We start from the raw sequence: 57,671 nt of genomic DNA, 5'->3' as shown, positions 1-57,671 counted from the left end.
TGAAATACATACAATTGCCGTTGGTTGAGGAATTTTGTTACCTAATGCTTGCAAGCTCAATGTAAATTTATTAGTCTGAATTGCATGCATGGGACAGCCATGGCCAATAAAAATTAATGGCATGCGCTTTTTGTGGTCCAAATTATCCTTTATGTCCATAATGAAGCACCATAAAATCAGCACTCACTTAGTATCATATTAGTTCAAAAAATGCGGGATGTTTAATTATCCGGCATTTATTAAACAATTATCCCTTTTGCAAAATATAATGTTATGGTTGTATCTCGTATATTAAAAAAAGCTTTTAATCATAACCAATGACGAATAATCAATGACCAATTGAGCTATTTTTAATATACTTTGCACAAATTAACTTACATGGTAATTAATTATGTGGTACTTAAGAGTAATGCGTGAACTATTGAAAACACTCCCGGAAAGGGATCAAACAGATGGAAAAGATTTTTTAATAGAACTTTTTCGATCTGTTAAAAAATTATGGGGGCTCCCTGAAATAGAATTCTTTCTAGGTCTTATTGAGAAGTCTTTTTTAAAATTTGAAAATCAGGAACCTGGTTCAGTCTCTTTAACCGAGTTCTCAAGGCATATTTTGGGGCTTACTCTACTTTATATTAAATCCAGTGACGAGTTAGCTATATGGAATAGCGATTTTATTCCAAAAATGAACAAAATGGAGCGATTTTTAGCCATTAAAAAAAGAACATCGATGATTAAATTTCTTAATCAACTTGAAATGAATGCATTTGCGAGTTTAGAGCACAAGCTTAATATCAATTTCACTCATTTAAGGTCCATTATAAGTAAATGCACCGCCTTGGAGCAAAGCGAAAATGGCAGCTCCACCATCGCTCAATTTTTTGCTTATGCTTATGCTAACGAGTTGGATCGAGAAAATTGTTGTGATGCGTTTAAACTGATCATCCAAGATGCCATGACACACATTGAAAGTCAGAACAATGAGACTTTACAGCAGATTTTTCCCAGTAAATCTCAATTAAGGCTATTTAAATCAATTGCAGCTTATAGTACTGCCTCAGAAAGCAAATCCGAATACATGAAAAAGCGATAGTTATAAATTCCGGGATATCCAAGTCCCGGACAATTCACCCGCCCAAAGTATGAAGTCGTCTAAGCCAACTCACTCCGCTAACATCGCTGCATGGCTCAGACTTGCGATCCTGACTCCAAAAGCAACCAGTAAGCCCCCCATAATTTTGACAATGTAATATTGCAACCGATTTAGATTCGTTTTTACATACTGATGGGTAAGCATGTAAGCGAGACAGGAAAACCAAATCATGTGAATTAAAGCAATTTCAACTCCATAACCTAACTCACTCATAATCGAATGACCGGGCTTTACCACCAAAGTAAAAAATGCCAGTAAGAACATAATTGCTTTGGGATTTAAAAGATTGCACAACAAACCTTGATTAAAAGCGTACAAACCTGTGATGGAATGAGATGAATGGCTGGCATCCAATTTCATCATTTCGCGCTTCGCTAATAAGCTTTTGATGCCAATATAGATTAGGTAAGCAGCCCCCAGGTATTTTATAATGCTGAATGCAAGTAATGATTGCGAAATCACAAGAGCCAATCCTAAAATGCAGTAGCTTGCATGAATTAAAAGACTCACTGAAACGCCAAGAGCGGTATAGATTCCTTCTCTTCGAGAATAAAGTAAGGAATTTTTAGTAACTAAAGCAAAATCAGGTCCAGGAGAAATCGCGGCTAACATAATCAATATACTTATAGATAAAAACTCTTGCACAATGTTCCTCCCTAAAATCATAAAAAATAATTATAACACAATCTTGGGTTGTCTCGGATGTCCTGATTCGCATCAAATTAGTTTATGGTTATTAACAGGACTTACGAAAAAACCCAAGGTCGAGGCAAAAAATGCTTTTAATGAGAGAGTTTAGATATACAAAATGACTGAATTAAAAACATTTTTTAACGAGGAGTTTGGGGTTTTTCGTAAGTCCTGATTAAATCTTGTTATCCCGATAATAGGTAGTGAAATTCTTCTCTGCACTTAAAGGTTGCTGTGCATAAGCTTCTTGAGTTAAAGAACATTGATAGTCAAAAACAGCCCCTATGTTCTTCGCTGTGAAGCTTGATGCATCATTTCCCCCATGGCCATCATAAATCCCTACCAAAAAAGGCAGTAAAGGAGAAAGGGTTTGGATTGCAATTAAAATATTATCTCGAGATCCCCGTTCGAGCGCTTTATTCGCAAGCATTTTTGCTAGTTGGTGTTCTTCTAGCTTGTTTGCCAATGGTACTTCGTATAAGCAATTAAAAAGCCACTGCTCATGTTCTTTTTGGGTTTGGAGTGCTAAAGGCTCTGTAAAGCCATCACAGGTTGTAATGATGAGAGTCGTTCCTACACGATCTGGAGAAATACCTATAGCGTCACCAATTTCATCGAGGCGATGGATATCGATATGTGCATCAGCGCAAACTACCTCCGCATTATAATCAAAATCACCTATCGCGCGAGATACTGCCAACTCACCATTGATGCGATCGAAAAAGACTACGCCCCCTGCTTTTTGAATACGCTCTAACTCAACTGCAGGGTGATGAATAATACTATTTAAACGTACAACACCAGCTAACTTAGCCTGGATATCGTAAATAACCGCAAAAGAGATGGAGTCTGCTAAAGTTGCAGTGATTAGGTTCCCATGACCATCATATACGGTCGTCGACGCCGTGGTGCCTCCATGCATCACATTACGCCCTAAAATATTAATTATGTGATAACTGGTCCATAAACGATGACCAATCTCTTGAGGGGTAAGTAAATTAAAATGATTTAGAGAATACCAACAGGCAAAAGCCGCATCTTCTTGGCTCGGACGTGCGCCCATGGTCTCATATAAACCAAATCCATGTTCTTTTACACGTTCACAAACATCAATCCCATCATCAGGAAGTGATGTGATGTATTGAATGCTTTGCATGCTTTTTCCTATCAACACCTCCTGTAAAAATATAGCACATAGATTTTCGAGTCATTAATGGGCAAATTGTTTATATATGGTGTCATTCCCGCGCAGGCAGAAATCTATCCATCAAATTAATTCCTTACTTTATTTGTGAGATGGATTTCCCGCCTGCGCGGGAATGACATCAATATAGAGCAAAATGAATTATTAATACTGACATTGATTAATAAAAATTCTTGTGTTTAAAAAGGGGACGACACATCAAGGCCCGAGCCCTTCGCCTATATTGCATCCTCAGTTAATTGCGTTAAATAACCGCATTGAATTAAATAATTAAGGTATTTATTGAATACTGTTTCATTTATTTTTTCACAGTAAATGTCATGGTGAGCCAATTGAGTTTTTGTATAAGTACAATCGATTTTCGCCTTATTGTTGTGAAGATATAAATCAAACAATGAACTGTCTTTATGTGCCACTTTTTCCGTAAAGAAGGGGCGTAATGGAGAAAATGAGTGATTTAATTGATTTTGCTCTTTAATCATTTGTTCCCATTCAGGGTATGTGACATCTTTTACCTTAAAACCCTTGGCTCTAACATATCCAAATAATTGCTCTATACTAACTTCCTGTGGGTTTATTAAATGATAGGTATCAGACTGATGCGGTTTTTCCATAGCCAAACGAGTAATTGCTTTTGCGACGTAATCCACAGGAACAAAATTGAACCCCACGTCCAATTTAGGTCGAGCCCCTAATTCGATGCATCCCTTGAGGATACGACACACCACGTCATCCTGGTTCCAATAACCGGTTTGACTTTCCCCAGTTATAAGGCTCGGCCTGTAAATCACGGTTGGAATATCATAAGTTCGAGCATGAAGTACCAGTTGCTCTGCCAACCACTTCGTTTGATTATAGCCACCATAAATTCCTTCTTGAGGAGCAAGCTCGGTACGCTCGCTGATCACCCTGTCATCCCTCAAATCAGCAGACATAAAATAGCCTACGGTGGAAATATAATGCAGCGCTTTCAGCTTCCTGTACCCTGCCAGGTCGATAAGTTGTTTCGTACCGAAGACATTGCTTGCTGCCAGCTTTTGATATGGATAAATAAAATTAAGTACCGCGGCTCCATGAAAAATAAGATCAACCGTATCAGCCAAATAGTACCAATCATGCTTGGAAAGACCCAAGTTATTTTTTTCTAAATTGCCTAAAACGATTTTAATTCGATCATGATACACCGGACTCCATACACCATAGTGCTCCATATTTTTAATCACTCGGCTTATTCCTGCCGCATGTGAACTGGCCTGAACAAGACAGGTAAGCTGCCAGCTCGTATTGGATAACAGCTCACGTAGCACATAAGCTCCCAAGAAACCTGTGGCTCCGGTTAATAATACATGATGAGGAGTTGCCTTGGGCAAAGAGGTAATATGGGGCGTCATGTTTTTATACAGATTAAACTCAGCAACCAAATCAATAGGAGTATGAGAGAGCAGCTTTTGCTCCTTTGTTTTACCTGTGAATAAATCCATTATTTCGCCCAGGCTTGGATCTTTGAGCAGAAATTCAATGGATAGATCTTGTTCAGCGGTTGTTGAAAGGGCATAGTGCAACTCGCCCAGTTTGAGTGAATTGACTCCCAATTCGCTTAACTTTTTTTCTTTATCTAAAACCGTAATATCTTCATTAAAAATGGGGTAGAGCATCTGAGCAATGTCCGCCGTTTCAGCATGCAGTGTTGTTTCAGGCTCCCCTGCTAGATTTTTTGCAATCGTATCGATAAAGATAATATCTAAGTCACCTTGCAGATATTTTTTCTTACATAACAAACGTTGTGTTTTTCCGCTGGTTGTTTTGGGAACTGATTTACGCGCAACAAGAACCACAACGTCTGCATCAATTCCATGGACCTGCAACAGATTGCTTCGTATGGTTTTGATTAGTTCTTCTGAATCGAGCGTCTCAACGCCCTTTTTAATTTCTTGAACGATAACCAATAATTCATGCTCCTGTTCTTCTATGGAAAAAATGGCACAACCATGCTCCTGTAGATGGGGATGGCATGCATGAATGGTATCTTCCAAATCATGAGGGTAATAATTACGGCCACGAATAATAATCAGATCATTCAGACGCCCCGTTACATAAAGTGATCCTTTATCCAGATAACCCAGATCCCCTGTGCGTAAAAAAGAATGCTTTTTACCTGCGAGACGGGCATTAAAAGTGTGTTTTGTTTCCTCAGCTAATTGCCAATATCCCTGAGCAACACTTTTACCTGCTACCCATATTTCCCCAACCACTCGTTCTGGACATTCCTGCAACGTTTCAGGATTGACAATTGCAAGATAACAAGCGTCAATGGGCTGTCCACAGTTAATCAAACTGCGGGCATCAGGATGGGATTTATCACAATAAAGTACGTTCCCCTGCTCGAGGGCACTCTTATTGACCCATTGGTAACCTATTCCTTGTTGGCGATTCCCTCCTGTGACCATCAATGTCGATTCAGCGAGCCCATAGCAGGGATAAAAAACCTCTGGGGAAAAGCCACAAGGTTTAAAACGTTGGATAAAACGTTCAATAGTTGCCCTGCGAATAGGTTCTGCTCCACTCATTGCACATTGCAAGCTACTTAAATCCAAGTGTTCTTTTTCTTTCTCAGTGACTTTACTCGTACATAAATCATAAGCAAAATTGGGAGCGACCGTAGCCGTAGCTCGATAATGTGCGATCGTTTCCAACCAAATTGCCGGGCGTTGTAAAAAGGTCAATGGCGACATCAGTTTGACAGGAATCGTGCTAAAAACAGGTTGTAATATCCCGCCAATGAGGCCCATATCATGATAATGAGGTAACCAGGACACACTGACATCTTCTTCTGTTAGACGATTCGCTTTTTCGATTACTAATAAATTATGCAGTAAATTACCATGACTAACCATCACTCCTTTGGGTTTTCCAGTGGAGCCGGAAGTATATTGTAAAAATGCAATATGATGTTCACTCAGAGAGGGAGCACGCCAGCGGTCCGGAGCATTAACCCAATCTTCGGTAGTTATGAATTGCATCACTGCATAATCATCATATTTTGCATTCAGTTTTTTGATTTGCACCATGAGCTCTGTTGTTGTCAAAACAACATGTGCCCCTGAGTTTTTAATAATACGATGGGATTTCTCAGCCCAATCTTTTGTGGTGGGTGGATAAGAAGGTACGGCAATAGTTCCTGCATACAAACAACCAAAAAAAGCAGAAATAAACTCAAGACCAGGAGGGTAAATAACTAAGACTCGCTCACCAGGATGGGTTACTTCCTGCAAAACACTTGCTATTTTCTTTGCCTGTTCTGCTAACTCAAGATAAGTCAGGTTCTTATTTTCCTTTATTTTTCTGTGTATGAACGTATAAAGTGGAAAATTCGGATTTTTTTCTACTTTTTTTTCCAGTAAGTCGACCAAGCTTGTGTAAAAATTGTCCCCCATACCAAACCCCTAAACCCAAAATAATTATCGCTGAACTTTAAAGAGAACTGCATGAATACTCTTCAGCGTAATTTATTATGGAAGATCTATTTGAAAAGTACAGTAATCTCAGACAAACTAAAAAATAAAAACAAAGTATTGTAGGACTAATCGAATGCCCAAATTCATAGTTAAAGCAATTCTGAAATTCAAAGAAGCCAGCCGTTATTCTTTTTATGGATTAAAAGCGGCCTTTCAAGACGAATTTGCATTTCGCCTTGAGCTATTAGTGGGCATGATTGCTTTACCCGTTGCCATTTTTTTAGGAAAAACGTACCTTGAGCGAGCTTTATTAATTAGTACCTTGCTCCTAGTTATCGTAGCTGAATTATTGAACTCAGCTGTAGAAACCACATTGAATCGAATTGCTCGCTCCTGGAATCCTTTAACGAAAAAAGCCAAAGATTTGGGCTCCGCTGCAGTGTTCGTCACTATTATTAATGCACTCGTAGTGTGGATTATGATTATTATCTCTCGCATCCAAACATAGAGCCAAAAATTGATTTGAGAAGTAATACAGGACTTACGAAAAACCCCAAAGTCGAGGCAAAAAATGTTTTTAATGAGGGAGTTTAGATAGATTTCACCTAGGATTGGCTCGTAATTAATGTGTAAAAGTTGCTGTATTTTGAATAAATTGAGTGATTTCTTCTAATTGAGCTTTTGCAAAATATTCATCTTGCTCTTTTTCCGGGTCGAGCTGTGCCAGTTTTTGATACAGTTTCTCGATGTTCTCATGTCGACCTTTCCCTAAAATTTTGGAATGGCTGAAGAAGTAAAAAAATCCTGCTGTCATCTTTGATTGGCCTATTTGATGTAATTGTTCCAATTGTTCTAAAGGTGATAAAGACGAACTTAAAATACTCGCAATTTTTCTCATCCCTGTGCTGTTCGTATTTACAAATTTTTCCGTTAAACATTTATTTTTCACTATTTCCTGGACGCATTCATTAAAACTGTCCATCGCGTTCTTAAATTTCAGATTTTCTTGTTGCAATAGGCGGATTACATTTTCTATATTAGGGTAAGGATTATCTTCATCATCAAAATCTACCCTACGATTTTCCTTTATCAATATCTTTGACAAATCGTAATGAGACTTAGGCATGGCTAATTTTGAAATTTCACTGTAAATTACCATTCTTTTTTGGAGCATTCCCCGATTAAATGCATCACTTAGTAAATTATCTTCATATAATTGATTATCCCTGAATGGAGATAGGGAATGCTTTGATTTCAATAAATTCATGCGTTGATGGTAGGCCTCAAATTCTTCAAAATGTTGCGACATGCTCGCCCAATGATCATTAAAATTTTTATATGCATCCATTCTTGAAGGCAGCGTAATAAGAAATTTATTGACGTGTTCAATTGTCGGACGATCTTCGGGATTTCTACTTTGGAGATGACTCAGTAACATCTTAATGTCATCTAAAAGATAGGGATCAATTGCGGATACATCATAACCTGTAAATAAACCATCAAAGCAATAAGAAGCTGTAGCTAAATCTCTGAGATTTGTCGCTAATTCCTTATATTTTAAAATATCTTTTGCCCCAAAAATTTCACCCAAAATTGCTGCTAAGGCATACATATCCGATTGATAAGTGCTGCCCTCACCCAGAATAACCTCCGGAGCCATATAAGCCAGTGTTCCTGAACATTTTAGATTATTCTTTGAATCAATGTCTTCAGCCAAACCAAAATCAATAAAAATAATAAGAAATTGCCCATTATCGAGCTTTTTATAACAAATGTTTGCTGGCTTAAGATCGCGATGTACCACATTTTTTTGCTGTAACAAAAGCTTCTCGCTTGCAACGCGAGCAGCAACTTCCAAGCGGAACTGAAACGAATAATTGTAGCTTGGAGTAAAAGGCAATAGCTTATCAAGACTGGTGCCACAATCCTCAAGGATCGTAATAACTTTATCTTCTGCCCCAACAACACCAACAACATTTACCCCATGCTTTTTTTGCCTTGTTGCTTCTTTTATAGTCCGCGACAAGAGTTCGGGATAGGACGTTTTTTCAGTTGGCTGTTGTATTTTGATTACATCATTTACAGGGATTAGTTGGGCTTGATAACCCATTTTTGTTGAAGCATGAGTTACAACTATTTTATATTTTGATTCATTTACTGAGCCAAAACCACCTTTGCCCTTGTGCGTATTATCAATAATATGCCATTGATTTTTACCCGATCGGACTAGATTATGACTAAAGGTAAATTGTGAATCGCTCGAAAAAAGACTTAATTTTGATGATTTTCCTGAAATTGAACGATTAAACAGTGAGGGTAGAAAAGCTACACTCTTGTTTTGTTTAAATAAAAATTTTGCAACTTTGCCATCCAGGAAAATAGGACCTTTTTTATTTTTCCACACTACTTCAAAATCAGTATACACTATATTTTGTCCATAACACTTGCAGCAAAAGACAGGATGTTCATAATATCAGCTTCTTCTTATAAGAAGAAAAAAAATTTAAATCCACTTACGAGAATTGTTGATTCGGGTTAATATAGGCGCTTATTACAGCATTTGTGTACCAAATAAACCGAAAAATGTCCAGACCAGTACCTCATAAAAAATGCGTATCCTGCGTTGTTCCAGTCTACAATGAAGAAGCAGGAATTGCAGAATTCATTGCAGCATTGACGGATACCCTACAAAAACTTGGCTATGCTTATGAAATACTTATTGTGGATGATGGCAGCCACGACAATACGCCGTTGGTTATTCAACAATTAAGAGCTCAATTTGTGCTTCGTTGCATTCGCTTTAGTCGAAATTTTGGTAAAGAGAATGCCATCAGCGCGGGCCTTGATCATGCCCAAGGTGATGCCGTTATCCTACTCGATGCCGACTTCCAACACCCACTTGAGCTTTTAAGCCAATTTCTTTCCAAATGGGAAGAAGGCTATGACATGGTTTATGCCGTGCGAAAAAATCGTTCCGATGAGTCCTGGTTGAAAAGAACGTGTGCTAAGGCATTCTATCAATTTACCTCACGAATAAATCGGATTAATATTCCTGCAAATGCTGGAGATTTTAGACTCCTGGATCGAAAAATTGTCAAAGCACTCCAGAAATTACCAGAACGAAATCGCTTCATGAAGGGCTTATACAGTTGGGTCGGATTTAAACAAATTGCTATTCCTTTTGAAGTTCAACCTCGTAAAACAGGTACGTCACAATGGGACTTTTATTCGCTTTTGGATTTGGCAATCACTGGAATTACATCATTTACTGCGTTTCCATTACGGATGATTGCAATTGGTGGAATTGGCGTTGCAACCATGGCAATACTTTATGGCCTTTGGATTGTTATCAGTACCCTGATTTTTGGCATAGAAACGCCTGGTTGGGCAACCATAGTCACCACAATTACTTTCTTTGGCGGTTTGCAACTCTTTGCCTTGGGTGTTGTAGGTGAATACATCGGTCGAGTCTTTGATGAAGTCAAACACCGGCCCCATTACGTTATTGATGAGGAATCCAGTTTTGATGACAACCAAACTGAAATTAAGACATAGACTCATTTTTTTTATAGGTATTGGTAGTTCTGCTGCGTTGATACATCTCTTTACTGTATTCAATTTAGTGAAGTTTATGCATGCACAGGCACTAGTAGCCAATGTGTTTGCCTTTTTAATCGCCTTTAATGTCAGCTTTTTAGGCCATAAGTATTTAACTTTTTCTCAATTGCATGATGAGAAAACCTTGAGTTTGCCCCATTTCTTTATAGTAGCCGCTTCAGCGGGACTCATTAATGAAATCCTTTATTTCTTACTTTTACGTTACACTACCTTAAATTACCTATTTGCTTTATTTCTCGTTTTAGGTTGTGTTTCCGTTTATAGCTTCATCATCTCAAGATTTTGGGCCTGCCGTCAGATTCAACGAAATAAGTCATAGAGCAAACCAATTATATTTCCACTTCACTTTGTTCCAGGATAATTTCCTCTTCGCCTCGAATGCATTGAACTGTTCTCTTTTTTACATCAAAAACGTATTGTAATCTGCAATATTCTCTAGGATTAGAAAGTAGATTTGGATTAAAAACAACAAGATTAATTCCTTGTTGATGGCGAGCGGATGGAACAATCAATAATGGATGTCCTTCATCAGCCACCCGTCTGCCCGTTTGTTGGCATTGATTGTAATTATCCGGATCAACAAGCCAGGGGAACTCGTCTTTTTTTCCAGTCAAATCGAGCCCCAATCCTTGACAATAAACTTTGGCAACTCGTCTGTCGATGATGACGGTATCTTGCTTTTGGAAAATTTCCCAGGAATCCTTTATTTCTTGAATAAAATGATAATTTGTTTCATAAATCGTCGTTTTCAATGTTTCTGAGCCATACCAGCACGCAATTGCACCATCGCTGTAACGCGAGCTCGTTATCTTTTCAAAGGGATAATCAATAAAATCATTCTTACTGTAATCAAATGCGCGTTGTATTAACGATTGATGGGTTAATTCAGGATGGGTATAACTTTCTAAGGTATTGGCTGCGTCCCAATTTACTGGATCATCACTGAGATCATCAAATAAATCCTGGGATACTTTGATGCCCCTTATATTTCTAAAAACATCTTGTGAATATTCCCTAACTGTATCAAATAAAGACACGTTTACTGACCTCGCATAAAATCCGTGAGCCGCCTTATTTGAGCAATTCCAAGGTAACCTTGCTCCAGCATAAGGTCTAAAGGGCGAAGATTATGGAGCTTTTGATTTCTCCCTTTTATCCATTGATAGACTATCTCTCGATTGTATGGATAAAGAATTCTCAGGTTTTTGTGAATCCCCAAGAGATTACCTACCCGCTCGATTGTATCTCTGCCAGATATATGAGCTGTCCCTTTTTTAAATTTGGCTAGTTGCGCGGGACTGATGCCCCCTAAAAGCTCGCACTCTTCTTCATTTTTCAATTGCCAATGCCTAAAAAGTGCAACCACGTTCTGGGTGTTGCGTTTGAGAACCTCTTCACTTAAATCTTGAGACGTAAAAGGTGCCAAATGTAAATGATTCATGTCAAAACCCTCTATTTATAGATAATTATAGTATATAAATGGATTTTTACAATAAATTATGACATGAGATATTGGAATTTTGGGTTCATACAAAAAAACTCAAGAAATTAAACCTCATTTTAAATCGATAGTGAGTTTTCAGTGATCGGTTTTTTCGGGGGAAAGAGAATCGGGATACATGCCATTTACAACTTCAACAGGCTCTCGAATGATAAGGCGATTTCCAACCATTTCCTTCACTTTGGGTAATATGGCATCCACCTTTTCTATTGTATCAATGAATTGCACTACCAAAGGAAGCTTACTTCCTATATCAACCAATGATGCAGAGACAACAGGATTTTTAAGCGTAAACCCAGCAACAGCGCGTAACACCGTTCCACTTGCTAGTTCAGCCTTATCAAGCATACTCAATAGCTCAAGATGCAAAGGACGATGTTGCCATTTATCTGCTTCGTTAATATAGATAGAAACTTTTACATGATTCATTTTAGATTGCCCGAGCGAGCACGATACCCGCAACAACAGCTAATAATGAAAAAAGATTATTGCAAATAAAATTTAGCGCAGCAAGTGCGTAATCACTTTGTTCTGCCAGTACATAGGTTTCATAACTGAAACTTGAAAATGTCGTATAAGCGCCACAAAACCCAACAGCAACAAACGAGCGCCATCTTGGATCAACTTCCACTCGCTCTAAAGTCCAGGCAAGAAAAAAGCCTAATATGAAGCTTCCAGTAAGATTAACAATGAATGTTCCAAAAGGAATATCTGCTGATAAATACTTAACGGAAAAACGACCCACAAGATAGCGTAAATTCGCACCGATGATCGCCCCGCAAGAGATCCAAAAAACATCATTCAAGGGTTTCTTCCTTCCTATTCCAACCGCTCATAATTGACTAAAAAGATAATACCGAAAAAGAATAAGCGAGTAAATTCAACCTGAAATTGTTTTAGGAATATACTAGCGGCTCATGGTGCTCTAACTGAATACGAAACTCATCGCAATCCTTTAAAAATTCATCACTTGAAAAATAATTAAATTCTTTGATACGCGCCTGAGCGATAGGATCTGTACTGGGTGAATTTTCTCCCGGGTGACACATTATTAAAGTATTCTCTCTCGCGATGCTCATCCATTGCCTAAATAATTCTCTATAGTTTGTATTAGGTGCAAAATCATAAATTCCAGAGAAGTATCGATGATGAGGGATGCCTAATTTGATGAGCTGTTTTAGTAAAGCCTTGCCCCCGGTAAGATGAAGTACTTTTGCTTTAAATCGGTATTGAGGCAAATTAATGGCAGGCCAAGTGGAACGAATAAATGTCCCATAATTTTTCAATCTTTGTGCGTAAAGATCCAAAATAACGTTCCGTATTATGGGAAATTGATGAACATGCTGGTGGCCATCAATAAAATCCGGTGCTTGTTGCATGACCTTGGTAAATTGCTCCAGTTGCGCCAAAAATTCTTTTGCAATAAAGGACAACTTCATTGAGCGCATATGCGTTTTGATCAACAACTCAGGTAAAGTAAAGCACGCTTTTTCAGGAAGAGATGTTAAATAACCGTCTGTTAGATTGAAATGTAGACCAATTTTGATAGGCTTGATTTTTTTTAAGGTAAGGAGTTCTTCGGCATAAGGAATAAAACCAGGCGTATTCACCATGCAGCTTACAGCGGACAAACGTCCCATGCGCACTAATTTTAGAATTCCGTCTGAAACTCCAGAATCCAGGCCAAAATCATCCGCACACAAAGTTATGGTTTTCGAATAAATCACAATTGAGGGCCAATATTTATAACAAAGGCATATGATATATCATTTTCTCTACGAAGGTGTAGTTTGGGTGTAGCGAAGATGAGGGAAATACGATGTATTAAAGCAAGAAGAAACCCGGGTTGCGGCTACGCCCGCCCAGGCTTAATTTTTATGCGGCTTCCGACTGTACTTTTACTGCAAAGAAACGCGCACCTAAGATATTGATGCACAAACCACCGATCACCAATAAGCCTGCGGCCAGTTTCCATAGCTGGAACGGTTCCCCCAATACTAAAACTGAACTAAGGATAGCGACTATAGGGACCAATAAAGTAAATGGTGCAATCACTCCCACTGGATAACGAGCAATGAGCCAGTTCCAAACGCCATAACCAATCCAAGTTGAAGCAAACACAATGTAAAATAATGACAAAGCACCGCGCCAACTTAAATGTTCATAGGTATAAACAAAACTTGCAGGTCCCTCAATCATTAAAGAAAAAAGAAACATAGGCATACATGCAACAAAACTTCCCCAGGCAATAATTGCCATCATATTGTTGCTATTACCTTTAATTTTCTTAGTGATCAGGTTCCCAAATCCCCACGTTGCCGCAGCGGCAAGAATAAAGAGAAAACCAGCCAAAGAGATATCATTATCAAAATGCATGGCAACCAAGCCAATTCCAAGTGAAGCAACCAGTGCACCAATAATCTGCCCTATATTCGGCTGTTCGCCTAGGAAAATTCCAGCGAAAAACATACTGAAAAATACTTGTGTTTGCATCAGTAAAGAGGCCATTCCCGCAGGCATACCAATGTTCATACCGATAAAAAGAAAGGCGAATTGCAAAGCAAACATAACAAAGCCATAGAGGGCTATCACTCTGAATGAACCTTGAGGAATTTTGATAAAAAATATAGCCGGAACACTCGCCAATAAAAAGCGTAAGGAGCAGAGCAACAGCGGTGAAATTTCTTCCAGTCCAAAAGAAACAAAAAGAAAATTTACCCCCCAAATTACAACCACTAAAAGAGCTAATAAAAGATGTGTAACAGGCATCATCAAGTGCTCCGACAAAAACCTTATTTTAGCCTAAACAGTGTAATAAAGCCATTTGTTTAGTTTATTTTTTAATCACTTAAGTGTTCAAATAAAGTAAACTTTGATTGCTAATAAGATTACTAAACATGACGCTCACCACAAAAATTTAATTTCTATTTTTAATCCATCACGTTAAACTGGAATTTTTTTCTAACCGAGTTGAAAAAGCCTGTGCGGTGCCATATAACGGCCTAATACCTTAGATTTCGCTGTTCACCCAGGCACGTTTCAACGTACTCTACTTTTTATGGTTTAAATGATGAAAGAAATTATTCTTGCTACCAGCAATCCCGGTAAAATTAAAGAATTGCGTGATTTATTAGCGCCTATTGAGTGCATTCCACAAACCGATTTGGGAATTTCAGATGCAATAGAAAGCGGTTTAAGCTTTATTGAAAATGCACTCATCAAAGCGCGTCATGCCAGCTTCCACGCAGGAAAACCTGCTTTAGCTGACGATTCAGGGCTAGTAGTTCCGGCATTAAATGGCGAACCAGGGATTTATTCTGCGCGTTATGCGGGTAACAATACAACCGATGCAGAGAACATTCGTTTGTTATTGGAAAAAATAGCTCATGTTCCTTCACAACAGCGGGAAGCCTGGTTTTATTGTGCCATCGCATTGGTCCAACATGCAAAAGATCCTACTCCGATCATCGCAACAGGCATATGCAAGGGAGTGATTCATGACCGCCCCCTTGGAGAGGGTGGATTTGGATATGATCCAGTATTTTATATTCCTGATTTTCAATGCACGGTAGCACAATTACCTGCTAAAATTAAAAATAATATCAGTCACCGCGCACAAGCTTTAAAGCAATTGCGTGATCTACTTAAGAATTGATGATGGATACGGATGCACTCTTTGCGCAAGCATATAAATTCCAGTACGAAGGTCAACTGCCCCAAGCCATTAGCCTTTATGAGCAAATATTGTCCCAGGAACCCAAACACCTGAATACCTTGCATTTTTTAGGACTCACTTATGCTCAATTAGGCGACATGGATAATGCGATTCTCTATCTGCTACAAGCACTCTCATTAAGTCCTAATAATGCCAGTCTGCTTAATAACCTAGCGAATGCATACAAAAAATTACATCAACTTGATAAGGCAATTGAATATTATCAACAAGCCATAGAACTGCAACCCAATTATGCCCAAGCTCATAACAACCTGGGAACAGTCTACGCCTTAAAAAATAATTATGCGCAAGCATTATTACATTATACCCGAGCAGTTCATGCTGAACCTGATTTTAGTGCAGCACATTTTAATTTAGGCTTACTATTGCTGCAAAATAATCAATTGGATGCGGCTAAGACTCAATTTAATAATGTCATATCCTTAAATCCTTTTCATACTGAAGCACTTTTCTATCTCGGTGTGTTGCATCTTGAAAAAAATGCGCTTGTCGAAGCAGAACAAGCATTTCAAAATGTTTTGGAGCAAGAAAGTAGGCAAATAGAGGCGCTTTCCAACTTGGGCGTAATTGCTTTAAAAAGACATCAAAACCAATTGGCCATCGATTATTTCAGCAAAGCATTAGCATTGGACAATGAGAGTATTGAAGCACGTAATAATTTAGCAGCAACATTCATGCACCATGATCGTTTTGAGAATGCGCTCATGCATTATGATGTATTGCTGCAAAAAGAACCTGATAACATTGAATATTTATACAATTCCGGCGTAGCGCAAATGGCTCTAGGCCATTTGAATGAAGCCATTATTCTTTTTGACCATATACTCGAGTTAGAACACGATCATAACTCGTCACTCAATAATCTGGCCGCAATTTACATTAAGTTAGAACAAAGAGATAAAGCAAAAGGATATCTAGAACGCGCTCTGGCGATTAATCCCCAGGACATAATAAGTGCTCATATGTTTCATGCCCTCACTGGAGGCGAACAAGCAAAAACCACTCCGGAATACGCACATAATTTATTTAATAACTATGCGCTTTATTATGATCAACATATGAAAGGCGCACTAAACTACTCCATTCCCAAACACGTGGCACGTGTAATCCACCAACTCGAATTACCAGCAAACGCCCACACTTTGGATTTAGGTTGCGGAACGGGTTTAACCGGGATCGTTCTTCGTGAACTCAGTAAACATTTAACCGGTGTTGATATTGCAGAAAAAATGCTGGTTCAGGCCAAAGAAAAAGAAATTTATGATAATTTGGTGAAAGCTGAAATCAATCAATTTCTTGAGCAAAATAAAGCGTTTTATGATCTCATTGTCGCAGCCGATGTTTTGCCATATTTCGGTGAACTTGACGCACTCTTTCATTCCATTTATCACCATTTAAAACCTAAAGGCTATTTTATTTTTACTACTGAAATCAGTCTAACAGATCCCTGGTCGCTTGAAACAAGTGCGCGTTTCAGCCATCATCCTGACTATATCAAAAAATTAGTGGAACAAAATCAGTTTCGACTTGTAATGCAAGAAAAAATTCCAGCCCGCATTCAAGATGAAAGTATTTTAGAGGTTATGCTCTATGTTCTAACAATTTGAATAATTTAAAGCAAGAAAATAAAATAGTAATATACTATATATATAGGAGTTTTAGGAATGACTCTGTCGCTTCTAGCGATAGAGCAAGGAGCTTATATGTCAAAGCCCATTAAAGGACTTAAATTTATCGAAGCACCGCAACTGACTTCCAGCGAGCAGCGCGAGATCGATCGTAAAATTGAGTTTGAAACAGCCAAGTCCTTTCACAGCATGGTCAAGCTTGGTGCATTTGCCAATATTTTTGGTGCGTTACTTTACGTGCTTGCAGTTTATGGTTCTACCCGGCCTGCATTAATCATTTCCTGGTATAGCATTATGGTGCTTGCAAACTTGCTCAATGTCTTATGGGCCTTTCGTTTTGAGTACAACCATATAACCCGCAAAGAAATTCTTAAATGTCGAAAAGGGTTTCTCTTTCTTGTAATTTTAATCTGTCTGATATGGAGCAGTATTGGTATTTTGTTTATGAGTGATGGCATGGATCAGCGGATGACCACCATTATCTTTTTGTCTGCTGTTTTGATTTGCTTTTCCTTCTCAACTGCAATTGATTTAACAATGGGGGTCATCAGTATTGTTTGTTTACTCACCCCAACAATTTTATATCACCTGTATTTAGTCAGTGCTTTATTTCATTCTGAAGCCAGTCGCATTAGCATGTCGGTTACAGGCTCGTTTCTCGTGCTTGGGATATTTATGCTCATTGCTTGCATTGTTGGGAATAGAATCATTTTAAAAGTATTTCGTTTGGGTTATGAAAACGCATTACTTAGTCATAAACTGGAAAATATGAATACCTTGTTAGAACAACGAGTTAAAGAACGCACAGAGGAATTAGAAAAATCACTGAAATTGGTAACCTATCAGGCAACACATGATTTATTAACTGATTTACCTAATGAGCGTTTTCTTTATGATCACATTCAAAATGTCTCTGAAAGAGCCGTTAAAGAACATCAAAAATTTGCTATTGCCTGTTTTTCATTAAACAATATGATGAAAATTAATGATAGTATCGGTCATCAAGCATCCGCTACGATTATTCATCGTATTGCCCAACGTTTTGCACAACTTGCAGAGAAAAATAAAAAATATTTCATTTCGCTATTACGTAAAGATGTATTTGTTATTTTAATAGATCCAATCATTGATGCACTGGAAGTGGAAGACAGTACTCAGGATTTATTCGCTGTACTAGAAAATCCTGTATATGTTGCCCAACAAGAATTAAATTTAACAGCAAGCATAGGCATCAGTATATTTCCGACTGATGGTCGAGATGTAGATACACTGATTACACACGCAGAGGCAGCACGAACACTAGCCACCGAGCGCGGGGGAAATAGTGTACGCATTTACAATACAGTAATTACTGCGGATGCCTCCAGACAATTGAATATTGAAAATCAACTCTATCGTGCGATTGAAAACAATGAACTCATCCTACATTACCAACCCTTTATTGATTTAAGAACAGGAACAGTTTGTGGTGCCGAGGCTTTAGTACGTTGGAAAAATCCTGTGTTAGGAATGCTTTCTCCAATGGAGTTTATTCCTTTAGCAGAAGCCAACGGCATGATTCTTCCAATTGGTGAATGGGTATTAAACACTGCTTGTCATCAATTAAAACAATGGCACAACAGCGGCTCTAAATTAGTTATTTCAGTTAATTTGTCAGCAAAACAGCTAATACAACAAGATCTTGTTGACCGCATTGAGAAAATTTTAAATCAACTAAAACTATCACCCAAGTACCTTGAGCTGGAATTAACAGAGTCCAATGCATTTCAAAACGAAGCCATTCCAATTATTAATAAATTTACCGAAATGGGTATCTCTCTAGCGATTGATGACTTCGGTACCGGTTATTCAGAGTTTGGTAACCTTAAGTTATTTAAAGTCAACAAAATAAAAATTGATAAAACCTTTATTCAAGATATTGAAGTCAGCATTGATAGCAGAAATATTGTAATAAACACTATTGCCCTGGCCCATCGAATGAATATTGATTGTCTAGCAGAAGGTGTAGAAACACTGGAGCAAATTAAATTTTTAAAAGAAAACGGATGTTATATCATGCAAGGCTATTACTTTAGCAAACCCCTGGATATCAAAGATTTTTCTGAGTTCTTAAAAACTCACTCCACAAATACCTATGAAGCATTGACTAACTGGTAAAACAAATACATTAGTAGCCCAAATGTAGCGAACCATAAACTGAGATCTGTAAATCCCGGGTAATGCTTTGCTCACCTAGAATACAATAATATCTCTCAAGATGGAGATGACATTATTTGCGAGTATTGATAGCATGATGCAACCAAACCGGGATTTAGCAAATGGAAGTTGCTCATGCAGAACATTGTTAATGTATTACAAAACAGAGCCCAAAAATATCCTCATCAAGAAGCAATTCTTTACTTGGAAGATGGTGAACATAAAACAGCCGGACTTACCTTAGCTGAGTTGGATTACCATGCAAAAATCATTGCCGCACAATTACAAACCCGGCAAATGACTGGCAATCGCGTCATTCTTCTTTATCCGACTGGAATTGAATTTGTAACCAGTTTAATCGGATGTTGGTATGCTGGCATCATTGCCATACCAATCCCTTGCCCTAAAATAGATGAATTTGCGAAGCATGAGGCATTCCTGAATACTATTGCTGAGGATGCTGAAATTACCGCAGTCCTAAGCTTGTCTCAGTATCATTCAAGTATTGAAACAATCCTAAAGAGAAAGGTACCTGTACTGGCTACTGATGCAATCAAAACTCAGTCTGCAGAAGATTATCAATCAATCCCGATTAGTGATGACACCGTAGCCTACCTACAATATACCTCGGGGTCGACTTCGACTCCCAAAGCCGCAATCATCACGCATGGAAATTTAAAGCATAGTTTGCAAGAAACCATTAAAGCTTGGCATTACACCAAAAAGAGTATCACCTTGACCTGGGCTCCCCATACTCATGTATATGGACTGGTATGTGGGATATTAGTTCCCTTATATCACGGAACACAAGCCATTATTGTGCCTCCGGCCGCATTCATTAACAAACCTGTTACCTGGTTATCCGCTATTTCAACATATCGAGTAACTCATAGTGGTTGCCCAAACTTTGGTTATGATATTTGCGTGCGTGACATCAAAGAAATGGAACTTGCACAACTCAATTTAAAACACTGGAAAGTAGCAGTTAATGGGGGGGATATTGTTCAATATCAAACGCTTATTGATTTCGCCACCAAGTTTCGTTCTTGCGGATTTTCGTTAAATAAGTTTTGTTCCGCATATGGCATGTCTGAATTGTCTGGTGCAATTGCAGTAACCTCTTTTGGTTGTGAGCCTCATTCCTTACCACCTCAAACCGATGCAAATCCTCTTCAACGACGATTAGTCAGCAGCGGTAAATTATTGGCAGGATTGCTAGCAATTGCTGTTGATCCTGAAACAAAGCAACCCGTTGCTACTGGCGAAACTGGTGAAATTTGGTTATCCGGCAAATCACTGGCTCATGGATACTGGCGACGTCCTGATGAAACTCAAGCCGTGTTCCATGCAACCATTCCAGGCAGTGATCTCCACTATTTTAAAACGGGAGACCTTGGATTTATCCTAAATGATGAAATTTATTTAACCGGTAGATTAAAAGAAGTCATCGTGGTTTATGGAAAGAAATATTATCCTCTTGATTTGGAAATCACGGTTGCCCACGCACTCTCTCAGTTCAAGATAAAACTTCCGCAAGTAGCATTTTCTACAGAAATAGCAAACAAAGAAAAAATTATTATTGTGCAGGAACTGGCAGAAGAAACACCTCCATCATTATGGCCTGAAATCAAGAATGCAATTCGTCATGCAATCACTAAGCATCATGGTGTTGATATTCATGAAGTGGTTTTAAGCCCCAAAGGGGCCATCCCTAAAACGGGCAGTGGCAAATTACAACGAAAAAAAGCGCAATCACTATTTAATGAGCAAAGCCTGGCGGTATTGGCTCAGGATTTATCCGAGAACACCACCACAAACTACAATGCAAACCATGGTAAGCAAAATGAATTCAGTACGTTAGTAGCCAATGTACTCAACATAGATGAGAAAGAAATCGACTTAGATGCTCCTCTGAGTCGCTATTCCTTCGATTCGATTAATATTATTCATCTCACTACAGTGCTCAATGAAACGTATCATCTTACCTTATCCCCGGCTGCTTTATATGAATATGCCACTTTAGCAAAATTTTATACCGACTTATTAGCTGAACAAAGCGTTGAAACAGTGCATCATGAAGAAAAGCCACTTCGCGATGAATCAAATGATATTGCCATTATCGGAATGAGTGGTGTATTTCCGCAAGCCTCCGATGTAGATGCCTTTTGGAATAATTTATCGCAGGGGAAAGATTGCATTAGTGAAGTCCCCTTATCTCGCTGGAACTGGCGTGATTTGACTGTGAGATGGGGGGGGTTTATTGATCATATCGATCAATTTGATGCAACGTTTTTTAATATCTCGCCTCGCGAAGCTGAGTTAATTGATCCACAACAACGATTATTTCTCCAAACCATTTGGAAAACAATTGAAGATGCTGGATATAGCCCTTCAACCTTGGCCACATTGAAAACGGGTTTGTTTGTAGGGGTATTTAATCATGATTACGCCGAATTGCTGCAGAAAAATGAGGTCATGGACGCCTATCTTACAACAGGTACCATGAACAGCATGATTGCCAATCGTATTTCCTACATTTTAAACTTGCGTGGACCGAGTGAGGCAATTGATACAGCGTGCTCCAGTTCCCTCGTCGCGGTTCACCAGGCAGTCCAAGCGCTTTTACACGGTGATTGCGATCTTGCCCTTGCTGGCGGAGTGAATGCTTTGCTCACCCCCACCTCATTTATTGCCGCCAATCAAGCGGGGATGTTAAGTGAGGATGGGCGTTGTAAAACTTTTGATAAAAATGCCAATGGCTATGTCCGTGGTGAAGGCGCGGGTGCCATTTTATTGAAAAAACTAACTCAGGCCTTAGATGATGGCGACCATATTTATGGGGTGATTAAGGGAAGTGCAGTGAATCACGGTGGACATGTCAATACGCTCACCGCCCCCAATCCCAATGCACAAGCAGAAGTGATCATCGCAGCATGTCAACGCGCGCAAATAACAGTTGACACCATTCAATACATCGAAACCCATGGAACGGGAACTCCATTAGGTGATCCTATTGAAATAAATGGCTTAAAAAAAGCATTCCAATACCTGGCCTTGGAACAACAGCTTGAGTCCTTACCCAAACAATATTGTGGATTAGGAGCAGTGAAAACACATATTGGTCATTTGGAATCAGCAGCAGGAATTGCGGGAATCATTAAAATTTTATTAGCGATGCGTCATGAACTTTTACCAGCTAACCTACATTTAAATGAATTAAATCCTTATATTGAGATTGAGGACAGTCCATTTTATCTCCTGAATCAGCCAACCAAATGGCCGAAAACAGCAAATACTCCAAGAAGGGCTGGAGTGAGTTCATTTGGCTTTGGCGGCGCCAATGCTCATATTATCCTTGAAGAAAGTCCAGAGCGCCCCCAAACCTTATCTTTTAATCATTCTTCCTATCTAATTAGCTTATCTGCAATGACAACATCCGCATTGCAGCAACGAGCTGCTGAGTTGCTCAAATGGTTGGAGCAACAACGAAATGGACCTTCTTTAGCGGCACTCAGCTACACTCTGAATGCAGGCAGGCAGCATTTTTCCAAGCGTTTTTGTGTGATTGTGAAGACTGTTGAAGAATTAAAGGAGTATTTGAAGTCTATTTCATCCAGCGAAGATATTGAGCAATACGTGCTTGCAACCGAGCTATCCAATACAAATCATGAACATGCTTCCGATTTGAATCGGATACGCAATAGATACCTGCAAGGCCAATCGATTGATTGGAGCACAATCTATGGTGATTATAGGGAGAAAATATCGCTTCCTACTTATCCATTCGCCAAAGAAACGCATTGGGTAGAACTCAAAAGTAAATCGCATCAGGGTATGCATCCATTAATCGATGAAAATATATCTACATTCTCCACTTCTGTTTTTAGTAAGCAATTTTCAGGAAATGAATTTTATTTGCAAGAACATCGGTTAAATGATGAAGCAGTTTTGCCTGGGGCTGTGTGTTTGGAAATGGTTCGCGTTGCTGTAAGCCTAGCTTCAAATAATCAGCACGTTATCACACTAAGTAAGATAACATGGCAAAAACCGATCAAAACCCTGGATTTATCCTATCCCCTACATGTCCGTTTAGTTCCTGAAGCCGATTGTGTCTCATTTGCATTAACGGATAAAGATGGGACTATTTCCTACATGAGTGGCGATATCTATTGTGCGGATAGTACTCCCGATGCCCCTCACCTAGCGCTTAACCTTCAGGAATTAAAAACTGCATTGCCCCAAACTCAAGACCCCGATGCAATTTATACCTATTTTAAAAATATAGGGATAACCTACGGTCCGGCTTTTCAGGTCATTCAAACCCTAAACTTTGATGAGAATAACCTTTTGGCAGAACTTACCCTGCCTGCAACCCTCCCCATTAACAATAACGAATTCATATTGCATCCCTGTATGTTCGATGGGATTTTACAGACCACTCAGGTACTGCTTAAAAATCGTGAACTGCTTTACCTACCCTTTTCTATAACACAAATCGATGTTTATAAGGCTTTAACCAATACGTGTTATGTACGTGCCAACTTGATTTCTGCGGCAGATAACCAGCATATGCCCGTATTTAATATTCAAGTTACCGATACAGAAGGAACCCTCTTATTGGTCATTACGGGATTTACCTTGTGCGCAGTGCATGAGGCTGTTAAACCCGAAGCGACGGTAGCTTATTATTCTCCCAAATGGGATATTCAACCTCTGCACTCATCAACAAAACATCCAGACTCCATCCTGATTTTAGGAAGTGACCCGCAATTCATACAATCAATTAAGGACCACGTTCCAGTTCAGACTGTCTCATCCCTGCTTGTACAAGATTCTTATCCCGCAGATGTGATACTCGACTCACCTAGCGAATGCGTTATTATTGCTCTGGAAGACTTCAATGATGAACCCTATTCAGCTACAAAAATTGACTCCACTCAAAAAAATTTGGAGCGAACTTACTATCTGCTTCAAACGCTAACAGGCCAAATCTGTAAATTAAAGCCCAAGCATCCAGTGCAATTAGTTTGTATTAGTAAAAACCATTCGCTTTATTCACGTGCTTTAGTCGGCTTTGCAAAAAGCCTACACCAAGAACAATCCAATATCTCATGCCGTTTTATTGAATTACAGGATCTTGGCCTACTTGCGCAGGAACTGACTCAAAATGAGATTGAAGTTCGCTACGATGCACAAAACCATCGATACGTTCGCCATTATGAATCGCATCCTACCCCAATGGTAATGCCACAGACGCTTAAGAAATCTGGGGTTTATTTAATTACTGGAGGTATGGGAGAACTCGGTTATTTGTTTGCCACTTATTTGGCAGAGCATTATCAAGCCAAAATTGTTTTAACCGGCCGTTCACCCCTTTCGGAGCAGCATCAAAAACGGATTGCAGCACTGGAACAGAAGAATGCCTCGGTAGCTTACATAGCCGCGGACGTGTCATCTTACGAAGAAGTCCAGAACCTTATTCGAAGTACCAAAGAGCGTTTTGGTGCAATTAATGGCATTATTCATGCGGCAGGCCTTACCCGTGATGGATTTATTGTTAATAAAACAATCCCTGAAATCGCCAAGGTGTTAGCACCTAAAATTTATGGCACTTGTAATTTGCATGCAGCAACGCTTAACGAACCTTTAGAGTTCTTTGTGCTTTTTTCCTCTGTCGCTGCCGTGTTCGGTAATGCAGGGCAAAGCGATTATGCTTATGCCAATTGTTTTCTAGATGAGTTTGCCTGCGAGCGCGAACGACAAAGAGCTCTTGGTCATTGTTTCGGACATACTGTTTCGATTAACTGGCCACTTTGGGAGGAAGGAGGATTACGCATTGCTCCTGAATACCAACAGGTCCTTGAAGAAAACCTGGGTATTATCAGTTTATCGACACAACAGGGATTCACCGCATTCTTGCAGGCATTACAGTATCATTCTCCGAATTGTATTGTGCTCCCGGGGTATCAACAAAAACTCACGAGTGCATTACAAAATAACTCGATACTAAACCAATCAATAGCGACTCAGCGCCCAGTCCTTAACCCGGATTTTCGCAAACAGACTGAGCGCTTTTTAAGAAAAATACTTGCTGAAACCTTGAAGTGTCCGCCAGAACACATTGACCCCAAATCACCTTTCGAAAATTATGGCATTGATTCCTTGATGATCATTCAACTGAATCAGCGCTTAGCCAATGAATTTAGTGCATTACCCAAAACATTATTTTTTGAATACCGAAATGTGGCCGATTTAGCCGAATACTTCATGGAACATCATGCCAATGAATTAATGCCACACTTAACTGATGTTGAAGTCACTCTGATAAATTCAATTCTTCCATTGGCCATCTCGCCCAGTGTTACAAGAAATACACCGAAGTCGCAAGATATCGCCATTATTGGTATGAACGGACGTTATCCAGAAGCTAAAGATTTAACCACATTTTGGCATAATCTATACGCAGGAAAGGACTGTATCCGAGAAATTCCCAAGGAGCGATGGGCGTTGGCGGACTATTTTGATGGAGATCAAAACAATCCCGGAAAAACATACAGTAAATGGGGTGGTTTTTTAACCGATGTCGATCAATTCGACCCCCTGTTTTTTAATATTTCGCCACGCGAAGCTGCAATGATGGATCCCCAGGAGCGATTATTTTTAGAAACAGCCTGGAAAACCATAGAAGATGCCGGATATGCCCATGAAACATTAGCCGGAAAAAAAGTAGGCGTCTATGTAGGCGTGATGTATGGGCAATATCAGTTATTTGGTAATGAACCGGCTCATCCGAATCCATTTGTGCCAACAAACTCCATATTTGCTTCAATCGCCAATCGAGTTTCCTATTTTTTTGATTTTCATGGCCCGAGTATTGCGCTGGATACGATGTGCTCTTCCTCCCTTACTGCAATTCATTTAGCCTGCCAGAGCATTCACGAAGGCGAATGTGAGATGGCGCTCGCTGGTGGCGTGAATCTTTCTTTGCATCCCAATAAATATCTGTTGCTAAGTCATGGAAAATTTTTGGCAAGTGACGGGCATTGCCGAAGTTTTGGAGAGGGTGGCGATGGCTATGTACCCGGTGAAGCCGTCGGTGCAATACTATTAAAACCCTTGGATAGAGCATTAGCCGATGGAGATCTTATTTATGCGGTGATTAAAGGCAGTCATCTTAATCATGGTGGAAAAACAAACGGTTACACCGTACCTAACCCCAACGCACAGGCCAAATTGCTTGCTGAAACATACCAAAAAGCCCATATTAATCCAGCACATGTGAGTTATATAGAAGCGCATGGCACCGGAACCTCACTTGGCGACCCGATTGAAATGGCCGGATTAAATAAAGTATTTAGTCAAAAACACATGCCATACCATTGCGCCATTGGTTCAGTAAAATCTAACATCGGTCATTGTGAGTCTGCGGCAGGAATTGCTGCAGTAACCAAAGTGGTGTTGCAATTACAATACCAGACCTTGGTGCCTTCTTTGTTCTCGGAAACTTTGAACACCAACATAGATTGGTCGACGACACCGTTTCGTGTGCAGCAAACCGTTAGCAAATGGCAACAACCATCACCCAATGTGCCACGAATTGCCGGGATCAGCTCTTTTGGTGCTGGAGGTGCTAATGCGCATCTAATTTTATCTGAAGCACCGGAGGTACTGCCTTCACCGACAAACAACAAATCGCATTATTTGCTCACAGTATCTGCCAAAACCGAATTGGCTTTAAATCAACGTCTCGATGATTTATTAAGCTGGTTCGAACAAAATCCATTAGCCCAACTCGAACAAGTGAGTTACACCTTAAATGCAGGCAGAAGTCATTTTGACTGCCGTTGCGCTATGGTGGTAAGCACGCTTGATGAAGCAGTCCAATTAATCCAACAATTTAAAGCACAGCAACATACCGCGCCATTGTTTGTGCAAATACACGCTGGAAAAAATGCTGAAAATGCACTAATTAACTCCACCATCGTACCTATATTAATACAGCAATTGTCGCATCCGTCTCAATATAAAGAGACTTTGCTCGCGCTGGCAAAATTCTATGTTGAAGGTCAAAATCTAGATTGGCATCAAGTTCATGCAGGTGAATCCAGGAAAAAAATCTCCTTACCTACTTATCCTTTTGCTAAGGAACATTATTGGTATTCTGATGAAGAACAACTGACCTCTGCCGAGAATAGACAAGCCAATTTGGCATTAACCCAAAATGCACTCGTTGATAAACTGAATGCTTATCTTATTCGGCAAGTCGTTCAGATATTGAAAATACCGCCACACCGGATTGCACTGGAAAAAAATCTTGGTGAATATGGGATGGATTCCGTACATTTTATTCAATTGGCTAAAAAGATCACAGAACACTACCAAATCGAATTCACCCCTGCCGTGTTCTTTACACACAGCAGTGTGCGCTTAATTGGTGAATACCTGATTAACCAATTTCCGCAAGCCGTGGCTCAGGCACACCACGAAGTAGCACACCTGCAAATGAATGCCCCTACAGTAAAACCAAAGTGTATTGCAACGAGCGAAACTGAAGCAATTGCCATTATTGGTATGCAAGGGATTTTCCCACAATCAGATAATCCAGCTGCATTTTGGCAGCATTTGGTTGAAGGCCATGATTTAGTCACCGAGATCCCAGAAGAACGCTGGAACTGGCGTGATTATTATGGAAATGAAGCACATCAAAGTAACTCCAAATGGGGTGCTTTTATCAACAATTTTGATCAATTCGATGCGGGATTCTTTAATATTTCGGCCCGAGAAGCGAATCTTATGGATCCCCAACAACGACTCTTTTTGGAAACGGTATGGAAAACCATTGAAGATGCAGGTTACGATCCTTTTGCATTATCCTCGCAAAATGTTGGGGTTTTTGCTGGCGTTGAGTTCAGTGAATATCAGACTTTAATTGCCAAACAGCAAAATGAACATCATGGATTTATTGCAACAGGAAACTCGCACAGCATGATTGCCAATCGTGTTTCCTACTTTTTCAATTTCCAAGGACCAAGTGAAGCCATCGATAGCGCCTGTTCAAGCTCTTTAGTTGCAATTCATCGCGCAGTACAAGCAATTCGCCAAGGCGAATGCGATTTGGCTATCGCGGGCGGCGTTAGTCTCATCTTGAGCCCAGACACCCTAGTAGTTACGAGTCAATTGGGCGCCTTATCTGCAGATGGTCGTTGCAAAACTTTTGATAAAAGCGCAAATGGCTACGTTAAAGGTGAAGGAGTCGCCAGCCTTTTGCTAAAACCTTTAAAACAAGCACAAGAAGATGGCGATCACATCTATGGGATCATTAAAGCCTCAGCAGTAAATCATGGCGGTAAAGCGCAATCGTTGACAGCACCCAACGCAAAAGCCCAGAGTGAATTGTTGATTCGCGCTTACACACAGGCCAATATCGATCCCAATACTGTAACCTACATTGAAACTCATGGAACAGGAACCGCTTTAGGTGATCCTGTTGAGATTGAAGGATTAAAACTCGCATTTTCGTCCTTGCTTGCATCGAAAGCAAAGCAAAATTCGATTGCTTTAGGCTCTGTCAAAACAAATATCGGTCATTTAGAACCTGCATCAGGAATTGCAGGAATTATTAAGCTGCTTTTGGCCATGACTCATGAGACGCTACCCGGTATTTTACATTTTCAGGAGTTAAACCCTTATATCAATTTAACTGACACCCCCTTCACCATTGTCAAAGAAACTCGGGCTTGGCAACGCATCAAAAATGAGTTCGGCGCAGACATCCCGCTGCGCGCGGGAATCAGCTCTTTTGGATTTGGTGGAACGAACGCTCATGTCGTATTGGAGGAGGGTCGCCCCCACCAAAGACTAATGGAGAACCATCAGGCGAAACCCTATTATTTAATCACACTTTCAGCCAAACAGCAGGAAAGTTTGCACCAAAAAATAGTCGACCTGCAGCAATGGCTTCATAAGAATAAGGATACGATTTCCTTACCCTCACTGAGTTTTACCCTAAATGTGGGCCGAGCTCATTTTATGTACCGCTGTGCGTTGGTAGTCAATTCTGTTGATGCCTTGTGTCATGCATTAAACGGGTTAAGCAACCATGAAACTCCTGAATATTGCATGATGAACGAGGGCCAAACCTGGACGATTCAGGGGCCAGTATTTGATGAAGTTTATCAAGCTGCGATCAAAAAATTGCACCAGCCAGAGAACTCCGATCAATATCGTCATAACTTATTTATTCTGGCTGATTTATATACGAAACATTATGTCATTGACTGGCAACAGCTGTATGTCGAGGAACGAATTCAGCGTATGGGTACGTTACCTGCCTATCCATTCATAAAACAACGCTACTGGTATGATCTGGAAACAAACTCCATAGCAACACCCCAACCCGTGGTTCCTATAGTTAATAAGGGAATAATGGATTTCTCTAGCCAGACTTTAGCTTACTTACAACAGATATTCGCAGAAAAATTACGTACCTCTCCTGAACTTATCCAAGCGGATGAGACCTATGAAGTTTATGGTGTTGATTCTTTGATCGGTTTGGAAATTACGAACCGGTTGGAAAAAGACTTCGGTACCTTACCCAAAACATTACTCTACGAACGTAACCGATTAAATGATTTAGCTAAATATTTTATAAAAAATCATAAGGAACAATTGTCTGCGCTTGTGTCTGAGAGTGATGTTACGCCGATGGTAGCCCCCCTTGATATGGAAACGGTTAAACCCATAACCTCTACCTTCAAACATGCTAATCATTCATCTAAGGACATTGCCATTATTGGTTTAAGCGGCACATTTCCAATGGCCAACTCCATGGATGAGTTTTGGCAAAACTTAAGTTCCGGACGGGATTGTGTGGGTCAGGTTCCTGTTGAGCGCTGGAATTATAAAGACTATCCAGTACAGATTGGAGGTGAAGAACACTATTTCCCACATGGAGGTTTTATTCCGGATATCGATAAATTTGATCCCCTGTTTTTTAATATCTCGCCACGTGATGCAGGACTGATGGATCCACAAGAGCGTTTGTTTATGCAGTCAGTATGGTCCACGCTGGAGGATGCAGGTTATACACGAGACAAATTAAAGCGAAAAGCCAAAAATTCAGTCGGCGTTTTTGCTGGGGTGACTTATAATTTTTACCCATTGTTTATCGCAGAAGAATGGCAAAAAGGAAATCGAGTGCCATTGGATATCCAATCATTCTCAGTAGCAAACCGAATTTCTTACTTTCTTGATGTAAATGGTCCAAGCTTTGTTGTCGATACAGCGTGTTCTTCCTCGCTGGCGGCAATTCATCTGGCGTGTGAAAGCCTCTTGCGTGGTGATTGTGCCATGGCAATCGCTGGCGGGGTGAATTTGTCGTTACACCCGAGTAAGTATCACTTTTTGGGCAGTTTTAATTTTATGTCCGAGCAAGGCCGATGTACAAGTTTTTCGGATGGAGGTACGGGTTATGTACCCTCAGAAGGCGTCGGCACTGTCTTGTTGAAACCTTTAGCTGATGCAATTGCTGATAATGATATGATTTACGGGATTATTAAAGGCAGCAGCATGAACCATGGGGGAAAAACCAGCGGTTATACTGTTCCCAATCCTAACGCCCAAGCAGCGGTGATTTTGCAAGCTTTAAAAAATGCCGATATTGATGCGCGAACCATCTCTTACATTGAAGCACATGGCACAGGTACAGCCTTAGGAGATCCTATAGAGATTCGTGGTTTGCAAGATGCCTTTGAACACTATACGGAAGACAAACAATTTTGTGCCGTTGGTTCAGTCAAATCCAATATTGGACATTTGGAATCCGCAGCAGGCGTATCACAATTGGCAAAAGTACTCTTACAAATGCGCCACAAAAAATTAGCGCCTACATTACATACCACGCAATTGAACCCGTTTATTGATTTTCAAAACTCTCCTTTTTATGTTCAACAAGAATACACTGATTGGCAGCCTGGTGATAATGTACCTCGTCGCGCCGGGGTAAGCTCTTTTGGTGCAGGTGGTGCAAACGTACATATGATTGTTGAAGAATACATACCACCCGTAAAACAGCAGAGCACGGTGAATGTTCCATATATCTTTTTATTATCTGCATTAAACGAAGAACGTTTGTCAGCACAAATACAGCAAATGCATGGTTATATACTGCAAAACAGCCATGTAAAACATAAAGAATGGCTTAGAGATGCATGCTTCACGTTACAAACAGGACGTGAACATATGGCAGCACGCTTCGCGGTAATTGTATCAAATACAGATGAATTACTTGTGGCACTTGCAAACTATCCTCAACACAAGGGCACAAAAACCTGGATAAATCATCATTCTCAAAGTAACCTACAACCGATTGCTGAATTAATTCGTGATGCACGCTATGAAGAATTGGTTCAACATTGGGTCAATGGAGCAAAAGTGGATTGGGAACAATTATACCAACAACAATTGCCGCATATTGTCTCTTTACCTACGTATCCATTTGCTAAACGACGCTGCTGGATACCTACAAAAGAAGTAGAAATAGTACCTATGGCGCAACCTATAGTGGTGGAACCCGCGATTCAAGCGGTTGTTGCTAACACTGAAATGATTGATAGCCAGGATTGGCTTTACACTACCCAGTGGGAGAAAAAACCTCAAGCAACCCAGCCTGGATTAATCAATAGCGAAGGAAAATGGCTTATTTTCTGTGAGCCAGAATCCGTACCTTCATTAAAAAAAGAACTTGGCGAGAATAGAGGTATTTATTGTTTTATTCGCGATCAATACGCCATGATTGAAAACGATGTATTCACCATCAATGCGTCACAAAAAACTGATTATAAACTGCTCTTTGCCACAATTCACGCCCAATATAGAGACAATTTAAAAGGCGTTATCTATTTATGTCCTGCACTTAAAGAAAACCATAGCGATCCTAGTTTGGCATTATTATATTTGTTGCAAGCCCTAGTGCAGCATTCGTGGTCACATCAATTAACCTTCTGTCTTGCATCCCAATCAGCGCAACAGGTTAATTCTTCCGATACCATCAATATCTGGCAACATCATCTCTGGTCCATGACCCGTATTTTTGCCGCCGAACAAGCAAAATACCAAGCTTTACTACTTGATTTGGATGCAAATGAAGGTATAGAACATAATACCAAAATCCTGGTCAAGGAATTGGGGCATTACCAAGCCCAAGAAAATCATATTGCTTATCGTGCCGCTGAACGCTACACCATTCGCTTCATTCCTCATGGGACAACACCCAATCATGAGATGCCTTCCTCCTGGAAAACTCCTGTAGCTGCGTTAATTACTGGAGGGCTGGGTGCCTTAGGTTATGAAGTAGCAGAATTTATTGTCGCCCAAGGAACACGTTTTGTTTTGCTTACCGGAACGACAGAACTCTCATCAAAAACATTAGAGAAAAATACCTGGCTCAAACAGTTAGAAGCTAAAGGGGCGCAAGTTAGGTATGCTGCGGTAGACGTTGCGAATCAAGAACAAATGCGCCAGGCCATTATGGAAGCCGAAAAAGCATGGCAACAATCCATTGATGGCGTTTTTCATTTAGCGGGCGTCACTACCGATAATGTCACCATTGCCGAAATGGATGAAGCATTATGGCGTGATGTGTTACGCGTAAAAATACAGGGTTCGCTGGTATTGCATGAACTCTTTTTGCAAGCGCCATTATCTTGTTTCGTGCTGTTTTCATCCATTGCAGCGGTTCCCCATTTTGGTATGGCAGGACTCAGTGCTTATGCTGCAGCTAATGAGTTTATGAATGGCCTTGCTTTATATCGTCGTAGTTTGCACTTACCCGCATCAAGTATTAACTGGGTCGCCTGGTCAGAAAAAGGAATGAGCCACAGACATAATCATGATGCATTTTTAGATGCCGTTGGCATGGCTTCTTTAAGTATTAAAGAGGGTCTTGCATTGTTTCATGTTCTTCTTAGATTAAATCCTGCTGAAATTACAGTATGTAAGATTCAATGGAAGAAATTTTTACAGGTAAATGCTACCGCCAAACAGCTTGATTTCTTTACACATTTGGTTGCTGAATATGCTGCAAATACGCAAGCAACGGTTGTTTCCTCATTAAATCAGGAAGAAATTACAGCATTAGTCTTGAACCTCTTTGCTTCAGTATTAGGATTGGACGTTACTGAAATTGACAGAGAAGCCCCCTTCCAACAATATGGAATGGATTCCATTACTGGCATTGATTATACCGAGCAACTGGGTAAGCATTTCCCTGACATAGTCGCCCCTATGGACTTATATCGCTACCCTACACTGAAACAACTTACCGAGTACATCATGCAACGCGTGCAAATTAACATTGAGCCGGCCCCTGCACCTCTTTGTAGTGCCGAGAAAACTCTTGATCTGGATCAATTAAATGAGGCACAACTGAATGAATTGCTTGAATTGGAATTAAAAGAATTAGAGCTGGCTTATGAATGATACAACTACTTTAAAAAAATCATTATTAATGATCCAAAAGCTCAAGAAGCTTTTGCAGGAACAGAACGACAAGATATTTGATCCAGTGGCAATTATTGGAGTGAGTTGTCGTTTACCCGAAGCCAATAACCCTCAAGAGTTTTGGGAGTTATTATGCCAAGGCAAGAACGTCATTTCGCCAATACCTGACGAACGTTGGAAGCTTTTGCAAGGTACTCGAGAAGTAACTCAGCGTGATACCAATTTGCCTTATTGGGGAGGCTATCTGCGGCAAATTGAAGCGTTTGATGCCTATTTTTTTGGTGTTAGCCCTCGTGAAGCAATGCGAATGGATCCACAACAACGTATCTTATTGGAAGTCGCCTACGAATCCCTTGAAGATGCAGGTTTAACCGTTGACGCTTTAGCAGGCTCCAATATGGGCGTTTTCTCCAGCTTATATGCAAGTCAGTTTGGCCACTTGCAAAAACTCGATTCAGATATGGATGCTTTGTTTATTCCTACAGGAAGCGCCATCAGCATGGCAGCCAATCGTTTATCCTATTTGTTCGATCTACGCGGACCGAGCCTTGTATTAGATACGGCCTGTTCGTCTTCGCTCATCGCCATTCAATTAGCCTGTTTAAACCTACAAGCCAAATTGTGTGATACTGCGCTTGTCAGTGCAGTAAATATCAATTTATTACCTTCCGTTCATTCTGTTTTGGCTAAAGCGACTATGCTTTCTCCTACCGGACAATGCCATACTTTTGATGCCAAAGCAGATGGTTATGTACAAGGTGAAGGAGCCGGCTCCATTATTTTGAAGCCGCTTGCCAATGCATTACAGGATAAAGATAAGATCTATGCAGTAATCACTGGGAGTGCGATGAATCAAGATGGTAAAACAAATGGTTTAACTGCTCCTAATGGCTTACAACAAGAACAATTATTGCGATCTGCTTATCGAATGGCTAAAACCGATCCGGCGCATGTTTCCTATGTTGAATGCCATGGAACGGGTACATTTCTAGGTGACCCTATTGAAATTCAAGCGTTAGGCGAAGTACTTGGCAAAAATCGTGATGCTGAAAAACCTTGTTGGATTAGTTCTGTGAAAACCAATGTAGGACATTTGGAGCCTGCCGCAGGTATCGTGAGTGTAATTAAAGTCGCTTTGGCTCTAAAAAATGGTTTAATTCCACCCCATCTTAACTTTGTTAATCCAAACCCACATATCCCATTTGAGCGTTATTCTTTGTGCATTCCAAGTAAAGCAGAAAAATTACCCAGATACAGTGATGTCTGCATTGCTGGAGTGAGTGGTTTTGGTTTCGGTGGAGCCAATGCTCATCTTGTATTACGTGAACCCTCTATAAATGAGCAACCCACTTTTACCAACAACATTCCTAAAGATAAAGAATTATTTACGCTTTCGGCAAAAGAGCCCGCTGCATTAGCTGATTTGATTGGTCTTTGGTGTGATTATTTAAAAAATCATCCAGAAACGAATTTGGCACAGGTTTGTTATAACCTCCACATCAGGCGTTCTCATTTTGCGCAACGTTTGGCAATAATTACAGATTCAGTTGCGGATCTGTATCAAAAATTGGCGGCACTACGAGCCAATTTTGATGCCCCAAATGAGTCTGTTTTTATTAACAACGAGCAAAAAAAATCCACTCATCCAACTAAAATAGCGGAATTCGCAGCAATGGACTTGGCGACCTTGGCAAAAAACTATGTAAACCAAGTGCCAATTGATTGGAAAAAATATGAAGAAGAACGCACTTATCCCCCTCTGGATATGCCGTTTTATCCATGGCAACGTAAAATATATTGGCCAACCCTGGATCAAGGTTTTAATGATAAAGCTGCTATAACCTACCCTATGCGAGGAAAAACCCTCCCCTCACCTTTAGCAGCACGACAATTTGAATTTGTCTTTGATACAAAAGTAATGCCTGAAATACAAGATACCTTTTATGTGTTGCATGCGGGTTATTACCTGGAAATGTTAGCGTATGCAGCAAAACAATTACAACAAACCGTTTCGTTTAGGGTGCAAAACCTTAATTATTTATCACCCATATTGGTCCTGGATGGAAAAACTGTTTTAGTACATCTCATCATTGAAACAGGTGAAGAAAGCGACACCTTAGCGTTCCGCTTTTACAGCAATGATGGCAAAAAACACTGGGTAGAACATGCGACCGGTATTTTAGTCCTGAATACCACTCCTTACGCCAACCAACTTAAAACCAAGACAGAACTCATGCAACGACGTTCTGTCTCAGGAACTATGGAAACGTTTTATAACCGAATAACAAGCATGGGCATGCCTGCTGGTGATACGATTCGCTGGGCCCATCAATATTGGGCCAATAGTGAGGAATTGTTTTGTGAGTTACGCGAACCCAAAATCTCAGAGCGCGGAAAACAATTTGTAACCCAAATGCATCCAGGAATCATTGACGCCTGCATTCAGACACTCTTTTTATTACTGCCTAAACAATTCAACAAACCCTATATTGCATCACATATGGGAGCTCTTGAATTTTATGGCTCACTAGAAGACCAGAAATATATATACACTAAATTAAAGGAGCTGCATCCAGAAGGAAAACACATCATTGCTGATTGGTACTTGCTGGATAAAAACTATGAAGTAATCGCCATTTGCCATGACCTGTACATGAGCATACTCAATGATACGATGCAAATTAATCAAATCATGGACATTCAATCTCAATTCCAACTCGATTTATCACTGCCCTATGAAGCGTGTAAAGACAAATTAATCCATCATTTAATGGAGCAATTTGCCATGATCTTTTCCATGCCACAAAATGACATAAGCCCTTTTCAGTCCTTACATGAACTAGGAATGGATTCGCTGATGGCACTAGCAGTAATCCGAATCATAGAAACAACCGTTGGTGTCACTTATTCTTTACCCTTGATGATGCAAGGTCCATCAATCAATGAGATTGCTGAATATGTATTAGCAAGCCAATGGATAGGTTCCAAACAAGAACCCCCTGAACCTAAAACCCAGTTTGATACGCTTTGGATCACCAATCGAAAAATACAAACAAATGCCCAAGTACGCTTGTTTTGTTTTCCATACGGTGGCGGTGGTGCTTCAATTTATCGCGAATGGCAACAGGAATTCCCTGATTTTATAGAGGTGTGTCCGATACAGTTGCCAGGTAGAGAAAATCGGATGGAGGAGCAACCTCTTGATAACCTCGATACCTTGGTTTCATTATTAGCCCATCAGCTAAAACCTCAATTCAATTTACCTTTTGCGTTTTTTGGCCATAGTTTTGGTTCACTTATTGGATTTGAACTGAGTCGATATTTACGTCGCCATCATCTGCCGCAGCCAGCACATCTATTTGCATCGGCCTATCCAGATCCACGTATACCCTCCAAAAGTTTGGATAATCTGCTTGCAAAACTACAACAAATGAATATCAATTTATTTGATTTAAATTCGGAACGAATCAGTGAGTTAGACGATGATCAATTAACCGCCTTATCTACCGTATTTAAAGCAAATGGTATCGTTGATTACAGCGATGAGCGAATGAACAAGAGCATTATTAAAGTGTTACTGCCCATTTTTATAGGCGATATGAACATCGTTAGAAACTATAATTATCGTGATGAATCGCCCTTAACGTTCGGCACTACGGTATTCTTGGGCAAACAAGATACCTGGGTCGCTCCTACAGACCATTACGGATGGGCTGAGCATTCATTAGAGCATTGCGAGTTCCATGAATTTGATAGTGGGCATCTTTTTATAAGAGAAAAAGAAATAAGAACAAAAGTAATTAAAAAAATTACAAAACAGCTCATGTGTTTTAATGAGGCAGAATGTGAGGTTTAATTACAATCTAAATACAGCATAGATTGAAATCAGTGTAATCAGCATGTTTGTATTTGTAAGATTACGAATACAAACATACTACGATATCTCAAAATAAGACGAAAAATTTGACTAGACTCTGTTGACAATTGCTTAAATAGCCTACGTTCTGCGCGGAATCCAGCAACGGCTGCATTAAAAATGCGGTACATTTTAGTCTGTCCCTGCATAGATCTAGCGCATAAAGCGCGAGAAGTAGTCAGAATCAAGTGAAATGTCAACAGACTCTATATAGTAAACCCTGAATTTTCTCCATGATTAATCTCTGATGACCGTTCACGAATACTTCTACAAAGTTCACCTATATCTTGAGTTGGTCCTTGAATTGACAAATGATTTAGGATTTGAGGATTTGTAACAATTGCATCGTGAATCTTGTGTCTTCCAGCCTCACCACCAAAAGAGTTTTCGGTCAAATCCATATAAACTTCAGATTGAATTTTATTCGCACGAATAAAATTAGATAGTTTTTGAGCTCCATCTTGTTTAATCGCATTGTATACCAAATGAAGCTTTATTTTTAAGTCATCAGGCATATGTTCTAATGCATCTAAAATGATGGCAAAGCCTTCATCTTTTAACCCTTGCTCACTTAAGTCTAACTCCAGTTGATTAGGGCTCTTTATTGTCTTTAGGGCCTCGAATAATATATTAACTTCGTTCGTCGTGAGGTGTTTAACCCCGAATTGCAGTGATAATTCTTCTGGGCATTTATTAGACTTTAATGTATTGGCCAAACTGCAGATAACGCCTGTTCCATGTTTACTAAATTCATACATGATACTTAAACTATCCTTTTTTGTACCACATTCCATACCCTCTATTAGAGCTGCAGAACCAAGCTTAGTTGTTGGATTAAATAATAAATTTAACGATAATTTATGAATACTACTTGGTAATTTAAGCATCGCTGCTAATTCAATGAACCCTTTATCTGAAATGTCATTATTGGCTAAGTTTAGCGACACTTTTGATGGGCAATGATCTGACTGCAAAGCATGAGCAAGCATTATGGCTCCCTCATTTCCTAGTCTATTACCTGCAAGTCCCAATTTAACCTCAGAAGCGCGGCCCCCTTGAGCAACAGTATCAGCCAAGATCCCTAATGATTTTATACTAAGCGAAGTTTTGGCTAATATGAGCGTTATAGAGTCAGGACACTTATCCGATTGTAAAAAAGTAGCGAGCTCAGAAATATCTTCATCACTTAGGGGATGATTAGTGAAGTCTAAGCAAAGACTATTCATTGAATTTTCCATGAGGGTTTTACAGATCGCCCCCATTTTATTTGTTACCGGATGAGTTGGAGAAAACTCAAATCGTAGATCCCGTTTATTTTTATACTCGTTAACTAAAAGATCAAAACCTTCAATGTCATGTACTTTAATTATTCCTTGGGGCATCAGTGACATTCCTTAAATTTAAAATCATGAGAAGATAATTTAATCAATAATTAATAGTGCATTATAGCATCATAATGAATCATATTAAGTCACGATTGATACTGAGTTTTCTTTGCATATCAGTCATTAAGGTTAAATAATGTGCTAACTTTAAAATATGAAATCTGTTAGCTCAGCATGAAATCATACAATCAAGTAGATGAGTATTTAGCTGAATAAATTCAATAGGGTATTTGAATGGCTACAAATAAATTTCATTATATCTGGATGGGTCGTTTGCCGACTGGTAAGCATGAGGATTCATTTAAAAATGGCCCTAATGCATTAGCCCAGCAATTGAAAGAATATGTAATGAATACAAAGAAAAATAGAGATGCAGATGATCCTAACCCTCAAGATCAAGAGATAATAATGTGGGTACCCGAAGACCTAATTGGAGGAATCAAGGAAGCAGAGTATCTCGATCCAGACATTACACTAAAGCCCATTGAAGATCTTTATAAAAATGCCAAACATTTAACTGAAGAAGAACGAGAAAACTTAAAAAAGACTGTTGATTTATTAGGAGAGAATAATGCATATTCCGCTCAAAAAGATATTCTGGAAGCCGCAATACTCGAAGAATATGGCGGATACTATTTAGATACCACCTCAACCGTCAGATCAATTGAATACTTGATCAATAATCAACCTCAAGATATATGGTTTCCAAGGGTTACAGAAGAAGATCAAAAATATTATGACGAAGATACCTTTATCTTACCTGATGTATGGGCTATGTATAATCCGACACCAGGCGAAGGCACTTGTAAGGCGATGCTTAATGGCTATGTAGAACGATGTCAGTTCTATTTTCCAGAACACCTTGAACGTATTCAACTTGATGTGGAGGCATTTAAAGCTAGATCGGGGTATGAATATCAATCTTATGGAGCAGGAAGTCAAATCATGTCTTCCAATTCGAGAGATGACTTAATCGGGCACCTTGTTATTTTTTCATTATATGATGGCCTAAACCAAACAAGGGGCCCCTTAACTAACGCCCTATTGTGCAAACTAAGCTCATTTGCTGAAGATGCACCAGGAGGTAAACACATTGAAGAATTTGGTATTGAAAAATTCCATAGGGGAACATGGCGACAACAAGCAATTGCAGATAATATTGTTGAGCGAATAGAAGAACGTGAAACTCAAGTCGCACTAGAGGAACAAATCTAAAAAATCGCATCACCACCTAATCTTTCACGTATTTACAGTACAATGGACTGATTTTGAAAATAAATTATCTAAAATAAAAGATAGAGAAACACTCGAACATTTTGTAACTGATTTCAAAAAAAGTAGTTCTTATGCGATCCTATCAAAAGGACAAGATTTAGTAACCAGGATGTTTTCATTAGATACAGATTCTGTAAGCAAAGTTGAAGATATGATCCAAGCCCAAAAATCAGAGCAAGAGGGCCAAAAACTATCTATGTAACCAAGTGAAGGCTATGTTTGCTATCACAACGTCCAATACTGCCTACTCATTTGTCACAGGAATTGGCGCTCCGTCTCGTTACGTGCCCTCAGACCAAGAAAATGAAGACTATGCAAAACTCCAGGTAATTTGTCCACCAATTGCTGTTGTTTGAGTGTGGGTATTCCCTTTAAGAGCAGTCAACGGAGTAACCAGATTCACCGACATTGGGTTAAAGAAAGAATGCCCAATTCCCACATCATAGCCTAAATTCGCATCTTGTTGATAATGAGCGCCTATGGCCAGAATGGTTGCGCTACCCACAGGATCAGCAATACCCCGATCGCGATCATTGGAAGGAGTGCTCATAAACTGTATACCGCCGCGGAATAATATTTTTTCAGTTGCCTTATATGTAGCGCCAACTGCGTAATCAAAACAATTGTGATAATTAAAAGGAATCGTTACCGGAAGCGTTACTCCCATTGGAGTTTGCGTATTTTCCATTCTTATTTGATTAAATGTACTCCAGTTGGTGTAAAAAACTGTAGCCATTCCAGTCCAACGTTTTGTGAAATCATGTTGCAAACTCAATTCAGCTCGGGCTGGTAAGGCCGCCTTTGTTTCTTGTTGATTGGTTCTGAAGATTGCTACTGAAGGCCCTATTGCAGGCGCAGTAACTGTACTATGACCCGTCGTCGTAAGTGAAATTCGAGAGTAGTAACTTAAACCAATCCGTGTTTCTGGTGAAAAATCAAATAATGCACCACCATGCCATCCATATCCCCAGCCACTTAAGTGGTTCTCGAGCCTTGAATCAAAAGGGAAAGAAACAGGCGGTCCATACATATTATTCAGAGTAAAGGCCAAATGCAGCGCATCAAATCCCGCACCCAAAGAAAAACGGTCTGTTACTTTTAACCCTAAGCTTGGACCTACATCAATTCCCACAACCTGGGCACGTGTTGTAGCATAGCGTGCTATAGAAGATCGCGTAGAACCATAATTCGTACCCAGCCCAAAGGGAGTAGTTACATTAAAACCAAACGCAACGCGCTGAGTTAGAGGCGCCGAATAATAAAATGAGGGTAGAAAAGCCCTAATTTGGCTCCGTGCCACTCCTGATTCAACAACAGGGAATGGGAATGGAAATGTTGGCGTCGTTGCAGTTCCCGTGAATCGAGTAGTACCTATGATACCTAATGCATTCCCTACTATTTGTTGATGCGCCAGTTTAACCAGACCCGCCGGATTGGTATAAGCCGTACTTGCATCACTGGCGGCAGTAGCCCAATCGGCATAAGCCACACCTAAGCCCGCAGTATTAACAAAAGGCAGGTTAAAATCGGATGTTGCTAAAACTGGAGAAACAAGAAAGAACGAAGAAAGCGCTAGGTATAAATGAGACCGACGCACGTTTTACTCCTTTATATTTTACTATCCTTTAATAAATTGATAATCATTTCAATCTCTTCTGTCATGGGTCTGCAGTGTTCTATTTTTGGAGAGTACTGACGAACCGTGTGGTAAATAGATTGAGCTCTTTTACCCGCTTTTTCAATGCCCCTTAATTCAAGTGCCTGTGTTGCAGCGAGCAACAAAATCGCGGTGAGACGTTCCAAATTAGCGACTGATTCTTGAAAATCAAGAGCCGCATGTGTTCCTAAACTATTCACATCCTGATTATCACCCTCTGTTGGTAGAGTAAATGACTGATGTGCCTGGGCTAATTTACGATTTTGTACTGCCAGTGCCGCTGACAGCAGTTGCATCGAGCGAAAACCATTGTGCATTCCAGGATTAGGAACTAAGTTCACCGGTAAATTATGATTTTTACGAGGATGAACTAAGTTTGCAAGTAATGCATGCATCCAGGTAGAGGCCTGGGCAATATTCATTTTCAAAATATCGCATGCATCCGTGATGTAATAACCCATAAAATTTGCGCTATGATGAATAGTATTCGCAACAACATCAATGACAGGATTATCATTAACGGAATTCATTTCATTTTCTATCCAGCGAATCGCACGTTCCAAGTTCTCTTGAAATGGACCAAATCCTTGAGGAACAGAGCGAATTGAATAATAATCTTGCACTGGTTTATAGGTATAATCAGTTGTCCGTAATTCATCTAAATCCGTCAATAATTGACTACCTTCCCAGAAATCAATAAAAAATTGATTGATGGTGGTCTCACCCTTTTGCTTTTTCAGTTGATGCACCATCGGATGATAAGCACTGCTTATTACGAGCAATGACTCTAAGGTCATCGCAATTGCGGTCAGCATTTGCTTGAATAAACGGTGCAAATCATAAACTGCCAGACTGGCTATTGCCGTCATAAATGATGTGCCATTAATAAGGGCGAGCCCATCACGCATCACAGGTTTATAAGCTTTAAGGCCAGCTAATTGAATCGCCTCGGGTGCCCGCATTATTTTATTCTGATAAGTTACCGCGACCGGCTCGCCAATAAGTGCGGCTGCAATCATGGAAAGAGGAATAAGATCACCACTGGCGCCAATAGAACCATAGCAACGAACAACGGGGGTAATACCAGCATTCAGAAAATCTAAAAGTGAATTAATCAATTCGGGGTGAATACCTGAATAACCTTGCGCCAGACAATGGGCGCGCAGCATCATAGTCACTCGAACGATATGAGGCGCAACAATTGTGCCCAAGCCGCAAGAAAGAGAGCGAATGATGTTTTCTTGTCGCTCATTAATCGACTCATAATAATCCAGAGTCTCAGTATCTTTTAAAGCAGCATCGATATAGCGAACCTGATCACCAAAATTGGTATTGACACCATAAATGGGAACTCTCGAATCAACATGAACTTTCAAAAACTGATATGAAGCCTCGATTACTTCCATAGCCTTTGGTGGTAAAGCAACCGGAGATGAATATTGTGCTAATACTTGTGAAGAAGCGATGGTTAAATGACAACCATGGCCAATCGTTATAATGGGCTTGTCTGCTCCGCTCATGCTTATAGTATGAGATATTTTGGAAGGATCAAGTGACTTTAAATGTTCCAAGCGTAAACTCCATTTATCATAGTAAAAAAATTCATCATGAATTGAACATAGTGTGTTCTTTTCTAGAATACTTTGCAATAGAAAAATAATACTTTACTTTTTGAGCTATAACTTAAGAAACCCGGGTAAAGGCTGTACCTTCACCCAGGTTACAACCGTATACTAGAATGGCAACTCCAATTTGTTATCTAATAAATGCATTTGTTTTTTAAATAACTGCTGAATTTGTTCCAGGTTCTGTTCATCTTCTGCTTCAAAACGAGCAACGAGACAAGGAGTTGTATTTGATGCACGCAACAGCCCCCAGCCCTTATCTAACTCCACACGCAAACCATCAATTGCAATGACACGTGCCTGAGGAGGGAATTCTGCCATTTCATTAAACCGCTTCATAAACTGAAATTTCTCATCATCCGCTATGGCAATTTTTAACTCAGGGGTATTAACACTATTAGGAATGACTTCAAATTGTTCACTTACCGTCATCTCCGAAGCGCCAATGATTTCAAGTAAACGGCAAGCACTATATAGTGCATCATCAAATCCATACCAGCGATCTTTGAAAAACAAGTGGCCGCTCATTTCACCAGCCAAAGCAGCTCCTTCTTTTTTCATTATGTGCTTCACAATAGAGTGGCCAGTAGGACACATTTTAGGTACACCGCCCGCCTCTTTGATCACAGCCTCTAAATGACTAGAGCATTTCACATCAAAAACTATAGTTGCTCCGGGAAGGCGTGTTAATAATTCACGAGCATAAAGCATCATTAAACGATCCGGCCAAATCATTTCCCCTTTATTCGTGACTAAACCTACTCGATCGGCATCCCCATCAAAAGCCAAACCCAAATCAGCCTTATGTGAAGCTACCGCAGCTTTCAAATCAACTAAATTAGCCTCGATGGTTGGGTCAGGATGATGATTAGGAAAGTTACCATCTACATCACAATAAAGCTCAACCACGTCACAACCTAATTCACGAAGCACTTGCGGTATAATTGGACCCGCGATACCGTTCCCACAATCAACTACGACTTTTAATGGGCGCTTGATTTTGATATCACTTATAATCCGTTGCTTGTACATAGGTAATATATCGAACGCCACGTCTTTACCTTGGCCAACAATGCGTTTCCCTTCCATCACCATTCGATATAAGATATCAATATCTTCATGCATCAAGGTCTTGCCCAACAACACCATTTTGATGCCATTGTAATTTGCCGGATTGTGACTTCCTGTGACCATTAAACCACAATCGACATCTTGAGTATGAACTGCAAAATACATCACCGGGGTAGGAACTGCACCTAGGTCAAGTACTTCAATTCCGCTATCTAGTAATCCTTGTTTTAATGCCGAAGCCATGGCAAAACTAGTAAGACGACCATCCCGTGCCAAGAAAATTTGCTGACGTTGCAAATCACGCAAATAACAGGCTAGGGCCAGTCCAATGCTATAAAAAGCATTTTCATCCAATTCCTGTCCAATTATGCCTCTAATATCATAAGCACGGAACACAGAACGAGAAACTTGTTTTTGCTGATAGTTCATTTAATGTCTCCCCGAACTGCCAAATCCACCTTCGCCTCTTGATGTTTCAGTAAATTCATCAACGAGTTCAAAAGCAGCCTGCACAACTGGAATAAAAACTAATTGCGCGATACGCTCTCCAGGATTCACAGTAAAATGCTCAACCCCTCTATTCCAGCAAGAAATCTTGAGCTCACCTTGATAATCAGAGTCAATTAATCCAACCAAATTACCCAAAACGATACCATTTTTATGTCCCAAACCTGAACGGGGTAAAATTACTGCTGCTAATTTGGGATCAGCAATATAAATTGATAGACCTGTCGGTAATAACACGGTCTCTTGGGGAGCAATTTGAATTGGTTCGTTAATACAAACACGCAAATCTAGGCCGGCTGAACCATCGGTCGCATAAGTAGGTAGTGGAATCGTGTCACCGATTCGAGCATCAAGAATTTTTAACTGAATCGCTTGCGTCATAATTTTTCCTGTTAACATTAATGCGCATCATTTTGCAGAGTTGCAGCAATGATTGCAATAATTTGTCCTGCCAACCGTGTTTTATGGGTTAAGGCCAGTTCGATTTGCTTGTTTTTTGTAATTAAAGTTACTTGATTGACCTCGCTGTCAAATCCAAGTCCTTTTCCCACTGCATTAGCCACAATCATATCCAATTTTTTATGCTGTAATTTTTCGGTGGCATAATGTAAAACATCCGTAGTTTCAGCAGCAAATCCAACTACATAAGCACCCTTAGCAGAATCAACAACATGGCTTAAAATATCGGGATTTTTTATCAATTTAAGCGTCATTTCATCATGATTTTTTTTCTTTATTTTCTCAGATTCAGGTGACTCAACCCGATAATCTGCAACAGCAGCTGTTCCTATAAATATACCACCTGCTGGCATTTCCTGCATGACAGCACTCAGCATTTCTTGTGCAGATTCAACCCGAATCCGCTTAATCATCGCCGAGGCCTGTAAAGAGCTCGGTCCACTAATCAAAGTAACTTGGGCTCCTGCCATTGCAGCCGCTTCTGCCAGGGCATAACCCATTTTTCCGGAACTGTAATTACTGATATATCGCACTGGATCTATAGACTCACGGGTAGGTCCTGCAGTCACAAGCACTTTTTTACCTCTTAATAACTGATGTACATCATGCAGGCGTAAAGCACTAATGATTTGTTCCACTTCACTTACTCGTCCAAAACCTTGCTCACCACAAGCCTGGGAACCTTCTTCAGGACCAACAAAAATAACTCCTCGTTCCTGTAAAAGCGTACAATTGGCTTGCGTCGCAGGATGAGCCCACATACTACGATTCATCGCTGGACAAACAATCACGGGAACTTCTGCGACGAGATATAAAGTGGAGAGTAAATCATCAGCAATACCTTGAGCTATTTTGGCAAGACAATTAGCAGATGCAGGTGCAATTACCAAATAATCAGCCCAGCGCGCCAATTCAATATGCCCCATAGCACGCTCTGCCTGGGCATCAAATAAATTCGTACGTACATCATTTCCTGATAATGCTTGCATCAATAAAGGACTAACAAATTCCTGGGCCGATTGCGTCATCACCACTTTAACCTCGGCTCCGGCTCGAGTTAATTCTCTAATCAGATAAGCTGATTTATATGCGGCAATCCCGCCACAAACTCCAAGAAGTACTTTTTTCCCAATAAAATCTTGCATGGTTGAATGTTTTTGATAAGAATAGCGTCGATCAAAGCATAAACTTCGCAATAAAGGAATAGAAAAATGACAGTTGTCCAATCGACACGGCAGTTAGACCTGCGTGAAAAACTACTTACTCATGGAGCACAAAGCCTTTCAGATCCAGAGTTACTCGCAATTTTTATCAGTTCCGGCAGTAGTAAAAAATCCTGTGTCCAATTAGCATTTGATCTCCTCAAACATTTGGGCGATTTACGTGCCATTCTTAATGCCGATAAACAAAGTTTCAAGCAAATACATGGTTTGGGGGATGTGCGTTATGCCCAATTACAAGCAGTCAAAGAAATGTGCCGGCGCAGTGATTACATTCAATTGCAAAAAGAAACTCAAATCACCAACAGCAAACAAACCTATGCGTATTTGAAAAAGCGTATGCGTGATTACAAAAATGAAACCTTTGCGGCTCTATTTCTTGATAATCAACATCGCATCATTGCTTATGAGGAGCTTTTTTCTGGCACAATCAATACTGCAACAATTCATCCCAGACCCATCATCGAACGAGTCCTACAACTTAATGCCGCAGCACTCATTCTTGCCCACAACCACCCATCAGGGATATCTGATGCAAGCCATCAGGATATTGTCGTAACCGAGCGCATCCGAGAAGCGTTGGAATTGGTTGATGCCCGTTTACTTGATCATCTAATCATTGGTGACAACGAAGTCTATTCCATCCTTGCTGAAAGCAAATCGATATGCTGCAACGAATCACCTCTCCCGTAAAACGGGAGACATCGACACAACACATCGGATGAAGGCATCAAATAAGTCAACAGAGAAATAAGCTAGAGCGCTTAGAAACAACAATCTCCTTCAGCGGAAGGTTTATGGTATTTAATCTCTATAATCCAAAGCAATATCAAGTTAACAATTGTATGCAGATTGAGCTTCTATCATCTTCTGTCGCTCAGAAAATTCATGCAATTGATCTTTAGAAATTGTAATTTTATAGTGTTCATCAGTTGAATAATTCGTCTCGAGAATAAAAGTAAACTTTTTATTTTCGTTGATTGGCTTATCTTCTTCGCAAGGGGTTATTTTTTCAACAAAGTGATATGATTCATCCAAAGTTTTGCCGAAATGATGTTTATGACCAAACCCCACTTCCTCACCGAGGGTTTGTATGGGTAATCCAGCCAAGTATTTTACTGCCAGCTCAAGATCACTTTCTGTTAGTTCCGACTGACATATTCCAGAAAATTTTTCTTTAAACGAACTACTTTTAACTTGTGTGCCTTCCTCCATCGTGGAGGGAAAATGTTGTCTTTGTAGGGATTGGAGTTTGGTGAATAACCCTATATTTCGTGAGGAACTATGAGTAATATTTCTTTTTATAAAACTACCGCTGCGCTCACTTTTTATTAAGTCACAATCTTTTTCTTTAATTACAATATTGCGAATATTGTGAATGTGGGTTATTGGTTTACCAACATGGGCATTCATTGTATCGAGTATTTTACCCAAAGTCAGTGGTTCACTCGGTTGGCACTTTGCATAATGACGGGCTATTTCTGTAGCGATATGAAATGCTTTATCTTTATCGCTTTTTAGACCTCTTTGATTGGCCGCGAGTGCCTCAATAAATGCCATATTATATTTATCGATTTCTTCTTGTTTCGGTTTATCAAACAATACATTAAGCCGATGATCGAGGGCATTATAAAGATTTGCTTCATCCTGGAATTTAGTAAGAACTGTATCCACAATAGGTCGGCAAGTCCGTAATAACCCCCCGGCATAGGCCCAGTTGTTTACTGAATTGTTATTGAGCCATGTATTTCCATGGATACGCGACAAGATGCTGTTTTTTGCATAATATGTCTTTCCAATTTGATTTATTATATCAATCTGACAGTGCCACTCTTCAGGAATAGGATAAGAACCAAGTGAAAATGCTTCCGTAAGGGATTGATCTCCTGCAACTCCGCAAACATCAGATAAACGCATCAAATCAAGTGTTGTATCATGTGTAAATCGGTTCCTGTGAAACACTCTAAACTCTCTACTGGGACTTGATTCATTCAAAACAATTTCTTTATGCGGTTCTTTTGAATTTTCAGAATAAAATACAATCTTACTATACCCTAGTTGCTTTAACTGATCTTGAAAATCTTGCTCTTCAAGTGTGGAGAATACCTGCGTTACTTTATTCTCATTATCCGAAGCACTTACAAAATAATTTGCATGTTTCCCTGCCTCATTACTTGCTGCAAATACCGTAGCCGCTCGCTTGTAAGAAAAAGCGAAATTATAGTAAGAAAAAGAAAAACTGTTTTTTTTAATAAATGAAGAGGTATCATTGCCCTCATTACCCAACACTTGCTTTTTTAAAAGAGGATCAAGTCCGTTAAGTATTTTGCCGCGAGCTTCCAATTTTGCAGCTGAGTTCAGACGCGAAAATTCTTTTAAATCCGATTCTATTAAAATTCCCGGATAGTCCTCACCTACACCTACATTGCCACTTAAACAAATTATTGGTGGCTCATAAATTTTCTTTTCATATAGCCCATATTCACCTATAAAAATTTTGGGGCAAGTACTTTTTTTATGATAATGATTCAAAGAGTTATTAAAAATAGCGGTTTCTACTGCAAGTTGAGCACTGTCACATAGCTTGCGGAGCAGAGAGAAATCCGTGTGATCTGGGTTAATCATTTTGATTTTAGGATGCGTCACTTGATCTAAAAAATCAGGCTCAATCTCGATTATTTTATTTATTGAATCTTTTTTTGCCAAAACATAGATTGGAGCCTCTGGATATTTTTCCGATAGAAATTTAGCTATTTTCATTCCTAGAGAAACATCACCATAACCTTTCTGATCAATCATATGTAAGACAATTGGACCTTTAAAATCAGATTTGCCTTTAAAATCAGGTTTAAATACATCTTCAGCCCGTATCATAATTTATAGATCATAAAAAAAGCCATATGATTAATATTAGACCATTCATGCATTTATTGTAGGATTGAACAAAATAGTTGCTGATCTTTTAAAATCGAAATTTGATAATATTGAAAGGAGAATATGAAGAACTAAGCTCTGGTAAAATCAAAAGAAATAATTTTAGCAATTTCAGGTTGTTTTAAAGCCAAAGCCAACAGGCGGTCAACACCTAAAGCCACTCCGCTGCAAGACGGCAAGCCATGCTCTAAAGCATGCAAAAGATATTGATCTGCTTCCACTGAAGGAAAACCTTTTTCACTTCTTAGTTTTTGATCTTGAATAAAACGATTTGCTTGAGCAGCCGCATCGGTTAACTCATGGAAGCCATTTGCTAGTTCAACTCCTTGGTAATACACTTCAAAACGCTCTGCTACCCCATGGTTAATTTTTGCTAAAGCTGCTTGCGATATTGGAAAATTATATACAGCAACTGGGGCGGTTTCCTTACTCAGAAAAGGTTCTACAACATGGCTCATAAGAAGAAATAGATATTGATCTCGGTCTTCTTCTTGAGGAGATAACACATTATCTAAATCATAACGAGTCAATATTTTCCTAAATTGTGTAATTGGCGCAGAAAAGGGATCAACATCACATGCTTCAAGAAAAGCCTGTTGATACGTTTTTTTGATTATGGGCTTAGATTGCATCACCATTTGCAGGAAATCATCCATCTCATCCATCAAAGCATGGTGATCAATATCCAATCGATACCACTCTAGCAAAGTAAACTCTGGATTATGCCATCGCCCTAGTTCATCGTCGCGAAAAACCCGCGCTATTTGAAAAATAGAACCGCTGCCTGCTGCAAGCAATCGCTTCATATGGTATTCAGGGGAGGTTTGTAAACAATAGGATTCACCACGAAAAGTGGCTTTGATATTACTTAGATAAACATCCGTTGTACCATATCGCGCCATAATTGGAGTTTCTACTTCCAAATAACCACGTTCAGTAAAAAAAGAGCGTATTTTTGCTAATAATTTTGCACGTTGACGCAAGAGATCGATCGATGCAGAAGGCTGCCACATTAATAAAAAATTCCCAATTCAAGTCGCGCTGCTTCAGTCATTCTGTCTTGAGACCAAGGCGGCTCCCAGACTAACTCTACAGAACAATCGCGAACGCCTTCAACTTTATTAACCGCTTGTTCTACTGTTCCTGGGAACGTTTGAGCAACAGGACAACCTGGAGTAGTTAAAGTCATATGTATGACAACGTGGGCATCATCATCAATCAAGATATCGTAAATTAAGCCCAAATCATAAATATTTACTGGAATTTCAGGATCATAAATCTCCCTTAGCGCATTAATAATGGCTTCTTTCAGTAATTCTGAATCCTGTTTTTTCTTAAAACCAAACATAAAGTACCTACTTATATTTTGGATAATATATTATTTCTTCGGGATGGTTTCCATGTCGCTAGCTTGAGTCAAAATGTCCTGATTTTAGAGCACCGAAGCACAGAAAATCAGGTCAGTTTGGCCACGATAGTAAAAATGGCAACCGTCCCTATTCTGTTTTCACCACATTACTGTCTTTATTCAATGCTGCTTCTAAAGTATGCCAAGCCAAAGTAGCACATTTTACCCGTGCCGGATAAGCTTTCACTCCTGCAAGTACGGTCAATTTATCCATATAATGTAACTGACCTTCCTCATTTTGAGTCAACATATGATGAAAGCGATGAAACAGCTCATGAGCTTCCTCGATTGTTTTCCCCTTTATTGAATCAGTCATTAAGGAGGCGGATGCTTGCGATATTGCACAACCACATCCTAAAAAACTCAATTCAGTGATCAAATGCCCTTCTATTTTTGCATAAACAGTTAATTTATCGCCGCATAAAGGGTTAAAACCATTCGCGTGCACCGTCGCATCCTTCATTTCATAATGATGACGTGGATTGCGATTATGATCGATAATGATTTCCTGATAAAGTTCTCGCAGTTCAGCACTCATGCAAATACCTCTTTAACTCGATGCAATGCCCGTATGCATGCATCAATTTCCTCTTTGGTATTATAAAAAGACAAAGAAATTCGTGAAGAAGCGGCAACATTATAAAAGTCCATCAACGGCATCGCGCAATGATGGCCGCTACGTATGGCAATTCCTTCACTATCCAAAATAGTGCCAATATCATGAGCGTGGATTGTTCCATGTACCAATGTGACAACGGGTACTTTTTGTTTGGCTGTGCCAATAATACTAAATCCACTTACAGACTGGAGTCCGGCAGTTGCATATTCTAGTAATTCCTGTTCATAAGCGATGATTGCTTCCATATCCAAAGACTCTAGATAATCTATGGCTGCTCCCAAGCCAATTGCACCAGCAATATTAGGAGTTCCCGCTTCAAATTTATAGGGTAGTGCCGCGTATTCTGTTGCCTCGAAGGTAACGTAATTAATCATCTCGCCCCCTCCCTGATAAGGAGACATGGCGTTCAAGAGTTCTTCTTTACCCCAGAGAACACCTATACCTGTAGGGCCATATAATTTATGCCCAGAAAAAGCATAAAAATCACATCCTAAATCTTGCACATCTACAGGCAAATGTGGAATTGCCTGGGCGCCATCCAATAACACTTCAGCACCATGATCATGGGCCATCTTAATCATTTCTTTGACCGGATTTATGGTACCTAATGCATTGGAAACATGAGTAATAGCCACAAACTTGGTGTTTTTACTTAATTTCTTGGCAAACTCATCTAATAAAATCTCACCATCCAATGAAATAGGTGCAACTTGCAGTTTGGCTCCGGTTTTTTTGCATACCATCTGCCAGGGAACAATATTGGAATGATGCTCCATATGGGTAATTAATATTTCTTCGCCTGGTAAAATACGCGGTGCAACCAAACTTTGCGCAACTAAATTAATTCCTTCAGTTGTGCCGCGAACAAAAATACACTCACTTGGGGAATAGGCGTTGATAAAGCGCTTTACTTTAGAACGGGCCGCTTCAAAATGTTCGGTTGCCCTGACACTTAAAGTATGTACACCCCGATGGATATTCGAGTTATCCTGCTCGTAAAAATGAGAAATAGCCTCAATCACTGCTTTAGGCTTTTGTGCCGTTGCCGCATTATCAAAATAAATTAAATCAAAATCATTTACTTTCTGATGGAGTGTAGGGAAATCTCTACGAATTGCATGAATATCCAAAGCGTCCATTAGCTTACCCCAGCTGTTGTGTTAATAAATGCCCCATATAATCCGCCAATTGACGATGGGGAATAAGTCGCAGATTATCACTGGCAAAAGCATGAATTAAGTAGTGCGATGCTTCCAGTCGGTCAATTCCACGAGTTGCCAAATAAAATAATGCGTCCTCATCTAATTGTCCAACGGTTGCGCCATGGGAACATAATACATCATCAGCAAAAATTTCCAATTGTGGTTTGGTATCCACTTCTGCATTTGCTGAGAGTAATAAGTTTTTATTTTGTTGCTTGGCATCTGTATGCTGTGCATCTTTGGCAACAAATACCTTGCCATTAAATACCGCACGCGAACGTCCGGTGAGGATCCCCTTATAATCTTGTTCGCTAGTGCAGTTGGGAACCAGATGTTGCACTGTTGTATGATGATCCACATGCTGGCCTTCACCAGGAGCATAAATTCCATTCATCAAAGAATGGGATTTCTCTTCTTGCAGATACAAACTGATATCAGAACGCACCCATTGTCCGCCAAGACTTAAGGAATGGTTGGCAAACTCACTACCGACCAATTGTCTTACTGAAAGATGGCCTAAATGAAAAGCCGATTTACTCTCTCTTTGAATCGTATAATGCGTTAATTTAGCGTCAGCACCAACTACGATTTCAGTTACAGTATTTGTCAGATAACAACAATCAGCCCAACCTTGGTAATCTTCAATGATTGTAGCCTGAGCCTTTGCTTCAGCAATAATCAGATGTCGCAAATAAACCGCCTGATTCGTTTGGGTCTGTATATGTGTTAAAGCAATTGGTTCTTCAATCACAACACCTGCTGGAATGTAAATCAATAGGCCACATTGAATCATGGCCGTATTCAAATAATGAAAACCATGCTCTTGCTTTAAAATAGTTCCCAGATAAGGTTGCAGCAATTCAGGATGTTTTGATAATGCAACAGATAAAGGAAGAACTAACACTCCTTTAGGTAGGGTACTGGTAAGCTGTTCTATGCCGAAAATAAGTCCATTTCGGATTGATATAGGTTGATTTACGGGTAAATCAGAATTTATTTTTCCATCATGTGCTGTAATTGCAGACTCTTGGGGGCCATCTCCAGAACACATAAACGACTGGTTTAATAAAGCATCAACGCTGGTGTATTTCCAGTCTTCATCATGTCGTGTTGGAAAGCCATGTCGATTCAAATCCCTTAATGCTTTAGTTTGCAATTGGGCAAGCCAAGGCAAAGTAGATAAGCTGGCTTTTGCTCGTTGTTGGTAAAAATCCAAAATCTCGCTCATATCGTTACACCGTTTCCTCAAGCCAGCTGTACCCTTTTTTCTCTAATTCAAGTGCTAATGATTTATCACCAGACATAATGATACGACCATTTACCAGCACATGGATAAAATCTGGCTCGATATAATCAAGCAAGCGCTGATAATGCGTTACTAAAATAATAGAACGCTCAGGTGACCGCATGGCATTAACCCCATGAGAAATAATACGCAGTGCATCAATATCCAAGCCTGAATCTGTTTCGTCGAGAATAGACAGCTTAGGCTCCAGAGCCGCCATTTGTAAAATTTCATTCCGCTTTTTTTCACCACCAGAAAATCCTTCATTGATGCCGCGATACAAGAAGCTTTCATCCATTTCCAGCAACTGGCATTTCTCTCGGATGAATGATAGAAACTCAATCGCATCAAGTGTATTTTTCCCCTGACCTTTACGTACCGCATTAACAGAGGCCTTGAGGAAATTAACGTTGGTTACCCCAGGTATTTCTACTGGGTATTGAAAAGACAAAAAAATACCAGCACGCGCTCTTTCCTCAGGAGACAAAGGAGTCAAATCCTGTCCCAGATAATTCATTTCTCCACGAGTCACTTGGTAAGAAGGATGGCCAGCTAATACTTTTGACAGAGTACTTTTACCTGAACCATTAGGTCCCATAATGGCATGAACTTCACCCGCATTTACTTGGAGATCAATGCCTTTTAAAATGGATTGACCATTTACATCAACGTTTAAGTCTTTGATTTTTAACATATTAACCCACTGCCCCTTCTAAACTTAGACCTAGCAATTTAGTCGCTTCCACCGCAAATTCCATAGGCAATTCTTTTAATACCTGCTTACAAAAACCATTTACAATCATCGAAACAGCATCCTCTGTATCGATTCCACGTTGTTGGCAATAAAACAGTTGCTCTTCACTAATCTTTGAAGTGGTTGCTTCATGTTCTATCTGTGCCGTAGGGTTTTTGACTTCAATATAAGGAAAAGTATGCGCAGAGCATTCAGACCCCATAAGCATGGAATCACACTGAGTATAATTACGTGCATTAGTCGCTGTTGGTGCAATACGAACTAAACCACGATACGCATTATGTGCACGACCCGCACTGATTCCTTTGGAAATAATGGTTGAACGCGTGTTTTTGCCAATATGGATCATTTTAGTGCCCGTATCGGCTTGTTGATAATTATTAGTTAAGGCAACTGAATAAAACTCACCAACGGAGTCATCACCTTGTAAAATCACGCTGGGATATTTCCAGGTAATTGCTGAGCCGGTTTCAATTTGCGTCCAGGAAATTTTAGAGCGCTTGCCGCGACATGCGCCACGTTTGGTCACAAAGTTATAAATGCCGCCTTTTCCTTCCTTATCCCCTGGATACCAGTTTTGGACTGTGGAATATTTAATTTGTGCTCCATCCAAAGCAACTAACTCTACCACCGCTGCATGCAATTGATTCTCATCACGCATAGGCGCTGTACAACCTTCAAGATAAGAAACGTAACTGTCCACATCGGCGATAATTAAAGTACGCTCGAATTGTCCTGTAGAGGCCGCATTAATGCGGAAATAAGTAGATAACTCCATCGGACAACGTACCCCTTTGGGGACATAAACAAAAGAACCATCACTAAAAACAGCCGAATTCAAAGCGGCATAAAAATTATCGCGATAAGGCACTACTGAACCCAAATATTGCATGAGCAATTCTGGATATTTGTGTACTGCTTCAGAGATGGGACAAAAAATAACACCTTTTTCAGCTAATTTTTCTTTGAACGTAGTTGCCACAGAAACGCTATCAAAGACAGCATCTACAGCTACACCAGCTAACATCTCTTGTTCCCTCAAAGGAATACCTAATTTCTCATAGGTTCTCAGTAGTTCAGGATCAACCTCATCCAGACTTTTAGGAGCATCTTTTTTCTGTTTAGGTGCTGAATAATAAGAAATAGCCTGGTAATCCACGGGCGGGTAATGCACACTGGACCATTTAGGATGTGACATGGTTAACCAATGCCTGTAGGCCTTTAAACGCCATTCAAGCAAAAATTCCGGCTCGCCTTTAATTGCTGATAAACGTCGAATGACGTCTTCATCCAAGCCTGGCTCAAAAGTATCTACTTCAATGTCGGTGGTAAACCCATGTTGGTATTCTCTATCGAGCAGAGAATTAATTTGCTCACTGCTTTTAGCCACGATTAACTCCACTTGCCAATTGTCGAACTCGTTCCACATCGTGTGCTTGCAAAATAGGTTTTGCCAAACTAGCCAAACTCACGCTATCCAGGGCTGTTTCAATTGCTTGACTAATTAATCGCCAATTACCCTGAATCGTACACACACCTTGTAACGAACAATCATTAGGTTGCAAACTGCATTCTGTGAAACCACGATGTTCTTCAAATGCAAAAATTATTTGCGACACAGAAATCTCAGTTGCAGGTCGTCGCAATCGATATCCTCCAGTCACTCCGCGTACTGAGGCTAACAAACCTGCACTGGTTAAACGTTTTAAAATCTTACTTACCGTAGGTACAGTCAGATGAGTATGTAATGCGATATCACGAGCATTACACAATTCTTGCGCGTGCCTTGCGAGATAAACCATCACTACTGTTCCATAATCGGCCAACTTGCTGATGCGAAGCATAACACCTCAAAATCGAATAATCTAGTACTGAATAAGTCTTAATTAGAGACGAAAATTCGGTTTAATTAACTTTTTACCTATATATTATAAATATAGTACCAAAATAGTTCTATATTTGGCAAACAAGAATAGTACCCTATTGTTAAGGAACCACGCAATATGCTCTGCAAATATATTCAAAAATAAGCTTGGGTGATGAACAAGATAAGAGTAATGATATTAGAAGAAATCTTTTGAGAAAAGAGCCCATTGTGCAAATATCGCCTATCCTGTATTATCGGCGGTCCTATTTTTTTGATTGACAAAGAGTTAGGACTTATAAATTACCCTTTTACCTCATATTACAATAAAAAATGGATATAAGATGCTTAGTAAATTTCATAAATATGTAGAATCTTCGAATACTTATTCCTCAGAAGAATCATTGGATGAGTTAGAACAGCTTTTGATTGAAGATCAAAAAAAAGCCCTAACCAACGTGAAATTAATTCAACAAAATGTTCTGACTATAGGTTTTTCAATGGACAAAAAATAACCCCGTTGCAATTTGCTATGATGAGAACCGCATTTAACAATACTCCTCGATTAAAAAAAATTATTGAACTATATATTAAATATTCAGATCTTACTGTTGAAGGAGACTATGGCACTGCTTTGCATTACGCCTGCATCTATACACAATGTGGTAAAGATGTGATTAACACCCTTGTCGGTAAAAATCCGGAATTAATTACAAAAGAATGTATTACGAATTGTGGCGGAAGCTATCCTATTATTGATCTGGCATGTCATGATCGAGATGGAGAATGTTTGCAGGCACTGATTAATGCCGG

Annotated in this window: 40 protein-coding genes (2 of these 40 cut by a window edge); 14 read left to right on the top strand and 26 right to left on the bottom strand. The window is 39.8% G+C overall.

The annotated features are described in order from the left end of the window. Window positions 1–159 carry the beginning of a 4,5-DOPA-extradiol-dioxygenase gene (gene ygiD / locus DGG96_RS00445; protein WP_233590473.1) on the bottom strand. Its footprint begins 645 nt before the window's first position, so the window shows 159 of its 804 coding nt (coding positions 1–159); its start codon is at window positions 157–159; its stop codon lies beyond the left edge, outside the window. 232 nt (window positions 160–391) lie between these two features. Here ygiD and DGG96_RS00440 point away from each other — a divergent pair, with 232 nt between their 5' ends. Beyond that, complete coding sequence (locus tag DGG96_RS00440; RefSeq protein ID WP_126955296.1) at window positions 392–1,090, top strand: hypothetical protein; 699 nt, start codon at window positions 392–394, stop codon at window positions 1,088–1,090. A gap of 69 nt (window positions 1,091–1,159) precedes the next feature. On the opposite strand, the gene DGG96_RS00435 is transcribed toward DGG96_RS00440, so the two are convergent. From DGG96_RS00435 to DGG96_RS00425, 3 genes are all read right to left on the bottom strand, one after another. After that, the gene (locus tag DGG96_RS00435; RefSeq protein ID WP_110141051.1) at window positions 1,160–1,795 is read right to left on the bottom strand and encodes a LysE family transporter; all 636 of its coding nucleotides are present in this window, start codon (window positions 1,793–1,795) and stop codon (window positions 1,160–1,162) included. 220 nt (window positions 1,796–2,015) lie between these two features. Beyond that, on the bottom strand, window positions 2,016–2,996 hold the full coding sequence (locus DGG96_RS00430; protein ID WP_110141050.1) for a PP2C family serine/threonine-protein phosphatase: 981 nt from the start codon (window positions 2,994–2,996) through the stop codon (window positions 2,016–2,018). Window positions 2,997–3,262: 266 nt separating this feature from the next. Further along, window positions 3,263–6,478 carry a thioester reductase domain-containing protein gene (locus tag DGG96_RS00425; protein ID WP_110141049.1) on the bottom strand — a complete coding sequence of 1,072 codons (3,216 nt, stop codon included), beginning with the start codon at window positions 6,476–6,478 and terminating at the stop codon, window positions 3,263–3,265. A gap of 154 nt (window positions 6,479–6,632) precedes the next feature. Between DGG96_RS00425 and DGG96_RS00420 the strand changes: the two genes are divergently transcribed. Beyond that, entirely contained in the window at window positions 6,633–7,007 is a 375-nt protein-coding gene (locus DGG96_RS00420; RefSeq protein ID WP_110141048.1) for a diacylglycerol kinase, read from the top strand. Between the two features lie 114 nt (window positions 7,008–7,121). On the opposite strand, the gene DGG96_RS00415 is transcribed toward DGG96_RS00420, so the two are convergent. Further along, the gene (locus DGG96_RS00415; RefSeq protein WP_233590474.1) at window positions 7,122–8,924 is read right to left on the bottom strand and encodes a protein kinase domain-containing protein; all 1,803 of its coding nucleotides are present in this window, start codon (window positions 8,922–8,924) and stop codon (window positions 7,122–7,124) included. A gap of 158 nt (window positions 8,925–9,082) precedes the next feature. Between DGG96_RS00415 and DGG96_RS00410 the strand changes: the two genes are divergently transcribed. After that, window positions 9,083–10,054, top strand: coding sequence for a glycosyltransferase family 2 protein (locus tag DGG96_RS00410; RefSeq protein WP_110141046.1), 972 nt, complete (start codon window positions 9,083–9,085; stop codon window positions 10,052–10,054). Next, window positions 10,026–10,436, top strand: coding sequence for a GtrA family protein (locus DGG96_RS00405; protein WP_110141045.1), 411 nt, complete (start codon window positions 10,026–10,028; stop codon window positions 10,434–10,436). Before DGG96_RS00410 ends, DGG96_RS00405 begins: the two co-directional genes overlap by 29 nt. Before the next feature lie 10 nt (window positions 10,437–10,446). Here the strand turns inward: DGG96_RS00405 and DGG96_RS00400 are convergent, their stop codons facing one another. The 6 genes from DGG96_RS00400 to DGG96_RS00375 all read right to left on the bottom strand — a co-directional run bounded on the left by DGG96_RS00400 (window position 10,447) and on the right by DGG96_RS00375 (window position 14,387). After that, window positions 10,447–11,154 carry an RES family NAD+ phosphorylase gene (locus tag DGG96_RS00400; protein ID WP_110141044.1) on the bottom strand — a complete coding sequence of 236 codons (708 nt, stop codon included), beginning with the start codon at window positions 11,152–11,154 and terminating at the stop codon, window positions 10,447–10,449. Between the two features lie 2 nt (window positions 11,155–11,156). After that, window positions 11,157–11,558: a hypothetical protein gene (locus DGG96_RS00395; RefSeq protein ID WP_110141043.1), complete on the bottom strand. Its 402-nt coding sequence runs from the start codon at window positions 11,556–11,558 to the stop codon at window positions 11,157–11,159. Between the two features lie 138 nt (window positions 11,559–11,696). Next, window positions 11,697–12,047, bottom strand: a complete 351-nt coding sequence (locus tag DGG96_RS00390; RefSeq protein WP_110141042.1) for a DUF190 domain-containing protein — start codon at window positions 12,045–12,047, stop codon at window positions 11,697–11,699. A gap of 1 nt (window position 12,048) precedes the next feature. Continuing rightward, window positions 12,049–12,423, bottom strand: a complete 375-nt coding sequence (gene crcB, locus DGG96_RS00385) for a fluoride efflux transporter CrcB (protein ID WP_058466997.1) — start codon at window positions 12,421–12,423, stop codon at window positions 12,049–12,051. Between the two features lie 91 nt (window positions 12,424–12,514). Next, on the bottom strand, window positions 12,515–13,345 hold the full coding sequence (locus DGG96_RS00380) for a ChbG/HpnK family deacetylase (protein ID WP_110141041.1): 831 nt from the start codon (window positions 13,343–13,345) through the stop codon (window positions 12,515–12,517). Window positions 13,346–13,493: 148 nt separating this feature from the next. Further along, window positions 13,494–14,387 carry an EamA family transporter gene (locus DGG96_RS00375; RefSeq protein WP_110141160.1) on the bottom strand — a complete coding sequence of 298 codons (894 nt, stop codon included), beginning with the start codon at window positions 14,385–14,387 and terminating at the stop codon, window positions 13,494–13,496. 301 nt (window positions 14,388–14,688) lie between these two features. On the opposite strand from DGG96_RS00375, the gene rdgB reads away from it, so the two are divergent. From rdgB to DGG96_RS00350, 5 genes are all read left to right on the top strand, one after another. After that, the gene (rdgB, locus tag DGG96_RS00370; protein WP_110141040.1) at window positions 14,689–15,273 is read left to right on the top strand and encodes an RdgB/HAM1 family non-canonical purine NTP pyrophosphatase; all 585 of its coding nucleotides are present in this window, start codon (window positions 14,689–14,691) and stop codon (window positions 15,271–15,273) included. A 2-nt stretch (window positions 15,274–15,275) separates the two neighbouring features. After that, on the top strand, window positions 15,276–16,961 hold the full coding sequence (locus DGG96_RS00365; RefSeq protein WP_110141039.1) for a tetratricopeptide repeat protein: 1,686 nt from the start codon (window positions 15,276–15,278) through the stop codon (window positions 16,959–16,961). Window positions 16,962–17,057: 96 nt separating this feature from the next. Beyond that, window positions 17,058–19,139, top strand: coding sequence for a putative bifunctional diguanylate cyclase/phosphodiesterase (locus tag DGG96_RS00360; protein ID WP_110141159.1), 2,082 nt, complete (start codon window positions 17,058–17,060; stop codon window positions 19,137–19,139). A gap of 174 nt (window positions 19,140–19,313) precedes the next feature. Beyond that, entirely contained in the window at window positions 19,314–33,656 is a 14,343-nt protein-coding gene (locus DGG96_RS00355) for an SDR family NAD(P)-dependent oxidoreductase (protein ID WP_110141038.1), read from the top strand. Continuing rightward, window positions 33,649–37,533 (top strand): beta-ketoacyl synthase N-terminal-like domain-containing protein, encoded by a 3,885-nt coding sequence (locus DGG96_RS00350; protein ID WP_110141037.1) that lies wholly within the window; start codon window positions 33,649–33,651, stop codon window positions 37,531–37,533. Before DGG96_RS00355 ends, DGG96_RS00350 begins: the two co-directional genes overlap by 8 nt. A 266-nt stretch (window positions 37,534–37,799) precedes the next feature. Here DGG96_RS00350 and DGG96_RS00345 read toward each other — a convergent pair whose 3' ends face one another. Continuing rightward, complete coding sequence (locus DGG96_RS00345) at window positions 37,800–38,975, bottom strand: leucine-rich repeat domain-containing protein (protein ID WP_158618854.1); 1,176 nt, start codon at window positions 38,973–38,975, stop codon at window positions 37,800–37,802. Window positions 38,976–39,212: 237 nt separating this feature from the next. On the opposite strand from DGG96_RS00345, the gene DGG96_RS00340 reads away from it, so the two are divergent. After that, complete coding sequence (locus DGG96_RS00340; protein WP_110141035.1) at window positions 39,213–40,193, top strand: hypothetical protein; 981 nt, start codon at window positions 39,213–39,215, stop codon at window positions 40,191–40,193. A gap of 19 nt (window positions 40,194–40,212) precedes the next feature. Continuing rightward, complete coding sequence (locus DGG96_RS21365; RefSeq protein ID WP_110141034.1) at window positions 40,213–40,455, top strand: hypothetical protein; 243 nt, start codon at window positions 40,213–40,215, stop codon at window positions 40,453–40,455. Between the two features lie 108 nt (window positions 40,456–40,563). Here the strand turns inward: DGG96_RS21365 and DGG96_RS00330 are convergent, their stop codons facing one another. From DGG96_RS00330 to coaBC, 5 genes are all read right to left on the bottom strand, one after another. Further along, window positions 40,564–41,850, bottom strand: a complete 1,287-nt coding sequence (locus DGG96_RS00330; protein ID WP_110141033.1) for an OmpP1/FadL family transporter — start codon at window positions 41,848–41,850, stop codon at window positions 40,564–40,566. Window positions 41,851–41,861: 11 nt separating this feature from the next. Further along, on the bottom strand, window positions 41,862–43,481 hold the full coding sequence (locus tag DGG96_RS00325) for an HAL/PAL/TAL family ammonia-lyase (protein WP_233590475.1): 1,620 nt from the start codon (window positions 43,479–43,481) through the stop codon (window positions 41,862–41,864). A 162-nt stretch (window positions 43,482–43,643) separates the two neighbouring features. After that, a complete protein-coding gene (locus tag DGG96_RS00320; protein ID WP_110141032.1) occupies window positions 43,644–45,035 on the bottom strand; it encodes a phosphomannomutase/phosphoglucomutase in 1,392 nt (463 codons plus the stop codon). Then, a complete protein-coding gene (gene dut / locus DGG96_RS00315) occupies window positions 45,036–45,494 on the bottom strand; it encodes a dUTP diphosphatase (RefSeq protein WP_110141157.1) in 459 nt (152 codons plus the stop codon). 17 nt (window positions 45,495–45,511) lie between these two features. Next, window positions 45,512–46,717, bottom strand: coding sequence for a bifunctional phosphopantothenoylcysteine decarboxylase/phosphopantothenate--cysteine ligase CoaBC (gene coaBC, locus DGG96_RS00310; protein ID WP_110141156.1), 1,206 nt, complete (start codon window positions 46,715–46,717; stop codon window positions 45,512–45,514). 66 nt (window positions 46,718–46,783) lie between these two features. Here coaBC and radC point away from each other — a divergent pair, with 66 nt between their 5' ends. After that, a complete protein-coding gene (radC, locus tag DGG96_RS00305) occupies window positions 46,784–47,485 on the top strand; it encodes a RadC family protein (protein ID WP_110141031.1) in 702 nt (233 codons plus the stop codon). Between the two features lie 141 nt (window positions 47,486–47,626). Here the strand turns inward: radC and DGG96_RS00300 are convergent, their stop codons facing one another. From DGG96_RS00300 to DGG96_RS00260, 9 genes are all read right to left on the bottom strand, one after another. Further along, a complete protein-coding gene (locus tag DGG96_RS00300) occupies window positions 47,627–49,666 on the bottom strand; it encodes a hypothetical protein (protein WP_110141030.1) in 2,040 nt (679 codons plus the stop codon). Between the two features lie 131 nt (window positions 49,667–49,797). Further along, complete coding sequence (gene epmA, locus DGG96_RS00295; RefSeq protein WP_110141029.1) at window positions 49,798–50,739, bottom strand: elongation factor P--(R)-beta-lysine ligase; 942 nt, start codon at window positions 50,737–50,739, stop codon at window positions 49,798–49,800. Continuing rightward, complete coding sequence (locus DGG96_RS00290; protein WP_058467011.1) at window positions 50,739–51,074, bottom strand: SUF system Fe-S cluster assembly protein; 336 nt, start codon at window positions 51,072–51,074, stop codon at window positions 50,739–50,741. The genes epmA and DGG96_RS00290 overlap by 1 nt, the downstream gene beginning before the upstream one ends. Before the next feature lie 148 nt (window positions 51,075–51,222). Then, a complete protein-coding gene (sufU, locus tag DGG96_RS00285) occupies window positions 51,223–51,672 on the bottom strand; it encodes a Fe-S cluster assembly sulfur transfer protein SufU (RefSeq protein ID WP_110141028.1) in 450 nt (149 codons plus the stop codon). Further along, entirely contained in the window at window positions 51,669–52,892 is a 1,224-nt protein-coding gene (locus DGG96_RS00280; RefSeq protein WP_110141027.1) for a cysteine desulfurase, read from the bottom strand. Before DGG96_RS00280 ends, sufU begins: the two co-directional genes overlap by 4 nt. Window positions 52,893–52,896: 4 nt before the next feature. Continuing rightward, window positions 52,897–54,183 (bottom strand): Fe-S cluster assembly protein SufD, encoded by a 1,287-nt coding sequence (gene sufD / locus DGG96_RS00275; RefSeq protein ID WP_110141026.1) that lies wholly within the window; start codon window positions 54,181–54,183, stop codon window positions 52,897–52,899. Window positions 54,184–54,187: 4 nt separating this feature from the next. Beyond that, window positions 54,188–54,934, bottom strand: a complete 747-nt coding sequence (gene sufC / locus DGG96_RS00270; protein ID WP_110141025.1) for a Fe-S cluster assembly ATPase SufC — start codon at window positions 54,932–54,934, stop codon at window positions 54,188–54,190. Between the two features lies 1 nt (window position 54,935). After that, the gene (gene sufB, locus DGG96_RS00265; protein WP_110141024.1) at window positions 54,936–56,384 is read right to left on the bottom strand and encodes a Fe-S cluster assembly protein SufB; all 1,449 of its coding nucleotides are present in this window, start codon (window positions 56,382–56,384) and stop codon (window positions 54,936–54,938) included. Further along, a complete protein-coding gene (locus DGG96_RS00260; RefSeq protein ID WP_110141023.1) occupies window positions 56,377–56,838 on the bottom strand; it encodes an SUF system Fe-S cluster assembly regulator in 462 nt (153 codons plus the stop codon). Before DGG96_RS00260 ends, sufB begins: the two co-directional genes overlap by 8 nt. A 364-nt stretch (window positions 56,839–57,202) precedes the next feature. On the opposite strand from DGG96_RS00260, the gene DGG96_RS20705 reads away from it, so the two are divergent. Both DGG96_RS20705 and DGG96_RS00255 read left to right on the top strand, forming a co-directional pair. Then, window positions 57,203–57,373 (top strand): hypothetical protein, encoded by a 171-nt coding sequence (locus tag DGG96_RS20705; protein WP_158618855.1) that lies wholly within the window; start codon window positions 57,203–57,205, stop codon window positions 57,371–57,373. Between the two features lie 17 nt (window positions 57,374–57,390). Next, window positions 57,391–57,671 carry the 5' portion of an ankyrin repeat domain-containing protein gene (locus DGG96_RS00255; protein ID WP_110141022.1) on the top strand. Its footprint extends 274 nt past the window's final position, so only the first 281 of its 555 coding nucleotides appear in the window; it begins with the start codon at window positions 57,391–57,393; its stop codon lies off the right edge, out of view.

This window comes from Legionella qingyii, from assembly GCF_003184185.1.
Note: the sequence above shows the minus strand (reverse complement) of the source record. Positions and strands in the feature narration are given on the sequence as shown.

What these genes read in the sequence shown, in the direction of transcription:
- DGG96_RS00440 (WP_126955296.1), top strand. Translation starts at nt 392, where the DNA reads ATGTGGTACTTAAGAGTAATGCGTGAACTATTGAAAACACTCCCGGAA.
- DGG96_RS00430 (WP_110141050.1), bottom strand. Translation starts at nt 2,996, where the DNA reads ATGCAAAGCATTCAATACATCACATCACTTCCTGATGATGGGATTGAT.
- DGG96_RS00425 (WP_110141049.1), bottom strand. Translation starts at nt 6,478, where the DNA reads ATGGGGGACAATTTTTACACAAGCTTGGTCGACTTACTGGAAAAAAAA.
- DGG96_RS00420 (WP_110141048.1), top strand. Translation starts at nt 6,633, where the DNA reads ATGCCCAAATTCATAGTTAAAGCAATTCTGAAATTCAAAGAAGCCAGC.
- DGG96_RS00410 (WP_110141046.1), top strand. Translation starts at nt 9,083, where the DNA reads ATGTCCAGACCAGTACCTCATAAAAAATGCGTATCCTGCGTTGTTCCA.
- DGG96_RS00405 (WP_110141045.1), top strand. Translation starts at nt 10,026, where the DNA reads ATGACAACCAAACTGAAATTAAGACATAGACTCATTTTTTTTATAGGT.
- DGG96_RS00395 (WP_110141043.1), bottom strand. Translation starts at nt 11,558, where the DNA reads ATGAATCATTTACATTTGGCACCTTTTACGTCTCAAGATTTAAGTGAA.
- DGG96_RS00390 (WP_110141042.1), bottom strand. Translation starts at nt 12,047, where the DNA reads ATGAATCATGTAAAAGTTTCTATCTATATTAACGAAGCAGATAAATGG.
- DGG96_RS00375 (WP_110141160.1), bottom strand. Translation starts at nt 14,387, where the DNA reads ATGCCTGTTACACATCTTTTATTAGCTCTTTTAGTGGTTGTAATTTGG.
- rdgB (WP_110141040.1), top strand. Translation starts at nt 14,689, where the DNA reads ATGAAAGAAATTATTCTTGCTACCAGCAATCCCGGTAAAATTAAAGAA.
- DGG96_RS00365 (WP_110141039.1), top strand. Translation starts at nt 15,276, where the DNA reads ATGGATACGGATGCACTCTTTGCGCAAGCATATAAATTCCAGTACGAA.
- DGG96_RS00360 (WP_110141159.1), top strand. Translation starts at nt 17,058, where the DNA reads ATGTCAAAGCCCATTAAAGGACTTAAATTTATCGAAGCACCGCAACTG.
- DGG96_RS00355 (WP_110141038.1), top strand. Translation starts at nt 19,314, where the DNA reads ATGCAGAACATTGTTAATGTATTACAAAACAGAGCCCAAAAATATCCT.
- DGG96_RS00350 (WP_110141037.1), top strand. Translation starts at nt 33,649, where the DNA reads ATGAATGATACAACTACTTTAAAAAAATCATTATTAATGATCCAAAAG.
- DGG96_RS00345 (WP_158618854.1), bottom strand. Translation starts at nt 38,975, where the DNA reads ATGCCCCAAGGAATAATTAAAGTACATGACATTGAAGGTTTTGATCTT.
- DGG96_RS00340 (WP_110141035.1), top strand. Translation starts at nt 39,213, where the DNA reads ATGGCTACAAATAAATTTCATTATATCTGGATGGGTCGTTTGCCGACT.
- DGG96_RS00320 (WP_110141032.1), bottom strand. Translation starts at nt 45,035, where the DNA reads ATGAACTATCAGCAAAAACAAGTTTCTCGTTCTGTGTTCCGTGCTTAT.
- dut (WP_110141157.1), bottom strand. Translation starts at nt 45,494, where the DNA reads ATGACGCAAGCGATTCAGTTAAAAATTCTTGATGCTCGAATCGGTGAC.
- coaBC (WP_110141156.1), bottom strand. Translation starts at nt 46,717, where the DNA reads ATGCAAGATTTTATTGGGAAAAAAGTACTTCTTGGAGTTTGTGGCGGG.
- radC (WP_110141031.1), top strand. Translation starts at nt 46,784, where the DNA reads ATGACAGTTGTCCAATCGACACGGCAGTTAGACCTGCGTGAAAAACTA.
- DGG96_RS00300 (WP_110141030.1), bottom strand. Translation starts at nt 49,666, where the DNA reads ATGATACGGGCTGAAGATGTATTTAAACCTGATTTTAAAGGCAAATCT.
- epmA (WP_110141029.1), bottom strand. Translation starts at nt 50,739, where the DNA reads ATGTGGCAGCCTTCTGCATCGATCGATCTCTTGCGTCAACGTGCAAAA.
- DGG96_RS00290 (WP_058467011.1), bottom strand. Translation starts at nt 51,074, where the DNA reads ATGTTTGGTTTTAAGAAAAAACAGGATTCAGAATTACTGAAAGAAGCC.
- sufU (WP_110141028.1), bottom strand. Translation starts at nt 51,672, where the DNA reads ATGAGTGCTGAACTGCGAGAACTTTATCAGGAAATCATTATCGATCAT.
- DGG96_RS00280 (WP_110141027.1), bottom strand. Translation starts at nt 52,892, where the DNA reads ATGGACGCTTTGGATATTCATGCAATTCGTAGAGATTTCCCTACACTC.
- sufD (WP_110141026.1), bottom strand. Translation starts at nt 54,183, where the DNA reads ATGAGCGAGATTTTGGATTTTTACCAACAACGAGCAAAAGCCAGCTTA.
- sufC (WP_110141025.1), bottom strand. Translation starts at nt 54,934, where the DNA reads ATGTTAAAAATCAAAGACTTAAACGTTGATGTAAATGGTCAATCCATT.
- DGG96_RS00260 (WP_110141023.1), bottom strand. Translation starts at nt 56,838, where the DNA reads ATGCTTCGCATCAGCAAGTTGGCCGATTATGGAACAGTAGTGATGGTT.
- DGG96_RS20705 (WP_158618855.1), top strand. Translation starts at nt 57,203, where the DNA reads ATGCTTAGTAAATTTCATAAATATGTAGAATCTTCGAATACTTATTCC.